Here is a 57,671-nt window from a genome sequence, read left to right on the forward strand (position 1 = left end):
CGCTGGCGGACCCTTCGTCACACCACCGCCAGCCCACGGCAGATCGGCGACATCGTCCGCGCCGCTCTCCACCTCACCCACTTCGAATACCGATACCTACCGAATCCATGCTGAGATCACGTCAATGCTTCACTCCCCTCAGGCTGATGTGGAACTGAGGCGTCGGCCGAGCTGAACGCCCCTGTCGCAGCGGCCTCGACGGAGGTCGAGGTGGACTGACGGGGCGCCATTCCCTCGTCGATCAATAGAAGGTGGCCTCATCGTGCGTCTCGGGTTATCAGCCCTCCGTCGGTCGAAGCGGCCGACGAGAGAGCAGCGGGGCAGTGGCTATTACCGGTCGGCGGCGTACCTGCCGTTGCGGCCGTGGCAGGTGCGGGACCGGCGGTTCCGGCTCGCCCGGGTCGGACAGCGCGGCTTCGACCAGGCCGAGGTCCGGGCCTTCCTCGCCCAGCTCGCCGACGATCTGGCCGCCGCGTACGAGGCGGTGGCCCACAGTCGGCAGGAAACGGCCCGGATCAAGGACGCGTTGCGGCGGTGGCAGTCGGAGCAGGCCGGCACGGTGGGTGAACGGGGTCGACCCTGATGCGGTACATCATCCAACTGCCTGTCACCGCCGTCGACCTGCAGACCGCGATCCGGTTGGCCCGGGTGGTCGCCCGGACGACGAGCTTCCTGCCGCAGGTCGACTCCCGGGCCACCACCGTCGCCGAGCACGGTGATTCCGGCGTACGGCATCGGGCCTTCTGCGACCTGAGGCTGCCGGACGGTCGGGGCTGTCTGCTGCGGGCCGGCCACGACGGTACGTGTTCCCGCCGCCTCCGACGCTGACCCGACACCCCCTGTTGCCTGTGAAACCGGAGGAGTGAGCCGTGCGCCTGGTGATGACGCTGGTGGTGGTCGGGGTGTTCGGTTTCGCCGCCGGCCTGTTTCTGTTCAAGGTCAAGTCGCGGTGGTGCCCGCAGTGCGGCGCCCGGCTCAGATGCCCCGACTGCCGCAGTCGAATCCCACGCCCTTATCTGCGCAACAGTCGTCCGAGTGGCTGGCGGTGAACCCGCCGTCGGCGTACCCGAATCTCCTGCCCGCCGTCGTCGTCACCGGCACAGCGCGGCGGCGGGCAGGACCCCCAAACGGAACGAAGGTGTCCACTTGTGCCCAGTTCATTCGCCGGTCCCGGTGACGTTGTGCGTCTCCCGGTCGAGGACTACCTCTACGGCGACGCCCCGGTCACGGTACGGATCGTCGGTATCGACGACAATCTTGACCGGATTCCCGGCCTCGAATGGATACGGATCCTCGCCGCCGACACCGCGCGGCCGGGCGCGAAACCGTACCCGATCATCGTCCGCGCCACCGCGCTGCGCCGCCCGGGGGCCTGACGGTGCGGGTGACCGGGCCGCCCGGTCACCCGGTCGGGACCGGTCCCGGTGGGCGTCACACGTCGCCCGGTTCGTCGTGCGGTTGCTCAACTGCCGCCTCGGCGGCCAGCCGGGGTGTGACATCGGAGGCTGCTGTGCGGACGTCCGCCAGCAGCTTGGCGATCGCCGCCTCGGTGACCCAGGCGTCGCCGTTACGGTTGACGGCACCCAGCCAGTCACCGATGTCCCAGATCGCCCGGCAGGCAGCCAGTACGGGGAACCCGGCCACCTCGCTCTCGCTCAGCGGACGGACCTGCTGGTAGCCGGCGAGGACCGCTGCCCAGCGTGCGCGTTCCTCCTCCGGCGCGTCGGGGCCGCGATAGAGGACGACCAGGTCGTACGCGCGTAACCCGAACCCGCAGTGGTCGAAGTCGAACGTGACGAGCCGTCCGTCGCCGTCGATGTGGGTGTTGCCCCGGTGCAGGTCGGCGTGGATGATCCCGTACCCGCCGTCGATCGCCCGGAGTCGCTGGAGCTCGCCGGTCAGTCGTTCGCCGAGTCTGCCGAGTTCGGCGAGGTCCGCTCTGGCCCGGTCCGAGCGGGCATAGGGTGCCAGGCTGGCCAGCGGCCGTTCGACGAGGATGTGTTCGTCGAGGTGGTAGCGGTCGTGGCTGGTGTGGAAGGCGTCCATCGTCAGGTGCATCCTGGCTATGCCGGAGCCGTACTCGCGCCACTGCTCGGCGGTCAGCGTGTTCTGGTACAGGGGTGTGCCGGGCGCGTGGGTGAACAGGGCGAAGTTTCGTTCGCCCTCGGGCGCCGTCAGCCGGCCGAGCCGGTCGCCGGAGATCCGTTGGTACGGGCGGATGACGCTCAGTTCGGCTGCAGCCAGGTGATCGAGCAGGTCGAGTTCGAAGCGAAGGTCGGATTCCGAACGGATCCAGTACTTCTCCCGGTTGTAGACCCGCAGCACGCGGCGACCGCCCTCGGCGTCGGTGACCAGGTAGGTGTCGTTGAAGCCGCGGTTCAGCAGGCTCACCGTGACCGGCGCGGCGATGGCATACTCCCGTGCCACGAGCTGGCCGAGGTCCCCGGCGTGAAGGAGCGAGTGGGTCACGCGCATGTCGAGTGAGCCTATGCGGGGACCAGGCGGCCCACCAGGAAATCTGTAGCATCCGCCGGAAACATTCCAGGTCGGGAGGTCCGGTTCGTGACGGTGGTGACCGGTTGAGCAACGAAGAGGCGCGGCTGACGGAGCTGCGCGACGAGCTGAGGCGGGACGACCTGGACCTCGACGCCTTCAGCATCTCCTTCGAGAGCGCCGTGTACGAGCTTGCGCCGTACGAGGGTCGCGACCTTCCACCGCGTTTTGTCGAGTTGGTCAACGAGCTTGAGAGAATTCGTTTCCGGGAGCGCCCGGAGAACCAGCGCGCCGCGGTCGTACGGCTCGTGGACAGAGCTGCCCGGATGCTGAGCATCGAGAACGCCGCGCCGACCGCTGGTGACACGGCTCTCGCGGCCTATCGGGAGAGTCCTTCCTACCAACGTCGGCTGACCGTCTTCGCGCTGGGCCTGGCGGTGCTCACTCTGACGCTCCTGGACCTTGGCGCCTGCGCCGTCGGCTTCGGCGTCGTCATGTTCTGCGGGATCACCAACCGGCTTTCACTTGTCGCCGCCCCCGCCAGCGCGGCGGTGCTGGCGGGGGCGGTGCTTCTTGTGCTGCGGGACCTCGCCATGATCAGTCGCCGTGAGTCGCTTGGTTGGTCGTCACCACGCCTCCTGTGGCGAACGCTGTCGGTGATTGCCACCGACTATGCGAGGGGCGTGGTAGAACAGTTCAAAGTGGACGAAGGTGCTGGCGCCTCGTAGCGGGCGGCGATCGCGGCGGCGCGGTGGTGCAGGGACGTACGCAGCGACTGCGGCGCCAGGGCCTCGGTGTCCGTGGCGAACTGCCACAGTGCCCACTCGGCGTGTCTCGAGTCCTGGAAGGTCAGCTCCAGCCGCAGCCAGCCGTCACCGTCGACCCCTTCGGAGTGGACCGCGAGGGCCGTGCCCACCAGGGCCTCTCGCCGCCTCGGGTGCACCCGGGCCAGCACGAGGACCTGGTCGCCCCCGGTCCGGAACCGGGTGCTGCGCTCCTGCCAGGCCCGGTCCAGGTCGACCCGGTCCGGTCGCTGCGCGGGTTCGTCGAGTTCCTCGGCGGCCAGGACCCGGGACAGTCGGTAGGTACGGTCCGAGCCGGACCTCGTGGCCAGCAGGTAGCCCTGGTCGCGGACCGTGACCAGGCCGATCGGGTCCACCGTGCGCCATTCCGGGGCCTGGTGGGCAGCCGCGTAGTGGATGCGCAGCTTGTGTCCGGCGAGCACCGCACGCCGGATCTCGGCCATCACGGCGTCGGGCACCTCCTCGGCAACCAGCCGGCGTGACAGGAGGTCGGAATCCGGGTCGACGAGCAGTCGCTGGGCCGCACCGGCCGCGGTGGCCCGATAGCTTTCGGGCAGCGCGTCGACCACCTTGCGCATCGCCGAGGCGAGTGCCGTCCCGAGACCGAATGCCTGCGCCCCGCTCCGCGATCCGGCGACCAGCAGGGCGAGCGCCTCGTCATGGTTGAGTCCGGTGAGTTCGGTATGGAAACCGGGCAGCAGTGCGAAACCACCGTGCCGACCCCGTTCGGCGTAGACCGGAACGCCGGCTGCGGAGAGTGCCTCGATGTCGCGCAGCACGGTACGGGTGGACACCTCCAACTCGCGGGCGAGCGTGTCCGCGGTCAACCGACCGCGCTGGCGCAGCAGCAGTACCAGCGAGACCAACCTGTCGGCGCGCACCCCGGAACCGTACCGAAATACACGACACAACGTGTCACGTATTCGTTGGCATCCTCGACGACACGGCGCCAGCGCACGGGTCTTCGGGCCGAGCCGACGGGCGTCCGTCCTTTCCGGACAATCGAATGGAGCTGTCGTGGCAGTGGAACGAACCGCGGTCAACCCGGTGACGTGGTCGGTGGAGATGGGATTCAACCAGGGTGAGGTTGTTTCCGGGCACACCCGCACCCTGTACGTCTCGGGACAGACCGCGATGAGCACCGACGGCAAGCCCCAGCATGACGGTGACATGGCCGGACAGTTGGCCCTGAGCCTCGACAACCTGGAGGCCGTGCTCGGCGAGGCCGGGATGTCCCTGGCGAACGTCGTCCGGCTCAACGTCTACACCACCGACGTCGATCTGCTGTTCCCGCACTACGGCGTGCTGGCGTCGCGGTTGGGTGCCGCCGGGGTGGCACCGACCACCACAATGCTCGGCGTGACCCGGCTGGCGATCCCCGGCCAGATGGTCGAACTCGAGGCGACCGCCGTGGCGTGAGGTGACCTTGGCGCCGCTGCCGCTCGTGCCGGTCGGACCGGCACGAGCGGCAGGCATGTGCTGATTCCGGATGGCCGAGAGCACCACGCCACGCTCGCCCCGACCGCCCCCGGCAGCTACGAACGGAGCGGCCGAGGCGGCTACGAACCGACCGGTTCGAGGGCGCCCCAGCCGTCCGGGACCGGCAGGCCGGCCGCCCGGCGGGCCAGGATCGCGGCGCCGACCTGGGCGGCGGTCGCCCCGAACGCCGACGGCAGTAGCTCGGGCGCGTCCCGCCAGGCGAGCGCGCCGGCCAGGGCCGTGCGGACCGGGTCGAAGAGCTGGTCGCCGGCCTGGGCGAGCCCACCGCCGAGGACGATCCGGGCCGGGTCGAGGGTCAGGGTCAGGGTGGCCAGGGCGAGCCCCAGCGCCTCGGTCGCGTCGTCCCAGACCGACCGGGCCAGCGGGTCGGTGTGGTACGCCGCGGCGATTGCCCGACTGTCCAGGCCCGAAACGCCGCCGAGGCGTACGTAGCGTTTGGCCAGGCCGCCGGCGGAGGCGTACACCTCGAGGCAGCCGCGCTGGCCGCAGCTGCACGGCTCGCCGCCCGGGTGGACCGGCATGTGCCCGACCTCGCCGGCCGACCAGGTGGTCCCCGGTACCGGCATGCCGTGTACCACGACGGTGGCGGCGATCCCGGTGCCGAGCGGCAGCAGCAGGAAGTTGTCCAGCCCACGGCCGGCGCCGGCGACCGCCTCGGCGACCCCGGCGGTCCGGACGTCGTGCCCGACCGCGACCGGCAGCCCGAGGTCGTCGCCGACCAGCGCGCGCAGCGGCACGTCTCGGAACCGGATGTTGGAGGCGTAGCGCACCACCCCGGCGGCCTCGTCGACGATGCCCGGGGTGACCACCCCGATCCCGGCCGGCGTGGCGCCGAGGGCGAGCGCGTCGTCGCGCAGCCGCCGGCCCAGGGTACGGACCGCCTCGACCGGGTCGATACCCTCGGCGACCCCCGACGGAACCACCAGGCTGTGCCGGAGCCGACCGGTCCCGTCGACCACCGAGCCCTTCATCGTGGTGCCGCCGACGTCGATCGCGAGGACCGCCGGGCCCTCGGACGGACCCGCCGGGTCCACAGCGAGCGGACTCACCGGGTCACCACGGTCAGCTCGGCGGCGAAGTCGCGGTCCAGCGGGAAGACCGGCCGGAGCACCCGCTCGTACGGCAGCCGGACCAGGTCCTGGTCGACGCCGCCCGGGGTGAGCGCGAGCCGCCAGTCCCCGGCCGCCTCGAACAGCTCCGGCTCCAGGTAGCCGATCTTGACCACCACCACGTCGACCTGGTCGACCGCGACGCCCAGCCGGGCGTACGACGACAGTAGCCGGTACTGCATCCGGCGGGAGGTGACGAAGACACTGAGCCCGCCGACCCGGATGCTGACACAGCGTCCGCCGTCGGGGTCCTCGGCGACCGCCTCCAGGGTGCCCTGCAGCGTCAGGGGTCCCGGGTCCCGGGGGTCGATCCGACCTCCGACGCTCACCTCGACCGGGGAGCCGATCGGCTGGTCGGCGACCTCGGCCACCGCCTCCGGGTCGACCAGGGAGGCGTACACCGCCCGGACCGCACCGTTCGAGATCTCCGGCCGGGCCAGCATCCGGCCGAGCGCGAAGGTGACGTCGTCGGCGCCGCCGGCGCCCGGGTTGTCCCCGGAGTCGCTGATGAAGAACGGCCGTCGCGCCGGGTCGGCGACCGCGTCGAGCGCGGTCTCCAGGCACTCGTCCATCGAGCCGGTGGGGGCGACGAAGGCGAACCCGTCGCGGGCCGCCCAGAACGCCTCGCCGAGTTCCCGGGCCGCCTCGGCGGTCGCGGTCGGGTCGGTGCCGGTGGCGACCACCGCGGCCCGGCAACGCGGCTGGTCGGCCCAGGCGAACCCGACCCAGATCGCCGCGTCGATGACCCCGTCGCGGGCCTCGACCTGCGGGATCCGGGCGTAGAGGCCGAGCGCCGGCTCGTCCCGGGTGCTGGTCATCTCGCCGGGCAGCAGGATCGGCACGTGCACCAGCGCCTTGTGCGGCCGCTCCTGCCGACGCAGCGCCTCGACCAGGTTGCGGGCCGCCCGCTCCCGGGTCTCCCAGACGTCGACGTGCGGTGCGGTGCGGTAGCAGGTGAGCAGGTCGCAACCGTCGAAGAGCACGTGCGAGACGTTGCCGTGCAGGTCCATCGCGGCGGAGACGAACGGCTCCGGGCCGATCTGCGCCCGGATCGCGGTGATCAGGTCACCCTCGGCGTCGTCGCGCCCGACGACGCTCATCGCGCCGTGGATGTCGAGCAGCATCCCGTCCACCGGACCCGCCTCGGCCAGCTTCTCCACGATCTCGGTCGCCCAGGCGTCGTACGTCGCCGGTTCGACCGCGCCGCCGGGCAGGGCCCGGGCGTGTACGAGCGGGATCCACTCGACGTCGGCCGCCCAGTCGGCGACCGGGGAGAGCCAGGCGTACCGGGCGAGCAGGGCGTCGCCCCGGGTGACCTCGAAGTCTCCGGCGGTGCTCAGGTGGGGCGAGAAGGTGCTGGACTCGATGTGGATGCCGCCGATGGCGACACGGAGGGGACGGGGCACGGGTGTTGCTCCTCAGGAGGGTCGTACGTCGGCCGTGGTGCGTAGCAGGTGTCCGAGGCCGACCAGGGCCGCGTCGGGGCCCGCGATGCTGGCTTCGATCATCAGGGACTGGGTCATGGACGGCAGGCAGCGTTCGTAGAGCATGCCGCGCGCGGCGGCCACGTAGACGTCCAGACTGGACAGTGCGCCGCCGATCACGACGGCGTCCGGGTTGAGGAAGTTGACCAGCCCGGACAGGGCGACCCCGAGCAGGCCGCCGGCGGTGCGGACCATGGTCACCACGGTCGGGTCGGCGTTGCCGACGGCGGTCATGATGTCCCGGGTGGTGGTCGCCGGGGAGCCCTGCTCGGCGAGCTGACGGGCCAGGGCGGCGCCGCTGGCGACGGTCTCCAGGCAGCCGCGGCTGCCGCAGGAGCAGTGCCGTTCGCCGCTGTCGGCGACCCGTACGTGGGTGACGTCGCCGCTGAGTCCACGGCCGCCGCGGTGGATCTGACCGCCGCTGACCAGGCAGGCGCCGATGCCGGTGCCGGCCTTGACGTAGATCATGTCGCCGGTCTCCCGGCCCCGGGTGACGTGCTCGCCGATCGCCGCCGCCTTGGCGTCGTTCTCGACGACCACCGGCACCTTGAAACGTTCCCGCAGGTGGTTTCGGGGGTCGACACCGCTCCAGCCGGGCATCCGGGCCGGGCCGATCAGCCGGCCGCCGGGGTACTCGACCGGGCCGGGCAGGGCCACCCCGACGCCGAGCAGGGCCTGTCCGGGTGCGGTCTCCCCGGAGAGTCGGGTGACGGTGGCCGCGACGACGTCGAAGACCTCGGCGGGACCGGCGGCGATGTCGATCGCCACCTCCTCGGCGGCCCGCAGCGTGCCGTCGGGGGCGCAGAGGCCGACCCGGGCGTGCTGCCCGCCGAGTTCGGCGACGGCGTGGATCCCGGCGGTCTCGCGCAGGCGCAGGATCCGGGGACGTCGTCCACCGGTGGACCGGCCGACCCCCTCCTCCAGGACGGCGCCCTCCTCAAGCAGTCGGCGGACCACGGTGGTGACCGTCGACGGGGCGACCTGCAACGCCTCGACGAGGTCGGCGCGGGAGGTGGCCGCACCGCTGGCGAGCAGGCTGAGGGTCTGGTCGCGCAGGGTGGCGGAGATCGATGACTCCGACATGCCTCTCCTCCTTCGGGCCGGTCGTCCGGCGTCGCCTCAGCTTGTCGGGTGCAACTGCCGGAGCCGGACACCGGGGTCACCGCGAAGAGTATCGGACGTTGCTTCGCCGGGTTTGATCGTAGCCTGACATAAGTCGCCGAATAAAGAGAGATTTTTTCGTTGACTCGAAACTTACCCCCGGCTACATTCTCGACATCGAACGCTCGAGGAGCATCACCAGGCGGCCGGGACGCGAGTCGACGCCGCTGGCGCCCGGAGACGCGGGGCACGTGCAGATCAATCGAGGAGATCCATGAGGAGCAGATTTTCCGGGCGCGCACTCCGCAGCGCGGTGGCCGTGGTCGGTGCGGTCACCATCGGGGTCGGCCTGGCCGCCTGCGGCGGCGGCAGTGGTTCGTCGAAAGAAGGCGGAAGTCAGGGCAAGGACACCGCGACGGTCGCCTTCCGTACCCCCAACTGGATCCTGCCGATCTCGGCGCCGGGTTTCACCCAGGGGGAGAACGCCATCTTCGGCCAGGCGCTGTACCGGTCGCTCTACCAGTACAAGCTTGACGGCTCGGCGCAGTACAACATCGACCCGAACCGGTCGATGGCCGAGGTCCCGGTGGTCAGCGACGGTGGCAAGACGCTGACCATCACGCTCAAGGACAACATCTGGTCCGACGGCAAGCCGGTGACCACCAAGGACATCCAGTTCTGGTACGACCTGGTCACCGCGAACAAGGACAAGTGGGCGTCGTACCGGGCCGGCGGCTTCCCGGACAACATCGCCAACTGGACGATCAAGGACGACAAGACCTTCTCGGTCACGACGAAGCAGGTCTACAACACCGCCTGGTTCGTGGACAACCAGCTCAACCGGATCACCCCGCTGCCCCAGCACGCCTGGGACAAGGACTCGGCGGGCGCGACCGTGGGCAACCTGGCCAGCACCCCGGAGGGTGCGCGGAAGGTCTTCGACTTCCTCACCGCCGCCTCCAAGGATCCGAAGACGTACGCCACGAACGAGCTGTGGAAGGTCAACAGCGGCCCGTGGAAGCTGGAGAAGTACGTGCCGAACGGCGAGGTCACCCTCGCCGCCCAGCCGAACTACTCCGGCACCGACAAGCCGAAGCTCAGCAAGATCGTGCTGCGGCCGTTCACCAGCGACGACTCCGAGTTCAACGTGCTCCGCTCCGGTGAGCTCGACTACGGGTACGTCCCCGCGGCCAACCTCTCCCAGGAGGACTACCTCAAGTCCAAGGGCTACACCGTCTCACCCTGGTACGGCTGGTCCATCACGTACCTGCAGCTGAACTTCAACAACCCCAAGACCGGGGTGCTGTTCAAGCAGCCGTACCTGCGGCAGGCGATGCAGCTGCTGATCGACCAGAAGACGATCAGCAAGGTGATCTGGTCCGACAGCGCCGCCCCGACCTGCGGCCCGGTGCCGGCCAAGCCCGGCTCCAACGCCGCCGGCGAGGGCTGCGTCTACGGGTTCGATCCGGCCCAGGCCAAGACCCTGCTGGAGAGCCACGGCTGGAAGGTCACCCCGGACGGCGAGACCACCTGCGCCACCCCGGGCAGCGGCCCGAACCAGTGCGGTGACGGCATCGCCGCCGGCACCCCGCTGAAGTTCACCGTCACCAGCCAGACCGGTTTCGCCGCCACCACCAAGATGTTCGCCGAGATCAAGTCGCAGTTCGCCAAGCTCGGCCTCCAGCTGGACATCAAGGAGGTCCCGGACTCGGTCGCGGTCACCCCGGCCTGCAAGCCGACCGAGGCCAGCTGCTCCTGGGACATGTCCTTCTTCGGCTCCCAGGGCAGCTGGTACTACCCGGCGTTCGCCAGCGGCGAGCGGCTCTTCGCCACCGACGCCCCGGTCAACCTGGGCAGCTACAGCAACCCGGAGGCGGACACGCTCATCGAGGCCACCCAGTTCTCCGGCGACGAGAGCGCGCTGAAGGCGTACAACGACTTCCTCGCCAAGGACCTGCCGGTGCTCTGGATGCCGAACCCGGTCTTCCAGATCTCCGCGTACCGGTCCGGCCTGCAGGGCGTCGAGCCGCAGGACCCGATGAACTACATGTACTTCCAGGACTGGTCCTGGAAGTGACCATCCACTGATTCGTTCCGGTCCCGGCGGCGCACCCGTGCCGCCGGGACCCCGATCGGGGAGGAGCGGCCCAGGTGGTCCGGTACCTCATCACACGCTTGGGCCAGGCGCTCATCGTCGTCGTGCTCGTCACGGTGATCGCCTTCCTCATCCTGCACCTGCTGCCCGGCGGCGCGGCCCGGGCCACGCTCGGCAAGGAGGCGACGCTGGAGCAGCTGGCGGCCTTCAACCACGAGATGGGCTACGACAAGCCCTGGATCCAGCAGTACGGCATGTACCTGCAGCGCCTGCTGCACGGCGACCTCGGCTACTCGTACCAGCTCAACCAATCGGTCACCGAGGCGATCACCCAGCGGCTGCCGAAGACGATGGTGCTGTCGCTGCTGTCGACCCTGCTCGCGGTCGTGGTCGCCATCCCGCTCGGCGTCATCCAGGCGGTACGCCGCAACCGCTGGCCGGACTACACCATCACCTCGCTGTCGCTGCTGGCGTACGCGACGCCCATCTTCTTCATGGGCCTGATGATGATCATCCTCTTCTCGCAGGTCTGGCCGATCCTGCCGCCCGAGGCGCCACAGGGCTTCACCGTCGCCGAGGTGCTCGCCGACCCGGCCGGGCTGGTCCTGCCCACGGTCACCCTCGCCATCGTCACCATCGCCGTCTACTCGCGGTACGTCCGCTCCTCCATGGTCGACAACCTCAACGAGAACTACGTCCGTACCGCGCGCAGCAAGGGGCTGTCCGAGTGGCGGGTGGTCTTGCGGCACACCCTGCGCAACGGGCTCTTCCCGGTCATCACCCTGCTCGGGATGTACCTGCCCGCGCTGTTCAGCGGTGCCCTGGTCGTCGAGTCGCTGTTCAACTTCCCCGGCATGGGGCAGCTGTTCTGGCAGGCGGCCCTGAAGCGTGACTTCCCGATCCTGCTCGGGGTCACCCTGATCATCTCGATCGCGACGGTGGTCGGCGCCCTGCTCGCCGACCTGCTCTACGCCGCCGTCGATCCCCGGGTCCGACTCCGCGGGAGCACCTCATGAGCACACTGTCCGAGGCGGTCCCGCCGGTCACCGCACCGCAGCAGCCGGCCGGGACGGCCGAGCCGCCGGTCCGCGGCATGTGGCGGCAGGGCCTGGTCGTCTTCTGCGAGAACCGGCTCGCCCTGGTCGGTCTGGGCCTGTTCATCCTGCTGGCCGGGGTCTGCTTCCTCGGCCCGCTCTTCTACCACACCGACCAGGTGCACACCGACCTCGCCTCGGTGCACCTCGCCCCCGGCGAGCAGGGCCACCCGCTCGGCACCGACGGGGTCGGCTACGACCAGCTCGGTCGGCTGATGCTCGGCGGCCAGACCTCGATCGTGGTCGGGCTCGCCGCCGGCCTGCTCGCCACCGCGCTCGGCACCCTCTGGGGCGCGGTCGCCGGCTTCGTCGGCGGCTGGGCAGACTCGGCGATGATGCGGGTGGTCGACGCGATGATGTCGATCCCGTCGCTGTTCCTCTTCATGCTGCTGGCCGCGATCGTCACCCCGACCGTGCCGATGCTGATCCTGATCATCGGGGCCTTCGCCTGGCTCGGCCCGGCCCGGCTGGTCCGCGGCGAGGCGCTGACCCTGCGCTCCCGCGAGTACGTCCAGGCGATGCGGGGCATGGGCGGCACCGGCGGCCGGGCGGTACGCCGGCACATCGTGCCGAACGCGATCGGCACGGTGATCGTCAACGCGACCTTCCAGGTCGCGGACGCGATCCTGTACGTCGCGTACCTGTCCTTCCTCGGGCTCGGCGTACCGCCACCGGCGGCGAACTGGGGCGGGATGCTCTCCGACGGTCTCGCGGACACCTACAGCGGCCACTGGTGGCTGCTGTACCCGCCGGGAATCGCCATCATCCTCATCGTGCTCGCCTTCAACTTCATCGGCGACGGGTTGAGGGACGCCTTCGAGGTCCGCCTCCGGCGACGCTAGGCAGGAGCAGGGAAATGAGCGCACCGAACGATTCGACACCGCCCGAGGTGGCCCGCGACCGGGCCGGCGGGCAGCCCCTGCTGGAGCTGCGTGACCTCCGGACCGACATCGCGCTGCGGCGTGGCACCGTGCACGCCCTGGACGGGGTCAGCCTCGAGGTGATGCCGGGCGAGACCCTCGGCGTCGTCGGCGAGTCGGGCAGCGGCAAGACGATGACCGCACTGTCCATCATGGGGCTGCTGCCGCACGGCGGCGCGGTGACCGGCGGACAGATCCTCTTCGAGGGTCGTGACCTGCGGTCCCTGCCGCGCGACGAGGTACGCCGGATCCGGGGCGTCCGGATGGGCATGGTCTTCCAGGACCCGCTCACCTCACTCAACCCGACCATGCGGATCGGCACCCAGGTCGCCGAACCGCTCCGGGTCCACCAGCGGGTCGGCAAGGCGGAGGCGCGGAACCGGGCGATCGAGATCCTGCGCCGGGTCGGGATGCCACGCCCGGAGCGGATCGTCGACAACTACCCGCACGAACTCTCCGGCGGGATGCGGCAGCGGGTCGCCATCGCGATGGCCCTCGTCTGCTCGCCACGGCTGCTCATCGCCGACGAGCCGACCACCGCGCTGGACGTGACGACCCAGCGGCAGATCCTCGAGCTCATCGACGACCTGCGCGAGGAGTTCGGCATGGCGGTCGTCCTGGTCACCCACGACCTCGGGGTGATCGCCGGCCGGGCCGACCGGGTCGCGGTGATGTACGCCGGCCGGGTGGTGGAGACCGCAGCGACCGGTGACCTGTTCCGGTCACCCCGGCACCGCTACACCGAGGCGCTGATGGCCGCCCTGCCCGAGTCGGCGATCCGGGACGAGGGCGAGCACGCCCGGCTCTACAGCATTCCCGGGCTGCCGCCGGACCTGTCCCAACCGCTGGCCGGCTGCCGGTTTGCGCCGCGCTGCCGGTACGTCACCGACGAGTGCCGCAGCGCCGAGGTCACCCTGACCGGAACCGGTCACCAGCACGCCTGCCTGCATCCGGTCACGGTGGCCTCCCCGGGCACCGGGCTCGGGGCGGCGGACGCAACCGCCGAGCCGGGAGAGCCGGCCGCGCCCGCTGAACCGACCGTGCTCGTTGAGCCGACGGTGCCCGCTGAGTCCGCCGTACCGGTCGGGTCGGCGACCACGGCACCGGCGGCAGCCGTACCGGTCGAGCCGGCGACCGCGACGCCGGCCGGTGGACCGGCGCCGATCCTGTCCGTCCGCGACCTGGTGAAGAACTATCCGGCCGGCGGCAGCGGGCTGCTGCGCCGGGACGCCGGCCAGGTGAGCGCGGTCGCCGGGGTCTCGTTCGAGGTACGTCCGGGAGAGACCTTCGGACTGGTCGGCGAGTCCGGGTGCGGCAAGTCCACGGTGGGTCGGCTGGTCGTCGGGCTGGAACGGCCGAGCGCCGGGCAGATCGTCCTGGACGGCACCGACCTCAGCACCCTCGCCGGCCGGGAACGTCGCCGGATGCACCGGCAGGTCCAGCTGATGTTCCAGGACAGCTACGCGGCGATGAACCCGCGGATGCGGGTCGACGCGATCCTCGCCGAGCCGCTGGAGATCCAGCAGGTCGGCGACGGTGCCGCCCGTCGGGCCCGGATCTCGTCCCTGCTCGACCAGGTGGGGCTCTCCCGACGGGTGCTGGAACGGTATCCGCACGAGTTCTCCGGCGGCCAACTGCAGCGGATCGGGCTGGCCCGGTCGCTGGCGCTGCAACCCCGGCTGATCGTCGGCGACGAGCCGGTCAGCGCGCTGGACGTGTCGATCCAGGCCCAGGTGCTGAACCTGATGCGGGACCTGCAGTCCGAACTCGGCCTGGCGTACGTTTTCATCAGCCACGACCTCTCCGTCGTCGACTACATGGCGGACCGGATCGGGGTGATGTACCTCGGCAAGCTCGTCGAGGTCGGCCCGGCCCGGGAGGTGGTCCGGGCCGCCCGGCACCCGTACACCCAGGCGTTGATCGACGCGGTGCCGTCGGTGACGCCCGACCCGAAGGCGCCCCGGGAGGGGCTCACCATCCGGGGTGAACTGCCCAGCGCGGTCAACCCGCCGACCGGGTGCCGGTTCCGGACCCGGTGCCCGCTCGCCGCCGAGATCTGCGCGACGGAACCACCGCTGGCCGGCGACGTACACCAGGTCGCCTGCCACTTCCCGCTGCGGCCGGAGTCGGCGGCGGCGACCGCCGGGGCCGGGGCGGCCCGATGAGCGGGCCCTTCCCGACGGTGGAGATCTGTGTCGGCGACGTACCGGGTGCGCTGGCCGCCGAGGCGGCCGGCGCCGACCGGGTCGAACTCTGCGCGGACCTCGGCCAGGGCGGTACGACGCCGAGCCTGGGCGCGGTGGCGGTGGCCCTGCGGACCCTGCGCCGGGTCGGGGTACGGGTGATGGTGCGTCCGCGCGGCGGAGACTTCCGGGTGAGCGACGTCGAGGAGCAGGTGATGGTCGCCGACATCGCGGCGATCCGCGACCTGCCGAACCCGCACGGGCTCGAGGTCGGGGTGGTGGTCGGGGCGCTGAACCCCGACGGTGACCTCGACCTGCCGGTGCTGCGTCGGCTGGTCGAGGCGGCCGGACCGCTGCCGGTGACCGTGCACAAGGCGTTCGACGAGGTCACCGACCAGCACGCCGCGTTGGAGGAGATCATCGCGATCGGCGCCGACGCGGTCCTCACCTCCGGGGCGGCGCCGACCGCGCTGGCCGGCGCGGAACGGCTCGCGGCGCTGCGGAAGCGGGCCGGTGACCGGCTGCGGATCATCGTCGGCGGCGGCGTGCGGTCGCACAACGTCCGCCGGGTGCTCGACGTGACCGGCGCCCGGGAGGTCCACCTGCGGGCACCGGTGCAGCGGGACGGCCGGGAGGCCACCGACGGCGACGAGGTCCGCCGGGTTGTCGCGGTCGCCCGGGCGCGGTGACGCCACACGGACACACCGTCGCATCGACGACGCCGAATTGATTGCGTATTCAACAAGTCTGCGCCATGATCGGTATGGTTTGTTGTCGATGTGAAGGGGGTTCTGCCGTGCGTCGGACACCAGCGAGGATCGGGGCGGGTCTGATCGCGTCCACCGTGCTGACCGTCGGGCTCGGGGTCGCCGCCGCGCCCGCCTCGGCCGCCGCCACCGAGGAATCCGGGCTGACCTTCTATGACCCGACCTTCACCACCCCGGTGCTGCACCTCGACGCCCCGACCGGCGAGTGCCTGGCCCTGCCGCCGACCGCCGGCGCCCTCGTGGGGTGGAGCGGGTTCACCGACGTCGAGACGTACCGGACCACGGACTGCACCGGGTACGCGGTCAGCAACGGCACCCTACGCACCTTCACCCCCGGGAGCTACCAGAGCTTCCGCGCCTTCTGACCGGCTGCACACCTTCGCGGGCCCGGTCCTACACTTCCCGGCGGCGGACCGTAGCGCAGCGGTCGTCGCGTCCGGTCTCCAAAACCGGAAGGACGCCGGTTCGAATCCGGCCGGTCCGCCACCCGAAACCGGGTACCCGCGACGATCCCCGGCGCCCTACACTGCCTCGCGGCGGGTCGTAGCGCAGCGGTAGTCGCGCCTCCTTATCAGGGAGGAGGACGCCGGTTCGAATCCGGTCGGCCCGCCCCCAGGTACGACGAGAGGGCGCGGATGGGGCGGCAGGGCGACTGGCGACGGCGGGCCCGGGAACTGGCGCACTTCGCCCCAGCATCGATGGTCACCGCCGTCACCGAGCGTCGCCGGCAGGGTGACTGGCGGGGTGCCTGCGCCGCCGCACGGTTCGACCCGCACCTCAACCTCCGCGACGTCGCCAACCGGTACGGCGACCAGGAGGCCGGCCGGATCGCCGCCGACCTCGCCGGTTTCGCCCCCGACCTGCTGCGCCGGTTCCTGCCCCGGGTCGCCGCCGGGGTGCTGGAGCCGCAGGCGAGAGTCGTGCTGTCCCGCCGCACGGAGCCACTGCGCACCTCGCCCTCGGAGGTGCCGCCGAGCGGGTCGGCACGGCCGGGCCTCCCGGGGGTGGCGCGACCGCCGGCCCCGGTGCTGATCGCGTTCCTGCCGAACAGTGTCTCGGCCCCGCAACGGGTCATCCTCCGGGTTGGTGAGGTCGACCGGCTGACCGACCGCTGGTACGACCTGCCCGACTGGTGCTGGCACGCGGACGCGGTCGAGCAGCGGCGCTGGGCGTACGGAGCCTCGCCGACCCGACTTGCCTGGCACAGGCCGGACGGCACCCCGTGCCGGTCGGACGGACCGTCCACCGCGGAGTGGCCGGTCGACCGGGCCACCGAGATGGAGACCATCCACCACCTGCTCGGCGACAACCGGGTGGTCGAGGCGTACGGGGCGGCCGGCCTCGCCGTCGACGTCGACCTCGGCGACGACGCCCGCGACCGGCACAGGTGGCAGTGGTGGACCGAGGTCGAGATGGTCCGGCTCGGGACCACACTGCCGGTGCTCGCCGCCGAGGCCCGACGGCTCGCCCGACGCTACGGCCGTACGACGCTGACCGGTGGCCGATCCGTCACCACCGCGGTCGACGTGATCGACGGCGGCCCCGCCACCGTCCGCCGGACCGAGGGTGGCGAGCGACTGGGGGGACCGGACCCGGTCGCCATGGTCGCGCCGATCGAGGCCGGGCTGCTGAACCGCAGACTGCTCCGTCCCGACGAGCTGCATCCGCTGGTGCACGAAGCGTTGTTCCCGGACCGTCGCCAGGACTGGCGGATTCCGCCGCCGGCGCCGGTACCGGTGATCCGGATCCGGTGCGGTGGGCCGACCCCGCACACCCTGCGGGTGACCGACGGGAGCCTGTCCGCCGAGTACCACACCGAGCAGGAACTCCGCCGCGAGCTGGTGCTCGGCGGACTCGGCGGACCGATCAGCGGCTGCGCGGCGGCGGTACGCGCCTGGCGTACCGGGCAGGGGCCGGTGCCGAAACGGATCCGGCTGATCCGGCGGGACTTCTTCGCCCTCGCCCGGCACGGCGACACCGACTCGCTGCTCGCCGTCCTCGCCGATGGGTTCGACCCTGCACTGCGCGACGGCGACGGCGGCACCCTGCTGCACTGGCTGCACCAGCTCGACCACGCCGAGATCCTTCCGCTGCTGCTCGCCGCCGGGCTCTCCCTCGACGAACGGGATCGCAACAGGGACACGCCGCTGCACCGCGCCGCCCGGGCCGGCGCGACCGAGGTGATGGCGGCACTGGTCGAGGCCGGTGCCGACGCCGGGCTGCCGGACGCGAACGGCCGGACTCCGGCGGATGTCCTCGAACAGACCCGGGCCAGATCGGGTCGGTGACCGCCTGCGGCGGCTCGTGTCGGTGGTCGTGTGTATGCTCCCGCACGGCGAGGCCGTAGCGCAGAGGTCGACGCGCCTTGACAGCAAGCTGGAGGACGCCGGTTCGAATCCGGCCGGTCTCGCCACCATTCTCGTCGCCGGCGAACGTTCACGGGGTCGGCGAGGGCCCACCGGGTCGGAGGGCCGGGGAACGTCCATCGGGGGAGGTGCGGTGTCCGTCGAGCGTGCCGAGCTGGCGGCCTGTGTGGACGTACTCGCCCGGCTCGACGCCCCCGACCTCGACGAGACCGTCCGCGCGGAGCTGGAGCGCGCGGTGGTGACGGCGTACCGGGGGGTCAAGAAGCGGGCGAAGGCCCGCCGGTCGGCGCGGACCCGGGAGAGTGACCGGGCCCTGCTCGCCGGCGCCACCCGCTTCCACACCGAGATCCCGGCCACTGGCCCGGCCCCGGAGTCGCCGCCGCCCGCGTCGGGCCCGGGTGCGCCGGATCCCGAGCCGGCCCGGTCGGGCACGGACGCGTCGGAGGCCCTCGGCGACGCCGCGCCGGGCGGCGGTTCGCTGATCCGGGCCCGGTACTGCTACGTCTGCAAGACGCCCTACCGGGACGTCGACGTCGACTACCACATGATGTGTCCACCCTGTGCCGAGGAGAACCGGCTGCGCCGGTCCGCCCGCTGCGACCTGGCCGGCCGCACCGCCGTGGTCACCGGCGGCCGGGTGAAGATCGGCTTCCACACCGCGCTGAAACTGTTGCGCGACGGCGCCGACGTGATCGTCACGACCCGGTTTCCCCGGGACGCGGCCCGGCGGTACGCCGCCGTGCCGGACTTCGACGACTGGGCCGACCGGCTCTACCTGCACAATCTCGACCTGCTCGACCTGCCCGCGACCCTCGACTTCGTCGGACTCGTCGGGCGACGCTTCACCGGACTGGACATCCTGGTCAACAACGCCGCCCAGACGCTCTACCGGCCGGCCGCGTACCACCGGGACGCCCGGGAGGCCGAGGCGGCCGCGCTGGTCGGGCCGGCGGCCCGGATCGCCATCGGCGGCGGTCCGACCGCCAGCGCCGAACCGGGTCTGCCGGGCACCCTGGACGCGTTCTTCCCGCCCGGCCAGCTCGACGAGACCGGCCAGCAGCTCGACCTGCGCGAGGTCAACTCGTGGGTGCTGCGGGACGCCGAGGTCAGCCCGCACGAGTGGTTGCAGGTCCACGTCGTGAACGCGTTCGCGCCGTTCCTGCTCACCTCCCGGCTGCGCCCGCTGCTGGCGGCGAGCCCCCACCCGCGACGGTACGTGGTCCAGGTCTCCGCGATGGAGGGCAGCTACTCCCGGGCCGGCAAGACCGTCCGCCACCCGCACACCAACATGGCGAAGGCGGCGCTCAACATGCTGGTCCGCACCGTCGCCGCCGACTACGCGGCCGACGGGATCCACATGAACAGCGTGGACACCGGCTGGGTCACCGACGAGCGTCCGCACCCGAGCAAGACCCAGCAACGCGACCTCGGCTTCCGGCCCCCACTCGACGTGGTCGACGGCGCGGCCCGGGTCTACGACCCGATCGTGCGCGGTGAGCGCGGCGAGCCGATGCACGGACTCTTCCTCAAGGACTACCGGAGTGTGCCCTGGTGACCGATCCGAACCCGGTACCTGACCCGGCCACCGCCGATCCGTCGCCGGAACGCCGCCCGACCGTCACCGACCCGACCCCGGTACGCTGCCCGGTCATCGCCGACCCGGACGCCGGGCTCGCCGACCCGACCGAGTTCGAGCCGCTGCTGGGCCGCCTCGCGACACCGGAGACCGTGTCGGACAACGAGGTCTTCCCGCGCGGCACCATCCAGGCCGACGGCCGGCTCGACCTCTGCAAGCAGGGGATCGGCCCGGTGCAGACGGCCCGGATCGTCTCCGCCGCGGTCGACTCGCCGCTGGTCCGGCACCTGCTGCTCGGCACCAACGGGCTCGGTGCCGAGGGCGCCCGGGCGGTCGCGGCGGCGCTGCGTCCCGGCCACCGGCTGCAGACGCTCTATCTCGGCTGCAACCGGATCGACCCGACCGGGGTCGAGGCACTCGCCGACCGCATCGAGGGCGACCAGACCGTCCGGGCACTCTGGCTCAAACGCAACCCGATCGGTGACGAGGGCGTGACCAGGCTCGCCGCCGCGCTCGTGCGCAACACCACCATCCGGACCCTCGACCTGGTCAACGTCGGGATGACCGGGCACGGGCTGACCGTGCTCGCCGAGGCGCTGGTCCGGCGGCAGCCGCCGTTGCAGCGGCTCTTCCTCGGCGGCAACGGCTTCGGCCCGGAGGTGGCGTCGACCCTCGCCAACCTGGTCCGCCGGGCCGGCATCCGTGAGCTGTACCTGGCCGCCAACCACCTGGGCGACGACGGTGTCACGGCGCTGGCCCGGGCCGTCGACGGAATCGAGCTGACCCTCGGGTTGGGCGGCAACGGCATCACCCCGGTCGGCGTCGCGGCACTGGCCCGGCACCTCGGGGCGTGGCGGTCACTGGACCTCGCCCGGCCGCCGTCCGAACGGGCCCTCGGCGCGCACGCCAACGTGGTGGCGGACGAGGGTGCGGCGGAGTTGGCCACCGCGCTGCCGACCGCCGCCCGGCTGCGCCGGCTGGACCTGCGGCGTACCGGGATCGGTGGGCGGGGCGCCCGGCAACTCGTCGACGCCGTCGACGGCCACCCCACCCTGGAGTACCTCGGCATCAACGGCGGGGTGCCCCGGCGGATGCGCCGTCGGGCCACCGCACTGCTCGCCGACCGGCCGGTCAGCGCACCGCACCCCGACATCCAGGCGATCGCGAGCGTCTACCGGTGACCGCGCGACCACCGGTCCTCCCCGAGCTCCCGGTCTGGCGACGGGTCCGCCGGTACGCCGTACCGGCCGAGATGATCGAGGCGTGCGCGGCGGCCCGGTCGGCCGGCGACTGGCGGGCCGGCTGTGCGGCGGGGCGGATCGACGTCGGATTCGACCTGACGGAGGTGGCCCGGGAGCACGGTCGGGAGGCCGCCGACCGGATCGAGGCCGATCTGACCACGCTCGCCCCCGACCTGCTGCGCTGGCACCTGCCCCGCGTCCTCGGCGGCCGGACCAGTCTCGCCACCGACCAGCAGTGGCTGCTCTCCGTCCGGGAGGGCCGGCTCGGTGCCGAACCGGCCCTGGTGCTGCGGACGCCGAAGATGGTCGACGGCTCCCAGCGGCTGCAGCTCACCGTCCGTCCGGCGGGCCGGGGGCTCCTGGAGTGTCTGGACCTGCCGCCGGCCTTCTGGAGCGCGGAGCACGTCACCGGCCTCGCCGCCGCGTACGGCGGATCGCCGGCCCGGATGCCCGGCTTCGAACCGGACGCCACGGTTCGCCCGTTCGACCGGTACGCCACAGAGGTGGACCCGGCCGACCCGGCGAGCCGGGCGGAGCTTTTCGACCGGTACGTCGCCGACGGTGACCTCGTCTCCGCCTGGGCCGTCGCCGGAATCGACCTCGATCCGGTCCGACCGGAGGGCCCGGACTATTGGCTGAAGGAGTTCGAGGGCACCACCGAGCTCCTGTTCCCGGTCGGACTGCCGGCCGAACTGCAGCGCCTGCGCGCCCGGTACGGCATCGACCGTGCGGTACTCGGGCCGATGTTCCAGTACCGGGCGGCTGTCGAGTTGCGCGACGACGGTCGGCTCGCCGCCAGGTTGCCGGGATACCGCGACGAGCACAGCTCGTGGCCGCGGGTCGCCGCCGTGGTGTACGACCGACCGGTCGACCTCGAACTGATCCGGCACGGCCTGCTCGACCCCGCCGAGTTGCACCCGCTGGTGCGGCAGGCGCTCTTTCCCGCCCTGCCCGCCGTGGCGGCGGTGCCCGACCGCGTCGACCTGCGCCGTGAGGTGTCGGTGCGGTGCCGGGGCGAGTGGCACACCGTACGACACGGCGACGGCCGGCTCGACCCGGTCGCGCACACACCCGACGAGGTCGCCCGGGAGCAGGCCCTGCGGGCCCTCGGCGGCCCGGTCACCGGTTGCTTCGCGGTCCTCGAAGCGTGGCGTTCCGGCACCGGCCGGCTGCCGCGCCAGCTCCGGGAACTCCGCCGCGAGGTGCTGCAGCGTCTGCAACACGGCGGGTCCGCCGCGTTGACCACGCTCCTCGACGCCGGGCTCGACCCGGCGATCCGGGACGGCCGGGGCGGGACCCTGCTGCACCACGTGCGCGCCCTGTCGGACGTCGGCGCGGTCCGACAGTTGGTCGACGCCGGGGTGCCGGTCAACGTGCCCGACCACCGGGGTCGGACGGAGTTGCACGTGACCGTCGGCGACGGCGGCACCCCGGAGCTGGTCCGGGCGCTGCTCGAGGCGGGCGCGGACCCGCAGGCGACCGACAGCGACGAGATGAGCGTCGTCGACCTGGCGGAGTACAAGGCACAGATGTACGAGGACGATGAGGACGAGGAGACGGTGCTGGCGGAGTATCGGCACATCCTCCGGATTCGTGACGTGGTCACGGAATGGAAGGACCGGTGACCGCGACCGACCGGGCGTCCACCGCCGGTCCGCCCGCCGCGGGTCCGCTCGCCGCCGCCGACGCGCTGGTCGCCGCCAGTCGGGACTGGCGGAGCGAGCCGGTCCGTGACCCGAAGGTGGAGGCGCTCGCCCTCGCCGTCTCGGCGAACCTCCCGGTGCTGCTCTGGGGCGAGCCGGGAATCGGCAAGTCTGCGACGCTGCAGCAGCTCGCCGACGGGATGGGCACGCTGATGGAGACGGTCATCGCGAGCGTGCACGAGCCCAGCGACTTCGCCGGACTGCCGATAGTCGGTGACTCGCCGGCCACCGACGGGGTGCCGATGGCCCCGCCGGACTGGGCGGTACGTCTCGCCCGTACCGGAACCGGGCTGGTCTTCTTCGACGAACTCTCCTCGGCGCCGCCGGCCGTCCAGGCGGCGCTGCTGCGGGTCGTGCTCGAACGGCGGGTCGGCAGCCTGCAGCTGCCGCCCGCGGTACGGATCGTCGCCGCCGCGAACCCGCCGACCAGCGCCGCCGACGGCTGGCACCTGAGCCCGCCGCTGGCGAACCGTTTTGTGCACCTGTACTGGACACACGACGCGCGGACGGTCGCCCGGGGACTCGCCGGCACCTGGCCGGCGGTCTCGGTGCCGGCCGTCGACTCTCGGCGTACCTCCAGCGCGGTGGCGAGGGCGCGCGGCGCCGTCGCCGGCTTCCTCACCGCGCGCCCCGGCCTCGCGCACCACCTACCGGGCGACGCGGAGGCGCGCGGCGGCGCCTGGCCGTCGCCGCGCACCTGGGAGATGGTGCTGCGGCTGCTCGCCTTCCACTTCAGCACGGGCACCGGCGGCGACGCCCTCGCGCTCGCGGCGGTCGGTGCGGTCGGCGACGGCGCCGGTCTGGAGTTCGTCACCTACCTGGAGAACCTCGACCTGCCCGATCCGGAGCGGGTGCTCGCCAACCCGGAGGCGTTCGCGCTGCCCGAACGGGGGGACCGGCAGCTCGCCTTCCTCACCGCGGTGATCTCCGCCGTCCGGTCCCACGTCGACCGGCGGCGCTGGGAGGCCGGCTGGGTGATCCTGGAGAAGGCGGTCGAGGCGGGCGTGCCGGACGTTGCCGCCCGGGCCGCGATGGACCTCGCCGCGCTGCGGGATCCGGCCTGGCCGGTGCCGGCGGCCATCGACGCGTTTGTCGAGGTGCTGCAGCTCTCCGGGCGCCTGCCGGGATGACCGGCGTGACGACGGCGACCGTCAGATGAGCGGGCGGGCGTCCGACGGCGCCGGGGCGCTCGACCGGACCAAGCTGCTCGCCGCCCGGTTTCGGGCCGCCCAGGACCGGCCGTACCTGGCGACCGCGCTGTTCAGCGTCACCGTCGTCGAGTCCCGGCAGGTGCCGACGATGGGTGTGGACCGGCGGTGGCGGTGCTACGTGTCGCCGGAGTTCGTCGACCGGCTGCCCGTACCGCAACTCGCGGCGGTCTGGATCCACGAGGTGGCACACCTGCTCCGCGACCACCACGGCCGGGCCGACCGGCTCGCCCACCCCGACCGGGCGGACCACCACCGGGTCAACGTCGCGCAGGACTGCGAGATAAACGACGACCTGGTCGCGGACCTGCTGCCGCTGCCGCCGGACCGGGTCGAGCCGAAGACCTACCAGCTGCCGGACGGGCTGCTCTTCGAGCAGTACCTGCCCCGGCTGCCGGCGAGTGTGCACGGCCATCCGGCGTTCGGTGTCGGTGACGGCACCGGGACGGCCCCGGACTGCGGCTCCGGGGCGCACGGTGTCCACCGGCCGTGGGAGAGCGGCGCGGCCGGTGGCGGGGTCGGCGACGTCGAGGCCGGCGCGATCCGCCGGGACACCGCCCGGGAGGTACGGGCCCACGCGCGGGGACGGGGAACGGTGCCGGGCGGCTGGCAGCGGTGGGCCGCCGAGATCCTCGAACCGACGGTCGACTGGCGGCAGGCGCTCACCGGTGCGGTACGCGAGGCGGCCGCCTGGGCGAGCGGTGCGGTGGACTACACGTACCACCGGCCGTCCCGGCGGTCGTCGGCGCTGCGTGGGGTGGTGCTGCCGAGCCTGCGCCAGCCGGTGCCCCGGGTCGCGATCGTGGTGGACACCTCCGGGTCGATGGGGTCCACCCAGTTGACGGCGGCGCTCTCCGAGGTCTCCGGGGTGCTCCGGGCGGTCGGGATCGGCGGCAACCGGGTCACCGTACTCGCCTGCGACGCGGACGTGCAGGTGGTCCGCCAGGTCCACACCGTCGGCGAGGTACGCCTCGCGGGCGGCGGTGGCACCGACATGCGGGTCGGGGTGACCGAGGCGTTGAAGGGCCGGCCGCACGTCGTGGTCGTACTGACCGACGGGTACACCCCCTGGCCGGAGGCCCCGCTGGAGTCGACCCGGCTGATTGCCGGGCTGATCGGGGTCAATCCGCCGGAGCCGCCGCCCTGGATCACCACCGTCCACATCACCGATCCGGAGTCCTGAACCCGGGTCGGAGTCCTGTTCGAGGCCGGCGCGGAGTCGTCGCGACCGGCCCGGCCGGCCGGTGGTGTGCCGAGTCCGAATCCGGTGTGACCGGAGGCGAACCGATCGACCGGATTTTCCGTACCCAGGGGAGCGGGGCGCGTCCGCACCGCAGCGACGAAAGGGTGATCGTGTCGACCGGTCGAGGGATTCCGCCCCTGTTCCGCCGTACCTGGGGGATGCTGCGATCCCTGGTCATCTACCACGGTCAGCCGGCCAAGCACCGTCGTGCCCGCCAGCTCTACCAGGAGTTCCTCGGGCCGGGGCAGATCGGGTTCGACATCGGCGCGCACGTCGGCGGACGGGTACGCACCTGGCGGCGGCTCGGCGCCCGGGTGGTGGCGGTCGAGCCGCAGCCGGACTGTCTCCGGGTCCTGCGGCTGCTCTTCGGTCGCGACCGGGACGTGGTGGTCGTTCCCGAGGCGATCGGGGCCCGGGTCGGGCGGGCGTCCCTCGCGCTTTCGACCGCCCATCCGACCGTCTCGACGATGTCGCGGGACTGGATCGAGTCGGTCACCGCGGAACAGGGTTTCTCCCGGGTCCGGTGGGACCGCTCGGTCGAGGTGGCGGTGACCACCCTCGACGAGCTGATCGCGAAACACGGCATGCCGGCGTTCTGCAAGATCGACGTCGAGGGTTTCGAACTCGACGTGCTATGCGGGCTCAGTCGTCCGCTGCCCGCGCTCTCCGTCGAGTACCTGCCGCAGGCGCACGACGCCGCGCTCGCCGTACTCGACCTGGTGGAACAGCTCGGCGCGACGGCTGGCGGATACCGCTACAACTACTCGCCGGTCGAGACGATGCGGTACGCCAGCGACGAGTGGCTCGACGCGGCCGACCTGATCCGGCTCCTCGAACGGTTCCGCCCGGCGGGCCGCTCCGGTGACGTCTACGCCCGGCTTAGCGTTGACGACGGGACACGGCCGGCCGACGGCGGATCCGACCACGGGTAGGCCGGCCGGTGTCGGGCGCCCCGGCGAGGGTGGCAGTTTCCGCCCAGCGGACGTGGGGACAGCCGCTCAGGCGATGTTCGCGAGCGGCGAGGGGTTGAGCCTGGCGAAGCCTTCCTGCCGCTGGTAAGGGAAGTACGGGTAGGGCGCGGTGCGGCTGCTGGCAGTGTCGAGCCGGGCCGCCTGTTCGGGTGTGAGTGACCAGCCGACAGCCTCGATGTTCTGCCGTAGTTGTGCCTCGTCGCGGGCGCCGATGATGACGGTGGCTACCGTGGGCCGGTGCAGTAGCCAGTTGACCGCGATCTGCGGAACCGCTCGGCCGGTCTCGCGGGACAGTTCTTCGAGAACGTCGACGACGCGGAACAGGTGCTCGTCGTCGACCGGCGGGCCGTAGGCGGCGGTCGCGTGCAACCGGCTCGTGGACGGTGGCGGCGTACCACGCCGGATCTTGCCGGTGAGTCGTCCCCAGCCGAGCGGGCTCCACACCACGGCGCCGACGCCCTGGTCGAGGCCCAGGGGCAGCAGTTCCCACTCGTAGTCCCGGCCGATGAGCGAGTAGTAGACCTGGTGTGCCACGTACCGGGCACGGTGGTCCCGGTCGGCGGCGGCGAGGGACTTCATCAGCTGCCAGCCGGCGAAGTTCGAGACGCCGAGGTAGCGAATTTTCCCGTTCCGTACCAGGTCATCCAGTGTCGCCACCACCTCCTCGACGGGAGTTGCGGCGTCGAAGGCATGTAGCTGGAACAGATCGATGTAGTCGGTGCCGAGTCGGCGCAGCGCCACGTCGACCGATCGGATGAGCCGGGCGCGCGAGGTTCCCGCGTCGTTCGGTCCGTCGCCGGTCGGCAGGCCGCTCTTGGTCGAGATCAGGACAGCGTCACGTCGGCCTTTGATCGCCTGTCCCAGCACCTCCTCGGACGCGCCGTCGGAGTACACGTCGGCGGTGTCGAACATGTTCAATCCGGCGTCCAGACAGATGTCCACAAGGCGCCTTGCCTCGCGGGCGTCCGTGTTGCCCCAGGCGCCGAAGAGCGGTCCGGAGCCGCCGAAGGTGCCGGCGCCGAAGCTGAGGGCGGGGACGGTGAGTCCGGATGCCCCGAGTCGTCGGTATTCCACGATGACAACCTCCCATTAAAGGTACTCTAGTTCCGTTAGAGCGTCGACTACGATAGCACTCGTCCGCACTTAAGGGAACTGGAGACCCGTTATGACCGTCGGCACGATCCGACCCGGCGGCCGGACCGCCCGGGTCCGCGCCGCCGTGCTCCGAGCTGCCGGTGACGCGCTCGTCGAGCACGGCTTCGATCATCTCGACCTCGCCGACGTGGCGCGCCGCGCCGAGGTGGGCAAGACGACGGTCTACCGCCGCTGGGGTACGGTCGCCGGGCTCGTCGCCGACCTGCTGACGGACATGGCCGAACAGTCGCTGCCGCGAGCCGACACCGGATCGTTGATCGAGGATCTGCGCGCCAATGCGCGGCTCGTGCAACGCACCCTGGTCGATCCGCGCCAGGGTGCCCTGTTTCGGGCGGTCATCGTCGCCGCGACCTGCGACCCCCGTGCCGCCGAGGCCCTGCACCGCTTCTACGCCATCCGCATCGCCGAATGGGCCCCCTGCGTACAGCAGGCCGTGCGGCGGGGGGAACTGCCTTCGAGCACGGACCCGTCCGAGGTCATCCGTGCCGTGTCCGCACCGCTCTACTACCGCCTACTCGTCAGCGGTGACCCCATCGACGAGGCCGTGGCGGACCGGGCCGCCGAAGCGGCAGCGGCAGCCGCCCGTGCCGGCGTTTACACGTCCACCAACAGTCCTAACTGACGACACGGCCCGGCCCAGGATCCGTATCCAGGTGTGCGTGACCGACCTGCTGCGCAGCCTGGCGCTTGCCGCCGCCTGACAGGTTGATCGCGGGCGCGATGAGCCGCACGCCGAGCGGGACGGTGTAACGCCGCCGTACCTGACCGCTACGCGCTCATGCGGCGGTCAACGTGCGGCCGGCTCCGTACCCATCCACCCTGCATGAGCGGGGACCTCTCAAGAACCGCCACGGGCGCGGGGCGAAGTCCAGCGTGGCCCGGCCCGCCGCCCCGGCCCGCGGCGACCGTGGCCAGGCCTGCCGCGGGGGCGCCAGGTCAGACGCGCTGGAGCACGACCAGCTCCGCGTCGTGGTCGGCGCTCCACCGCACCGGCAGACCGACCGCGCCCAGGTGGCTGCCGGAGTAGTGGACGTCGCCGTGCCGGTAGCCGGCGGCCGGGTCGAGGCCGGCGAGCGGCAGCCGGACCGGGCGGGACGGCAGCAGCCCGGCGCCGTCGAGCCGGCCGGTGTGCCAGGCGAGCACCACCACCGTGGCGCCGTCGGGTGCGGTGTACTGCACGGCGCAGCGCGGCTGGTCCGGTCCACCGACCAGGTGCACGGTGCCGTGCATGATGATCTCGCGGATCTCCTTGTACCGGGCGATCCACCGGCTCGCCTCGGCACGCTGCTCCGCCGTCCAGTGCCGGATGTCGGCGCCGATGCCGAGCACCCCGGCCATCGCCAGGACGAACCGGAACGCCAGTGACCGGGGGCGTGGGTCGAACAGGCCGGGGGAGTCGGTCACCCAGGAGCTGAGCAGGTGCGGCGCGTTGGCGTGCAGGAAGCCGTACTGGATGGCGAGCCGGTCCAGCGGGCCGGTGTTGTCGCTCGGCCAGAAGACGTCGGCGCGGGCGGCCATCGCCAGGTCGGTCCGGGCGCCGCCGCCGGCACACGCCTCGATCAGCACGTGCGGGTGGTCCCGGCGCAGCTGTTCGTAGATCCGGTGCAGGTTGGCGACGTGCGCGCCGTCCAGGTCGATCCGGGCGGCGTTGCCGGCGGCCTCCGTACCGGGCCGGCCCGGCTCGGTACGCGGCCGGTTGAAGTCCCACTTCAGGTAGCCGATGTCGTGCCGGCGCAGCAGACCATCCACCGTGGAGTGGACGAACTCGGCCACCTCCGGCCGGCCCAGGTCCAGCAGGTACTGGTTGCGGATCGGGGTCAGCGGCCGGCCGTGCACCGCGTACACCCAGTCGGGGTGCTCGGCATAGAGCCTCGACCGCGGGTTGACACACTCCGGCTCGACCCAGAGCCCGAAGTTCATCCCCAGACCCCGGACCTCCTTGACGAAGGCGTCGAAGCCGGCCGGGAACTTGGCCGGGTCCGGGGTCCAGTCACCGAGGCCGGCGGTGTCGTCGTCGCGGCCGACGAACCAGCCGTCGTCGACCACGAAGGTCTCGACGCCGAGGTCGGCGGCGACCCGGGCCAGCGCCAGCTGGTTCTCCGCGTCGACCGCGAAGTACGTCGCCTCCCACGAGTTGTAGAGCACCGGCCGGGGCGTCAGCCGCTCGCCGGCGAGCCGGCGCTGGTGGGTGTGCCAGACCCGGGCCAGCCCGTCCAGGCCGTCCGGGCTGTAGGCGCCGCTGACCGTCGGCAGGGTGAGCCGACCACCGGACGGCAGGTCGAGCGGCCCGTCGACCAGGCGCCGGCCGGCGCGTACCCGGGTCAGGCCGCCGGTGTCGCGTTCGGCGGTGATCTCCCAGGAGCCGGTCCAGGCCAGGGCCACCCCCCAGGTCGGGCCGGTCGGGTCGGCCTGGTCGCGGACCGCGAGCCAGGGCAGGTGCAGGTGCCCGGGTACGCCCTGGGCGCTGCCGACGGTGAACGCCCCGTGCCCGAGGTCGACGTGGTCGAGTTGGAACTCCTGCGCCCACTGTCCCCACTGGTAGCTGAGCCGGGCGCCGTGCGGGGTCGGTACGCAGAACCCGGCGCTGCCGGCCCGGACCAGGCGCAGCGGCTCCGGCCCGGTGTTGGTCAGCTCCACCCACCGGGACACCACGTCCGTGCCGGCCGGCACCTGGTAGTGCACGACGGCCCGCAGCCCGGTGACCGGGTCGGCGAAGGTGACCGCCAACCGTGTGTCGTCACTGTCGACGCCGACGTATTCGAAACCGATCCGGCGGTCCCCGGAGCCGGTCTCCACGATCAGGTCCGCGCCGGTGAAGGGGCGGGCGGCGTCGGTCGCGTATTCGATCGGGGCGGCGTCGCCGGCGGTGAGGAACGGGACCGGGCCGGTGTACTCGACCGGCGACGGCCCGTCGCTGACCCCGTGCGGCCCCCAGGCCACCAGTTCGAGCCAGCGCCCGTGTGCCGGCACGGCCACCGTGTACTCGGTGTGCGCGCCGCGCAGCGTCCACCGTCGGCTGGGGTCGGCGTGACTCACTTGACGGCTCCGATCGCCAGTCCGGACACAAAGTGCTTCTGGAAGCGGAGGAACACCAGCACGGTCGGCACCGCCGCGATCACCGTGCCGGCCGCGATGACGTTCCACGAGGAGACGAACTGTCCCTGCAGGGCGAGCAGGGCGGGGGTGACCGGCATCTTGTCGTCGGTGCGCAGCACGGTGATCGCCCAGAGCAGGTCGTTGAAGATCCAGGTGAAGGAGAGCGCGCCGAGGGCGGCGAGCGCCGGCCGGGTCAGCGGCAGGATGACCCGGGCGAAGATCTGCCCCGGCCCGGCCCCGTCGATGACGGCCGCCTCCTGGATCTCGTTCGGCAGGTCGCGCATGAAGCCGTGCAGCACGAACGTGTAGAAGCCGAGTCCGAAGCCGACCTGGACGGCGATCAGCGCCCAGAGGGTGTCGTAGAGGCCGGTCAGCTCGCTGAACTTGCTGACCGGGATGAGCAGGATCTGCGGCGGCAGCAGGTTGCCGGCGAGCATCAGCAGCAGGATCGTGCGACGGAACGGGATCCGGTAGCGGCCCAGGGCGAAGGCGGCGACCGCGGCCAGCACCAGGCTGAGCAGCACCGACGGTACGGTGACCAGCATGCTGTTGATCAGTGCCTGGAGTTCCCCGCCGTCGGTCCACGCCTGCCGGTAGGTGTCCAGGGTGAACGAGTGCGGCAGGCTGCCGACCCCGTTCGCCGCGATGTCGTCGAAGCTGCGGGTCGACATGACGACGACCCAGGCGATCGGGCCCAGCCAGAGCAGCGCCACCAGGGTCATCCCGACGTGGAACGCGCCGGTCCGTAGGCGGGTCATTCGTCGTCCTCCCGGAACGCGCGGACGAGGTAGCCGAGGATGACCGCGAGCGCCAGTACGAAGATCACCACGGCGATCGCCGAGCCGTAGCCGAGCCGTAGGCTCTGGAACGCGGTCGAGTACATGTAGGTGCTGAGCAGCTCGGACGAGTGGTACGGGCCGCCCCGGGTCAACGACCAGACGATGTCGAACGAGCGCAGCGAGTCGATCACGATGACCGACAGCACCACGGCGTTGACCCCGCGCAGCTGGGGTACGGTGACCCGCCACAGCCGCTGCCAGTTGTTGGCGCCGTCCATCCGGGCCGCCTCGTGCAGGGCGGGGTCGATCGCCTTGAGGCCGGCCAGGTAGAGCACCATGACGTAGCCGATCTGCCGCCACAGGGCGGGCAGGATGACCGCGTAGAGCGCGGTCTGCGGGTCGGCGAGCCAGGGGCGGATCAGCTGTTCCAGCCCGACCGCGCGCAGCAGCTGGTCGGCGAGCCCGTCCGGCTGGTAGAAGACCCGCCAGACCAGTGCGGTCACGACCAGGGAGAAGACCACCGGGGTGAAGAGCGCGGCGCGGTAGAAGGCGATACCGCGCCGTTCCTTCTGCAGGAGCAGGGCCATGCCGAAGCCGCCGACGACCGAGAGGCCGCCGAAGAGCACCAGCCAGATCACGGTGTTGAGCAGCGCTCCCCGGAAGATGCTGTCCCCGGCCAGTTCGGTGTAGTTGTCGAGGCCGATGAACCGCGGCGGCTCCAGGCCGTCCCACCGGGTCAGCGAGAACCAGAAGCCCTGCAGGGCGGGCCAGAAGACCCAGATGCTCTCGACCGCGAACGGGACGAGGACAAACGCCACCAGCAGCGGCGACAGGCGTTTCGCCGATCGCCGCCGCGGGCGGGTCCCCGCCGGTTGCCGCTGTTGCGTGCGCTCGGCTGGTGCGACTGTGGTCATCAGCCCTTGAAGACCTTCTCGGCGCCGGCCTGCCACTCCCGCAGGATCGCGTCGACGTCGTCCGGCCTGTCCATGAACTTGGTCAGCGCGGTGTCGGCGGTCGGCTGGAGGGCGTCGCTGGAGTCCCGGTTGAAGAACTGGGTGAGTTCCTTGGCGTTCTCCAGCATCGCCTTGCCCTTGGCGACCAGCGGGGAGTCGGAGGCCTTGGCTGCGGGGTTGGCCGGCAGGATGATGCCGGAGCTGCTCTGGATGTACAGCTCCTGGGCCTCGGCGGAGGCCAGGTAGCGCATCAGGTCCTTGGTGCCGGTCGCGTTTCCGCTCCGGGCGCTGGCGAAGAAGCCGTCGGTGGGGGCCTCCTCGGCGACCGGCACCGCCGGGTCGATGATCGGGAACTGGAAGAAGTCGAGGTCGCCGAGGGCGTCCTTCGGGGCGGCGTCGGCGAAGAAGGTGCCGATCAGGAACATGCCGGTCTTGCCGCCGAGCAGCGCGGTGGTGGCCTCCTGGAACGGGTACGCCTTGCCCTTCGGGTCGAAGTACGGCAGCACCTCACGCCAGCGGGTGAAGACCGCCTTGACCTTCGCGTCGTCGAAGCGCTGCTTGCCGGCGAGCAGCTCCCGGTGGAACGGTGCCCCGTTGATCCGGATGTTGAGGTAGTCGAACCACGCCGAGGCGACCCACGGGGTGTCGCCGAGGCCGATGCCGATCGGCGGGATCCCCTTGCTCTCCAGGGTCTTGCAGAGCGCGACGAAGTCGGCCCAGGTCTTCGGCTCCTGCACGCCCCACTTGGCGAAGTTGGACTTGCGGTAGAAGAAGCCCCACCAGTAGTTGTTCATCGGCACGAAGACCTTGCGGCCGGACGCGTCGGTGGAGAGGCTGCGCAGCGACTCGGGGTAGTCCGCCATCCCCTGCCAGACGTCGGAGACGTCGAGCAGCAGGCCCTTGCTGGCGTAGTCGTTGGCCACCGAGCCGGCGTACCAGGTGAAGAGGTCGGGCGGGTTGGCCGACGTCAGATAGGTCGGCAGCTGGGTCCGGAAGGTCTCGGCGGCGACCGTGTTCAGCGTGGCGGCGCCCTTGCCCTGCTTGTTGAAGTTCTCGACGATCTTCTCCATCGCGACCTTCGCCTGCGGGGAGGAGAGGTTCGACTGGAGGCTGACCGTGCCCGAGTTCTTGCCGCCCCCCGAGGTGCTGGCGGAGCTGGCGCAACCGACCAGGCTGCCCGCGCCGAGCGCGCCGAGGCCGGCGAGACCGATATGCCCGAGGAACCGGCGACGACTGGAGTCGAAGTCGCTCACGGAGTGTGTCCCTTCATGATCGACCCGGCGTAGCTGCGGGTCGCGGTGTGTCGGTGTGGTTAACGGTGTGATCCAGAAGGTTGCATCCAGGGGCTCGGGCTGTCAAGATTTCTTCCTAATTAATGTTTTGATCTTCCGGGTCTTCGGATCCGGGCCGCAGATCTTCTGAGTCCGGTGGGTGGTGAGCCAGCGCATGCGACGACTGGACGGCAGGGTTGCCCTGGTCACGGGGGCGTTCGGGGGCATCGGCGCGGCCACCGCCCGGCGGCTGGCCGCCGAGGGCGCGACGGTCGGCCTGGTCGACGTACGGGACCCGTCCCCGGTCGCCGCCCAGATCGAGGCGGCCGGCGGACAGGCGTACCCGATGGTCGCCGACGTCGCCGACGAGGCCGGCTGGAACACCGCGGTGACCGCGCTGCGCGACCGGTTCGGGCCGGTCGGCGTCCTGGTCAGCAACGCCTACTTCAGCGAGGTGACGCCGGCGCACCAGACCAGCCGGCAGTCCTGGGACCGGCAGTTGGCGGTCAGCCTCACCGGCAGCTTCCTCGGCCTGCGGGCCTGCCTGGACGACCTGCGCGCCACCGGCGGCGCGGTGGTCCTGGTCTCGTCGGTGCACGCGCTGGTCGGCCTGCCCGGACACCCGGCCTACGCGGCGGCCAAGGGCGGCCTGGTCGCGCTCGGCCGCCAACTCGCCGTCGAGTACGGCCCCGACGTGCGGGTGAACACCGTCCTGCCCGGCCCGATCCTCACCGCCGCCTGGGACCGGGTGTCCGATGCGGACCGTCAGCGGAGCGTGGCGGAGACTGTGGCCGGCAGGTTCGGCACCCCGGACGAGGTGGCGGCGGCCATCGCCTTCCTCGTCTCGCCGGACGCCGGGTACGTCACCGGAGCCACCCTGGTCGTGGACGGTGGCTGGACCGCGGTGAAGGCCTCGGCCTGAAGACCGGTATCGGACGAGCGAGAAGGCGCGGAGAGCATTGGCACAGTACGCACGCCGTGGTGTTCACGGCCAGACCGTCGAGGTCATCGCCCGGCGCATCCTCGCCGGTGAGATCGCCGAGGGGGACACCCTGAACCTCACCGCCCTGCAGGGTGAACTCGACGTCAGCCTCACCGCGCTGCGGGAGGCGCTCAAGGTGCTCAGCGCCAAGGGCATCGTCGACGCCCGACAGAAACGCGGCACCTTCGTCCGCCCTCGCGCCGACTGGAACCTGCTCGACGGCGACATCATCCGCTGGCAGTTCGCCGAGGGCGCGGGTCAGCACCTCCTCGACCAGCTGCACGAGGTACGTACCATCGTCGAACCCGCCGCCGCGCGACTCGCCGCGGTCCGGGCGACCACGGACGACCTCGCCGCCCTCGACGCCGCGCTGGCCGAGATGGCCGCGGCCACCGAGCCGGTCGCCGCCGTCGGTGCCGACCTGAGCTTCCACCGCGCACTGCTCGCCGCCACCCACAACGAACTGCTGGAGCGGATGGAGGTGGTGATGGAGACCGGGCTGGCCGAACGGGACCGGCTGGTGCACGGCGTGGACCGGGACGACGACCCGGTGCCCAGCCACCGGGCGGTGGTCGAGGCGATCCGCCGTACCGACGCCGGCGCCGCCGAACAGGCCATGCGCGACCTGCTCGACAAGGCCGTCCGGGACGTCCAGAAGGTACGGCGGCACACCACCAACCGAAGCGACGCCTAACCGAGGCGACAGCGAGCGTGGAGCCGAGCAGATGGCACAGCCGAGGCGACAGCGAGTGAGCATCGTAGGGCCGTCTGCGGCCCGAGGAGCGGAGCGAGCGTGGAGCCGAGCAGATGGCACAGCCGAGCCGTTGAGATGAGAGGCAACCGGTGAAGATCGACCGAATCGAGACCTTCCTGATCGCGCCCCGGTGGCTCTTCTGCCGGGTCGAGACCGACGAAGGGCTGGTCGGCTGGGGCGAGCCGGTCGTGGAGGGCCGGGCCGAGCCGGTACGCAGTGCCGTCGAGGTGCTCTCCGAGTACCTGCTCGGCGAGGATCCGCTGCGGATCGAGCAGCACTGGCAGGTGCTCACCAAGGGCGGGTTCTACCGGGGTGGGCCGGTGCTCTCCAGCGCCGTCGCCGGGCTCGACCAGGCACTGTGGGACATCGCCGGGCAGGCGTACGGCGCCCCGGTGCACGCGCTGCTCGGCGGTCCGGTCCGGGACCGGGTCCGGATCTACTCCTGGATCGGCGGTGACGAACCGGCGGAGTTGGCCGACGCCGCGGCCGCGCAGGCGGCGGCCGGGATGACCGCGATCAAGATGAACGCCTCCGGCCGGCTCGGTGCCATCCCCAGCTCGTCCGAAGTGGCCGCGGTGGTGGAGCGGCTCGCCGCCGTCCGGGCGGTGCTCGGTGACGACCGGGACATCGCGCTCGACTTCCACGGCCGGGCGAGCGTCGCGGCGGCCCGGCGCATCCTGCCGGAACTGGCCCCGCTGCGGCCGCTCTTCGTCGAGGAGCCGGTGGTGCCGGAGCAGAACCACCGGCTCGTCGACATCGTCACCGCCTCGGCGGTGCCGATCGCCACCGGCGAACGGCTCTTCGGCCGGCACGAGTTCCTGGCTCCGCTGCAGGCCGGCGTGGCGGTGCTCCAGCCCGACCTCTCACACGCCGGCGGCATCTCCGAGGTACGCCGGATCGGCGCCCTCGCCGAGACCTACGGAGCGGTGCTGGCACCGCACTGTCCACTCGGGCCGATCTCGCTGGCGGCCAGCCTCCAGGTCGCCTTCGCCACCCCGAACTTCCTGATCCAGGAGCAGAGCATCGGCATCCACTACAACCAGGGCTCGGAGCTGCTCGACTACGTGGTCGACCCGGAGCCGTTCCGGTTCGTCGACGGCCACCTGCGTCGACCGGAGGCGCCCGGGCTCGGCATCACCGTCGACGAGAAGGCGGTCCGCGAGGCGGCCCGGGTGGGGCACGCCTGGCGGAACCCGGTCTGGCGGCACGACGACGGCTCGTTCGCCGAATGGTGAGCCCGGCCGGGGACGGAGCGCCGGCCCGGGCTGACGGCCGTGACCCGGGCCTGGTGGGCGTACCGCTGCGGGTCAGCGTCGACAATGCCCGGGGCGGGCGGTGGACGAGTCTGGCCGGCGGTGGGCGCGAGTGGCTCTGGCGTGGCGCCGCCACCGGGCGGGACCGGGTGGTACCCGGTGACGCGTTCGTCGACGCGGGCGGGCTGGAGGAGTGCCTGCCGACCGTACGTGGCGTCCCGGACCACGGCGACGTCTGGTCGCGGCCCTGGCGGCAGGTCACCCCGGAGATTGCCACGGTCGAGTGCGCCGACTTCACCCTGACCCGACGGATCCGCGGCCTGGGCGGCACGGTGGTCGCGGACTACCGGCTGACCGCGGAGCCCGGTTACCGGTTCGTCTGGGCCGGGCACGCCCTGCTGGAGGTGTCGCCGACCGCCCGACTGGTCGCCCCGGACGGCACCCCGACCCGGCTCTATCCGGAGGCCGCCGACCTGCTGCCGGCCGGTGACTGGCCGGCCGGTGCCCGGTGGATGACGGCACCGTGGCCGGCGCCGGCCGGGCTGCCGTTGGACCGGCTCGGCCCGGACGACGGCACCGCACTCGGCGCCATCCTGGTCGGCTGTCCGGACGTCCGGGTGGTCGACGGTCCGGACGTGCTGCGCTGGCGCCTCGACTGTGCCGACCAGCCGCGTTCCGTCGCGCTCTGGCGCAACCTGCGCGGCTGGCCGCAGCCGACGCCGTACCGTAGCGTCGGCGTCGAGCCGATGCTCGGCGCGGTCTTCGATCTCGCCGAGGTCGGTTCCGCCCCGGACTCCGGGCCGGCCGCTGCCCCAGCAGCCGGGAATGTGGCAGGGGACGGAGATCCGGCACCGGGCGGTGGCACGGTGGCGGGTGGGGACGCGGTGCCGGGTGGGGACGTGGCCTTGGTCCCGGCCAATGGTGAGGTCAGGTGGCGGCTCACCGTTTCCGCGTACCGTTCCGGCCGGACGCCCTGACGTCACGACACTTCGTATCGACCGCGTACCGACCCGTCAGGAGGAGAGCATGCGGCTCACCGAGCCCACCCCGTGGAGCAGCGACCGGTTCGAGTTGGGGGAGGGGGCCCGCTGGCTGGACGGCCGACTCGTCCTGGTCGACCTGCTCGCCGGTCGTCTGTTGGAGACCACCGGTGACGCGCCCGGGCTGCTGCGTGAACTGCGCCGGCTGGCGGCGCCGCTGGGCGGGGTGGCACCGGTCGCCGGGGCGCCCGGTGCCTGGCTCGCCGCCACCGGCACCGGCCTGGCTCTGCTCTCTGGCCCGGACGGTGACCGCCAGCTGGCCGACCTCGAGGGCGGCAACCCCCGGCCGGCCCGGATGAACGACGCGGTCGCCGACCCGCACGGTCGGTTCTGGGCCGGCAGCATGGCGTACGACACCACGCCCGGCGCGGGAAGCCTGTACCGGCTCGGTGCCGGGGCGCCACCGGAGCCGGTGGTGACCGGCCTGACCATCGCCAACGGGCCCGCCTTCGACGCCGACGGCACCACCATGTACCTGGCCGACACCGGCCGGGGCGAGGTGGACCGGTTCGTGGTGGACCCGGCGACCGGTGATCTCTCCGGCCGGGAGCCGTTCCTGCGGCTGGCGTCCGGCGAGGGGGCACCGGACGGGATGACGGTCGACGCCGAGGGACATCTGTGGGTGGCGCTCTGGGGCGGCCACGCGGTACGCCGCTACCGGCCCGACGGCCAACTCGACCGCGAACTGCGGCTACCGGTGGCCCAGCCGACCAGTGTCTGCCTCGGCGGTCCCGACCTGCGTCGGCTCTTCGTCACCAGCGCCGCGTACGGGCTGAACCCGCCCGGGCCGCTGGACGGCGCGTTGCTCGCGGTCGACGTCGACGTCGCCGGTCTGCCCGGCCGGTCGGTCCGGCCCGAGCTGGTCGAGACCATCCACGGTTGACGGTGGGACCGGGCACCGGGTCAGGGCGCCGAGCGGCGCCGGGCAGGCCGCTGTCCCGACCGGCGAGGCCGCCGGAGGCGGGGCGGCAGCGGTTGTCGATCATCGCGTCGTCCTGTGTGGAACAATGACGGCGGCCGTGCCCGGCGCCGTGCCGGGCCGTCGGACAGTTTGGAGCAGCAGTGCCGGTAACCGCAGACCTCGCCAAGCTCGTCGACAAGGAGTACCAGGACAAGAGCCTGGAGGAACTGGTCGACGCCCCGGTCGCCGCGCTCGCCGGGGTCAGTGAGCGCGCCGCCACCCACCTCAAGGAGGCGCTGGGGATCAAGACGATCGGCGACCTCGGGCGTAGCCAGTACTTCCAGACCGCCAGCGCGCTGGTCCAGCTGGCCGGCAAGGACCGCTGACCCGGCCACCGGTACGACAACAGGAACGCGGCGGTGCCCCGCGGGGTGCCGCCGCGTCTGTCTGTGCCGGGCCGGGGTGCCGGCCTGGCCGGGCCGGGGCTGCTAACCGGCGGTGAGGTCCCATTCCCGACGCAGGTCGCCGAAGACCCGGTGGAAGTCGGGGAAGGTCTTCCGGACGCACTCCGGGTCGTCGAGCACCAGACCGTCGGCGCGCAGGCCGGCGACGCTGAACGCCATCGCGATCCGGTGGTCGGCGTGACAGTCGATCAGCGCGGGGCGCGGCGTACCGGGGTGGATCTCGATCCAGTCGTCGCCGGTGGCCACCTCGATCCCCATCGCCCGCAGGTTGGTCGCGCAGGCCTCGAGGCGGTCGCACTCCTTCACCCGGGTGTTGGCGACGTCCTCGATCCGGACCGGCCCGTCGGCGTACGGTGCGATCGCGGCCAGGGTGGGCATGGTGTCGGAGATGTCCCGCATGTTGACGGTGAGGCCGCCGAGCCGTCCGGTGCCGGTGACCGTGGTCCGGTTCTCCTCGACGACCACCTCGGCGCCCATCGCCCGCAGCGCCTCGACGAACCGTACGTCGCCCTGCATCGCGTTCTTGCCCAGCCCCGGTACGGTGACCGTCTGTCCGGTGAGCGCGGCGGCGGCGAAGAAGTAGCTGGCGGTCGAGGCGTCCGGTTCGATGTCGTAGCCGCGGGCGGCGTATCGCTGCGGCGGCACGGTGAAGGTGTTGCCGACGGTCCGGACGGTGACCCCGAAGTCGGCCATCATCGTCACGGTCATCTCCACGTACGGCCGGGAGACCAGGTCGGTGACCTCGATGGTGAGCCCGTCGGCCATCAACGGGGCGGCCATCAGCAGCGCGGTGAGGAACTGGGACGACACGGACGCGTCGAGTCGCAGGTGCCCGCCACGCAGCCCGGTCGCGTCGACCACGAGCGGCAGGTGCCCCTCGGCCTGCGCGAAGTGGAGGTCGGCGCCGAGGTCGCGCAGTGCGGTGGCGAGCGGGCCGACCGGGCGGCGACGCATCTGTGCCGAGGCGTCGAACCGGTAGTGGCCGTGCCCGACCGCGGCGAGCGCGGGCAGGAACCGGGCGGCGGTGCCGGCGTCGCGGCAGTAGACGTCCGCGTCGCCCGCCGGTGGGCCGGCGGGGTGGCCGTCGACGAGCCAGTCGGCGCCGGCCTCGGTGACCTGGTAGCCGAGCGTGCGCAGGCCGTCCCGGAACGCCTGGGTGTCGTCGGAGTCCAGGGCGGCCCGCAGCCGTGACGTGCCGTCGGCGGCGGCGGCGAGGAACAGGGCCCGCGCGGTCACCGACTTGGAGCCGGGCACCTGGACTGTCGTCACGATCTCCACCTTCGTCGTCGCGCACTTCCGTGGGAGCAGGCCCGAATTCTACCGACCTTCGATGTTGATCTCCCTGGTGCTCCCTGGAGCGGGCCGGTACCACCGCACCGGCCCGCCCCGACGGCTCAGCTGCTGGCGCAACTCGGTGTGGCGATCTGTCCGTTTCCGCTGGCCTGGAAACCGAACTCGGTCGACTGGCCGGCGGCCACGCGGCCGTTGTAGTCGACGTTCGTCCAGGCGACGGTGCCGCTGTCGGCGCTCCGGTTGGCGCTCCACGCGCCGGTCACGGTCGTACCGGACGGCAGGGTGAGGGTGACCCGCCAGCCGTTGATCGGGTTCGATCCGGCGGTAACCCGTACCGTGGCGACAAAACCGCCATTCCACGAGTTCAGGGAGATGCTGGCGGAGCAGCCACCGGCCGAGGGCGGGGGTGTGGTTGTCGACGGGGGTGGGGTGACGCCGCCGCTGTTCAGTGCGTTCAGCACCGCGTCGTACGCCGGCTCCTTGTTGCCGTTGCCGTCGAAGAGCAGGGGTTCTGGCCGGTGCGCCAGGAGTCGCTGTCCCGGATGCCCCAGACGGAGACCGTCACCACGGCCCGTAGTGGTCTGCGGTTCCTCACTGTGCTGCCCGACCCCGATGGTTGGAGGTCGACGTGTGCGGGGTGGGTGGTGGGGCCGGCGCCCCCGCACCCCACGGCGGTGCGGGGGCGCCGGCGAAGTCACCTGTCGGTGTGGGTCGCCGCTCCGGTGGGCGGGGGACGTGACCGGAGCGGACGACCGTCAACAGGTGAGGTCGGTGGTTTCGGACGGGATGTCCGTGCCGGGAGACCGGAGGCTCCCCGACCGTCGGCGCCCGGTACCGACGGCCGGGGAGCCCGGCCGACCACCGTGGTCCCGCGGTCTAGGTCGGGAACGAGAACGGTGGCGGTGGCGGTGGCTACGGACCGGTGCCGGCCACCACCGGTGGTCGCAGGGCCGACGGGGTCATGTCCGGGTCCACCGCTGGTTCGCCCCGGCGTGGCAGCTCCAGACCAGTACGGTGGTGCCGTTGGCGGTGCCGCCGTTGTTGACGTCCAGGCAGAGCGTGGGGAACCGGACGCTGCTGATGGTGCCGTTGCTGTTGAACGTCCACTGCTGGTTGGTCCCGCCGTTGCAGTCCCAGATCTGCACCGGAGTGCCGTTTGTGGCGTTCGGTGAGATGTCCAGGCACTTGCCGAGCACCTGCAGCGTCTGACCGGCCTGGGTGAAGACCTGGTTGGCCCCGGTGTGGCAGTCCCAGATCAACGTCGCCGTGCCGTTGGCCGTGTTGGAGTTGTTCACGTCCAGGCAGCGGCCACTCGCGTCGCCACGCAGTCGGAAGGTGGTCGGGGTCGGGGGGGTGCCGGTGCCACCACCGCTGACCCGGTAGACGACCGTGCCGTGCGCCGGCACGCTGGCCGAGATGGTGCCGGTGGTCGTCGTGGTGGCGTTCGTCCAGGCGTCCAGGAGGGTGAACGGGCCGCCGGTCTTGCCGATCGCCGCTGCCGTGGTCGAGACGGTCGTGGTGGAGCCGCCCTGGTTGAACAGGGCCACCGCGACGTCGCCGTTGGCGAGCCGCTTGGCCAGTACCCGCCGGGTGCCGTCGTTGCTCACCTGCACGGCCTGCAGGCCCAGCGGATCCTGGTTGATCGCGACCAGGTGCTGGTTGCGCAGGATGTTGAGGGTCGCCGTACTGGCGTTGCGCACGTCGTTGCCGGCCATCAGCGGAGCCGCCATGATCGCCCAGAGCGCGAAGTGGCTGCGCATCTCGGTGTCGGTCATGCCGCCGTTGCCGACCTCCAGCATGTCCGGGTCGTTGAACGAGCCCGGTGCGGCGTACCCGGCCAGGGGCACGTTGACGTTGACGATGTTCTGGATGCCCATCGGGTACCCGTTGGTCTGGCCGGTGTTCCAGGCGTTGGTGATGTCCTCGGTGGTACGCCACAGGTTGGCCACGTCGCCCCAGTTGCGCTGGGGGCCGGTCTTCTCGTGGATGCTGTTCGGGTTGATGCTGTAGACGATCGGGCGGCCGGTGGCGGCGAGTGCGTCCCGCATGATGGCGAACCTCGCCACCTGCTCGTTGATCGTCCCGGTGGGCGAGCACCAGTCGTACTTGAGGTAGTCCACACCCCAGGCGGCGAACTGGCGGGCGTCCTGGGCCTCGTGTCCGAGGCTGCCGGTCGAACCGGGGAACGCGTCGAAGTACTGGGCGCAGGTCTGGTCCAGTGGTCCCTGGTAGAGGCCGAACAGCAGACCGCGGGCGTGCAGGTAGTCACCCAGCGCCTTCATGCCGCTCGGGAACCGGGTCGGATGGGCCTGCAGGTTGCCCTGGGCGTCCCGGTCCGGGTTGAACCAGCAGTCGTCGACGACCACGTACCGGTAGCCCAGGTCCCGCATCCCGTTGGCGACCATGGCGTCGGCGGTCTCCCGGATCAGGCTCTCGTTGATGTTGCAGCCGAACGTGTTCCAGGTGTTCCAGCCCATCGGCGGGGTACGGGCCACCCCGTTGTTCAACGCCTGCGCGGGCTGCGGCGACCGGGCGGGTTCGGTGACGGTCACCGCGACCGCCAGCAGCGTCACGGCCGCGGCGGCCAGCCATCGGGTTCTGGTGCGCATGGGTCCTCCCGTCAGGGGGTTCAGATGAATCGCCAGAGGTGGTCGGCGGTGCCGTTGTCGTCCCAGAGCACGATCTGGGCTCCGGCCGCGGTCGAGGCGCCGGTGACGCCGAGGACCCGGCCGCCGTTGGCGCACTGGATCCGGAAGTAGCCGTTGCCGCCGTGGCGCAGCCGCCAGCGGTGGTCGGCGGTGCCGTTGTCGGCCCACTGGAGCACCCGGGCGCCGTTGCCGGTGCCGCCGTTCTCCACCCCGAGCACCCGGCCGCTGTTCGTGTTCCGCAGTCGCAGGTATCCGCCGGTGTCGACGACCGCCGTCCAGAGGTGGTCGGCGGTACCGGTGTCGCCCCACTGGATGACCAGCCCACCGTCGGCCGTCGACATGTTCTGTACGCCGAGGACGAGCCCACTGTGGAGGTTCTGGATCCGGCGGGCGCCGTTGGGTACGAACCGCCACTGGTTGTCGGCGCTGCCGTTGTCCGCGTCCTGTACCGCCTGGGCGCCGGCCGAGGTCGAGCCGCCCGAGATGGCGAGCAGCAGATTGGTGTGCACGTTGCGGAGCTTGTGGGTGCCGTCGCCGACGTCGACCACGGTCCACCGGTGGTCGGCGGTGCCGGTGTCGCCCCACTGCAGGACGCGGGCGCCGACAGCGGTGGACATGTTCTCCACCCCGAGCACCTTTCCGCTGTTGACGTTCCGGAGCCGGATCGCGGTGCCGTCCGCGATCACCTCCCAGCCGTGGTCCGGGGTGCCGGTGTCGTTCCACTGCACCGCCAGCCCACCGTCGGCGGTGGACATGTTCTGTACGCCGAGGACGAGTCCGCTCGCCGCGTTGACCAGCCGGTACCCCGCCCCACCGCCCTGGTTGCCGCCCCCGCCGGTGTTCCAGTAGACGGTGTAGTTGTGCCCGTGCGCGTCGTAGAACGGGCCGAGGTTGACCGTGGACCCGTTCGCGGTGGCGGTGAAGGCGAGCGTGGTGCCGCTGGTCCGGGTGATCGACGACGGGCTCAGCGCGGGCAGCGCGGCCAGGGTGGTGTCCCCGTAGTTGCCGGAGAGCACCACCGGCCCGTACGTGGCGGCGGCGACGGCGGGGTTGTCGTTGGCGGCCCGCATCACCACCCGCATCGGCAACCGGACCGTCACGGTGTCACCGGAGGCCCAGGTGCGGGTGAGCACGGCGTACGTGCCCGGCGTGGTGGGGATGTTCTGCGCGGTGCCGTTCACGCTGACCGTGGCCCCGGTTGTCCAGGCCGGGATGCGGATCCGCATCGTCCACGATCCGCCGGCGCTGCCGGTCACGGTGAGCGTCGTGGTGTCGCTGACCGGGTACGAGGTGGTCTGGGTGACGGTGATGCCGCGTTGTGCCCAGGTGAGCACCGAGGGCATGAACAGGTTCACGGTCAGGGTGTCGCCGTTGTGGAAGTACACCGAGTCCATCAGCTTGGTGTTCACCTCGATACCGGTGCCCTGACAGCACCAGAACGAGTTGTAGTCGGTACTCCAGGTACCGCCGCCCCAGGCGGGACCGACCCCGCGCCGACCACCGGGGTGCAGCGGCGTGAAGTAGGTGACGTGCCCACGGCTGTCGGCCGGGTTCTGCTGGCCGATGAGGTGGTTGAGCAGCGCCAGCTCGTAGTAGTCGAAGTAGGCCACCCGGTTCGGGTCGAGCAACCAGAGTTCCCGGGTCAGCTTGAGCATGTTGTAGGTGTTGCACGCCTCGCAGGTGTCCCGGGCCAGGTGGCTGGCGATGGCGTGCGGGGCGCGGAAGTGTTCCGCCTGGCTGTTGCCGCCGATCGCGTACGTGTGCGCGTTGACCGTGATGTTCCAGGCGTTGCTGGCGATGTCGCGGTACCGGGTGGTGCCGGTGGCCTTGTACTCCCGGGCGGCTCCGATCCACTTGGGCACCTGTGTGTTGGCGTGCAGACCGTTGAGCTGGTCCTGGTTGGCGGCCAGCGGGTTGAGCACGGCGGCGTGGTCGAACCGCTGTGCGACGGTCAGCCAGCGGGCGTTGCCGGTCTGCTGGTAGAGGTCGGTCAGGACCGCGCTCATGCCACCGAACTCGGTGCCCAGCATGGCCTGCATCTGCGCGGAGGTGAGCCTGCCGGTGCGCCAGTCGACCCAGCCGGCGAGCGCGAGCAGGACGTCCCGGGCCTGCTCGTTGCCGAGGTAGCGCCAGACGTCGAGCAGGCCGGCCAGGGTCTTGTGGATGCAGTAGTAGGGCACGTTGCCGTTGCTGAGCGTGCGGGCCTCGAGGCTGCTGAAGTCGGACTCGGGGAATCCGGAGAGGTAGCCGGTGTTGAAGCCGGCGGCGCTGTTGTTGGCCTGGCACCGGGCGAGTTCGGCGACCATCCGGTTGGCCTTGTCCCGGCAGGTCGTGTCGCCGAGCACCGCCCACATCTGGGCCCAGGCGGTGAGGAAGTGTCCCTGCATGTGGGTGCGGAACGGGAAGTTCGGGGCGTCCCAGCCGCCGGTGGCCGCGGCGCCGTTGGTGGAGAGCCGGTGGTTGGCCCGGAAATTGTAGAGCAGTCGTTCGACGTCGACGAAGCGCAGGTAGTTCAGGGTCCGGTTCTGGTTGTCCAGCCATCGGCTGTTGGTCAGGCGTACCTGACCGAGGTCGAACGGGTACGCGGCGACTCCGATGTCGGGTCGGGCGGGGGCCAGCGCGGCGTGCGCCGGTGCGCCGGTCACGGTCGGCCCGATGGCCGACGCGACGGTGGCGGCGCCGGCGACCTGCAAGAGACGGCGACGGTTCAGGGCGGGGTTCGGCATCGGGTGGTCTCCGTTGACGTCCGCGGTGGGGCAAGGCGACCGCGTCATGGGCAAACTTCGATGTGAGCGCTAACATACGCTGTCGTTAACACGCCCGCAACCCAGACTTTCCGGCGACCCCGTCGGTGGTGCCGCTGTATTCGGTGGCGCGCGGTTCCGATGTCGTCTGACGCCGCCGACGTCCGCGCCTCACCGCCGGACCGGCCACTTCCGTGGCGACAACGATCCATGACGGCGTAGGGATCCCTGCGCCGACCGGCCTATTCGGGTGTTCCCGGTGGAGTCGGTGGCTCTCCGTCCGGACAACGGAAAAACCGACGGCGGCGCTTGACTCGACTCCCGCGGTCAACCACAGTCAACCACCACACCACGGACGACCCCGGCGCCGACGGCTACCGGGGTCGACACAGGGTGCCCGACCGATCGTGCCGTTCCCCTCCGGGTCGGCGCGTGTCGGGCGAGGGCGCCCCGGTCGGCACCTGCGACAGCGAAGTGGAAATGCGAGCTACCCGTACCACCGAGACGAGCCTGGTCCTCGCCGCGCAGGCCGGCGACCCCCGGGCGCTCGACGAACTGATCACGGCGTACCTGCCGATGGTGTACACCATCGTGGGCAGGGCGCTGAGCGGCGATCCGGAGGTCGACGACGTCGTACAGGAGACGATGCTCCGCGCCCTGCGGGAACTGCGGACGCTGCGGACGCCGGAGAGCTTCCGCCCCTGGCTGGTGGCGATCGCGTTGCGCCAGGTCAGCACACACCTGCACCGGCACCGGGCGAACGCCGCCCGCGCGGTCGCCCTGGACGAGGTGACCGAGGTCCCGGACGCCGGCGCCGACCTGGAGGGCCTGGCCGCCTTGCGCGCGGACCTGTCCGAGCAACGCCGGCAGGTGGTACGGGCCAGCCGCTGGCTCGACCCGGACGACCGGGCGCTGCTGTCGCTCTGGTGGCTGGAGACCGCAGGGCGGCTCACCAGGGCCGAGGTCGCGGCGGCGCTCGGGGTGAGCCTGGCCCACGCGGGGGTGCGGATCCAACGGATGCGTAACCAGCTCGAGCTGAGCCGGTCACTGGTGGCCGCGCTGGACGCCCGGCCCGGCTGCGACGAGTTGGCCACCGTGCTGACCGGCTGGAACCAGGTACCGAGTCCGCTGTGGCGCAAACGCGTCACGCGGCACACCCGGACCTGTCCCAGCTGCCTGCGGGCCGGCCGGGACCGGATCGCGCCGGAGCGGCTGCTCGTCGGTCTCGCCCTGCTCCCGGTCCCGCTGGCTCTGGCGGCCACCCTGACCGGTAAGGGCACTGCCATGGTCGCGGGTGCCGGCGCCGCCTCCGCAGCGGTGTTCTCGGGCACGACCGGTGGCTCCGGAGCCGTCGGGGCGGGTCTGAAGGCGGGGTTGCTCGGCCAACTCGGCCAGGTGATCGGGGCACACCCGGTCGCCGCGGCGGTAACCGCCGGCACGCTCGTCGCCGGTGCCACCGTCACCACGGCGACCTGGCCGGAGCCACCGGCGCCCGTGGTCGTCATCGCGGCGCCGACGTCGGCACCGGCGACCAGCGGGGCGCCCAGGCCCACCCTGCCGGAGGTCGTGCCGTCAACGCCGGAGCCCGGCACGACCGCGCCGAGGCCGAGCCGTCCGAGTCCGACCGTCACCGGGCCGTCGGGCGGCGGCGGGTCGTCGCTTCGGCCAGGGTCGGTGGCCCTGGAGCCGGTGAACCAGGCGGGCCTGCTCGTCACGACGACCGACGACGTCGGTGTGCTCGCCCAGGTCGGTGCGGACAGTCCGGCGTCGGCCCGACAGCGGGCCACCTTCGAGGTGGTTGCGGGCCTCGCGGAGCCGAACTGTGTCTCCTTCCGGGCGGAGGACGGCCGGTACCTGCGCCACTCGTCCTGGCGGCTGAGGTTGAGCGTGGACGAGGGGACCCCGCTGTTCCGGGGGGACGCGACGTTCTGCGTTCGTGCCGGTGCGGCGCCCGGTTCGGTCCTGCTGGAGTCGGCCAACTATCCGGGATGGTTCCTGCGCCACCGCAACCACGAGTTGTGGGTCGACCCGTCGGCGCCGTCCGCCCAGTTCCTCGCCGACGCGTCCTTCCGTCCCCGGCCTCCGCTGGTCCGGTAGCCGTACGGTCCGGCGCGTCCCGCCCGGCGGCAAGGGGTCCGGTGTGCGCCCGCCCGGCGGCAGCGGGTCCGGTGTGCCCGCCCGGGTCGCCGTGGGTCCGGTGTGTGCCTGACCGGCCGCCGTGGGTGCGGTCCGGACGAGGTGAGTCGGGTCGACCGCAGCCCTTCCGGTCGGCGGCGATGGACCGGGATCGCGAGCGCCGGACAGTCACGGGGGACCGGGGGCGGGGCGGACCGGCCCGCGACCGATCGGCCCCGGCCGGCGTAACAGAAAAGCGGTGTGACGTTTTTTTCGATCCGCGCCGAGGTCGAGATTGGAAAAGGCGTTATTGGTCCGGAGGCCCGAGCGTCGTGCCAAAAGGAATGCAGGTGGAGGCGGTCCGATCCGCGTATCGACAGTCGCCCCTTGAAGGTGCGGTAACAGTCTGGCAATATCCGGTACATCCATCCACGTGTTTGTCTCGCTACCTCATTCGGCGAGGTCGGGAGACTCGGGCGAAGTTGTTAGCGCTAACACTTGCCGCCGGGTCATCATGCCCGGGATCGACCGGGAGACCCGCAGGGCGGCCCCGCGACGACCTCCGGTACGCCGCACCGCGCCCGGCTGGCCCCCGACAAGAAGGAGAGACGTCATGAACGACACCGGCCGAGCGCCCCTGCCGGCGGCGCCGCCCGAACCGGCCCGCCATCCGGCGGCCCGCCCCCGACTGCGTCGTTGGCGGGCCGCGCTCGTCGTCACCCTGGCCACCCTCCTCGTCGGCACCGCCGCCATCGGATTCGGCCCGAATCCGGCGTCGGCCGCGACGGTCGACACGTCGGCCTGGTACGTCCTGCTGAACCGCAACAGCGGCAAGGCGTTGGACGTCTACAACCTGGCCACCAACGACGGCGCGCGGATCACCCAGTGGGCCCGCAACGACGGTGCCCAGCAGCAGTGGCAGTTCGTCGACTCGGGCGACGGGTACTACCGGCTGCGGTCCCGGCACTCGGGCAAGGTGCTGGACGTCTCCAACCGGTCGACGGCCAACGGCGCGGGGATCATACAGTGGACCGACACCAACGGGACGAACCAGCAGTTCCGGTTGGCGGACTCCTCCGGCGGACACGTACGACTGATCAGCCGGCACAGCGGCAAGGCGGTCGAGGTGCAGAACGCCTCGACCGCGGACGGGGCGAACGTGGTGCAGTACGACGACTGGGGCGGCAACAACCAGCAGTGGCAACTGGTCCGGGTCGACGGCGGCACCCCGCCGCCCACCACCCCGCCGGCCAGCGGCACGTTCGGCAACCCGGTGATCTGGCAGGACTTCGCCGACGTCGACATCATCCGGGTCGGCGAGGCCTTCTACCTCTCCGCGTCGACCATGCACTACTCGCCGGGGGCGCCGATCCTGCGCTCGTACGACCTGGTGAACTGGGAGTTCGCCGGACACTCGGTGCCCCGGCTGGACTTCGGGTCGAAGTACGACCTCTCCGGCGGCCACGCCTACGTGGACGGCATCTGGGCTTCCACGCTGAACTACCGGCAGAGCAACCGGACCTTCTACTGGGCCGGCTGCATCGACTTCGCCCAGACCCACATCTACACGGCTTCCGCGGTCGACGGCACCTGGAGCCGGCACGCCACCATCCCGAACTGCTACTACGACGCCGGCCTGCTGATCGACGACAACGACACCATGTACGTCGCGTACGGCAACGGCACGATCAGCGTCGCCCAGCTCTCCGCCGACGGCCGGACCCAGGTCCGCAACCAACAGGTGTTCCAGACCCCGTCGAACATCGGCACCCTGGAGGGAGCCCGCTTCTACAAGCGCAACGGCAGCTACTACATCTGGCTGACCCGCCCCGCGAACGGCCAGTACGTGCTCAAGGCGAACAACCCGTTCGGCCCGTACGAGATCCGTCAGGTCCTGCTCGACCTGCCGGGACCGATCGCCGGGGGCGGGGTGCCGCACCAGGGCGGGCTGGTCCAGACCCCGAACGGCCAGTGGTACTACATGGCGTTCACCGACGCGTACCCCGGCGGCCGGATGCCGACCCTGGCGCCGATCACCTGGACCGGCGACGGCTGGCCGGTGCTGCAGACCGTCAACGGGGTCTGGGGCGCCAGCTACCCGAACCCGTTGCCGCCGCGCCCGGTCAAACCGCTCACCGGCGTCGACACCTTCGCCGGGACCACCCTCGGCCCGCAGTGGGAGTGGAACCACAACCCGGACAACAGCCGGTGGTCGGTGAACAACGGGCTGAGCCTGCAGACCGCGACGGTCACCAACGACCTCTACCGGGCCCGGAACACCCTCACCCACCGCATCCAGGGGCCGACCTCGACCGCGACCGTGGAGCTCGACTACTCGACCATGCGGGACGGGGACCGTACCGGACTGGCGATGCTGCGCCAGTCCTCCGCCTGGATCGGCGTCCGGCGCGACAACGGCGCCACCCGGGTGGTGATGACCAACAACCTGACCATGGACGGCAACTGGAACACCACCGGCACCGGCAGCGAGATCGCCAGCGCGCCGGTCTCCGGCGGTCGGATCTGGCTGCGGGCCAACGCCGACATCAGACCCGGCTCCGGTCGGCAGGCCCGCTTCTCGTACAGCACCGACGGCGTCACCTTCGTCCCGCTGGGCAACACCCTGACGCTCAACAACGCCTGGCAGTTCTTCATGGGCTACCGGTTCGCGGTCTTCAACTACGCGACCCAGTCGCTCGGCGGCGCGGTGACCGTACGTCGGTTCGAGCTCGCCACGCCGTGACCGCACCGCGCCGGCCCGGCCCGACCCCCGGGCCGGCGCGGCGGCGCCTCAGCCCCGGTCCTCCACCAGACGGCGGATGGCCGAGGCGGAGGCGCCGCGCGCCCAGTCCTCGAAGGTGTACGGGCGGGCGACGATCCGGCAGCGGCCGGCCGCCCCGAAGACGTGGTCGGCGAACGCGGCCCGCAGCGGCTCCTCGAAGAGGTCGAAGTCGCTGACCGCTTCGCCGCCGATGATGACCAGTTCGGGGCCGGTGAGGTTCACCAGCGTCGCGATCGCGGTGCCGATCACGGTCGCCGCCTGCGCGAACACCCGTACCGCGAGTGGGTCGCCCCGGTGCGCCAGGGCGACGACCTCGGCGAGCGACAGGTTGCCGCCGTGCCCCCGGGCGACCTCGGCGACGATGGCGGGGGTACCGGCGACCGCCTCGACGCAGCCCCGGCGGCCGCAGGGGCAGACCCGGTCGGGTGAGGTCAGCGGCAGGTGCCCGATCTCGCCGGCCACCCCGTGGGCGCCCTCGACCACCTCGCCGTTGAGGTGCAGGCCGCTGCCGATGCCGCGGCCGATCGTGACGATCGCGAACGAGGCGGTGCCGACCCCCACCCCGAACCAGTGCTCGCCGATGGTGAGCGCCCGGACGTCGTTCTCGACCAGCACCTCCCGGCCGAGACGGTCGGTCAGGATCGTGCCGAGTGGCACGTCGGCCCAGCCCATGATCGCCGACTCGCGGACCACTCCGCGTCCGGTGTCGACATCGCCGGAGACGGCGACGCCGACCGCGCAGAGCCGTTCGGCCCGTACGCCGAGCAGGTCCACCAGTCCCGCCACGGTCGCCTCGATCGCGTCGACCACCACGTCGAGGCCGGTGGAGTCGAGCGGGCGCCGGTCGGTGACGAGGATCCGGGTGGTCAGGTCGGTCGCGACGCCGACGATCTCGTCCGCGTTCACCTTGACCCCGAGGGCGACCAGGGCGTCGGGTACGACGGTGAGCGGGTTCACCGGCCGTCCCGGCTGCCCGTCGCGCTGCGATCCGAGATGGTCGGAGACCAGGCCCACCTCGATCAGCGGCCCGACCGCCTTGGTGACCGCGGCCTGCGACAGGCCGGCGAGCCGGGCGATGTCGGTACGGCTGATCGGGCCCCGGGTGAGGATGCTCCTGAAGACCTCGGCTCCCGCGGCGGAGGCTCCTCGGAGCAGCGAGACCGCGGCGGCTGCGCCGTTCATTCCGGGTTCCCCCCTGTGGTTGCGACGCCGGCCGGAACGTGTGACACGCATGATTCCGAACACGACGATAGTCAGCGGCCGGGGCGGCCCGGCGCACCGCGCCACGCCGCCCCGGCACCGGTTCCTACTTGGCGAGGATCTCCCTGGTCTTCGCCGCCATCTCCGGGAACACGTCCTTGTTCCGCTCCCCGGTGAAGTACGCCTCGAACAGCGGCTGGATCGTGTCGACGACCTCCTGACCGTTCGCGGTCGGCGGCGCCGGGTACAGCTCGCCGTTGTTGAGCGCGTTGACGAAGCCGGAGATGTCCAGCCCCTGCTGGGCCTGGGTGTCGACGGTGACCTTCAGGGACGCGGCGATCGAGGGCAGGAAGGTGGCGTCCACCCCGGCGGCCGACTGGCAGGCCTCCGAGCCCATGTAGGTGACCCACTTCCACGTCGCGTCGAGGTTCTTGGTGCCGACGTAGATGTTGTTCGCGTTGGAGTTGCTGATCATCGAGCGTCCCTTGGGGCCCTGGACGGTCGGCGCGACCCCCACCTTCACCCCGGGGATCTTGGTGATCGAGGTCGCGTCCCAGGTGCCGCCCTGGACCATCGCGACGGCGCCGGAGCCGAGCTGTTGTCCACCCGCGGCGGTCAGTTGGCCGAAGACAGGCATCAGACCCCGGTCACCCAGGCCGCGGACGTACTCGAGGGTCTTGATGAAGTCGGGGTTGTCGTACTCGAGCTTGGTCGGCCAGGCCGGCTTGTCACCGAGCCGCCAGCCGAGCGTCGAGACGAACGGGTTCCACGAGGTCTGGCCGTTGAAGTCGCTGGCGGCGAGGCTGCCGATGCCGTACGTCGCCACGTTCTTCTTGTCGAAGCCGGGCTGGTCGCCCCGGACTCCCTTCTTGTCGACGGTGAGCCGGGCGACGACCTTGTCGAAGCTGCCGCCGTCGTCGGGGTTCCAGGTCATCGTCGCGATGTCGTTGGCGGTGAGGCCCGCCTCGGTGACCTTGTCCTGGTTGAAGTAGATCGCGGCGGCCGCCCAGTCGAGCGGGATGCCGTACTGCTTGCCGTCGGTGTACTTCCACGAGTCGACGCCGATGTCGAAGACCGACAGGTCGTAGCCGCTCTTGGCGATCAGGTCGTCGAGCGCCCGGATCTGCCCCTGGCCGGCGTACGCGCCGAGCAGCGGGACGCTGTTCTGGAACGCGTCCGGTGCCGAGCCGGAGACGAACCCGGCGGTCAGCTTGGTGAAGTAGTCCTCGACCGCGTACTGGGAGATCTTGACGGTGATGCCGGGGTTCGCCTGCTGGAAGCCGGGCAGGCACTTCTGGTACGAGGCGGCCTGGCGCTCGTCCCAGGTCCACCAGTTGACCGTGTTACCGCCGCCGGCGGAGTCGTCGTTGCCACAGGCGGTGAGCGACGCCGCGGCCAGGCCGGCCAGGGCCAGCGCTGTCGCGATTCGCGATATCTTCATCAATATCCTCATTTCGGGGGTGGTCGGGTGCCGTCGCCGGCGCCCGGGTGGGTGTGCGGTGTGTGGTGGGTCCGTGCGGGATACGGTGGGGGACTCAGCCGCCGGGCCGGGGCGGTCGGTGTCCGGCGGGCGGCAGTCCGACCTCGCCGTACGCCGGCAGGTCGAGGTCGACCGTGCGGTCGGCGTACTCGACGGCCACCCGGCGCGCGACGCCACGCAGGTCCCGCAGGACCGCGTGCGCGACGGCGCCGTCGGCCCAGTGGAGGTCGACCTCGACGCCGCCCCGGGCCCGCAGGCCGGTCACCCGGCCGTCCGGCCACTCGGCCGGCAGCGCCGGCAGCAGCCGGATCCGGCCGCCGTGGCTCTGCACCAGCAGTTCGGCGATCGCCGCGGTCAGCCCGTAGTTGCCGTCGATCTGGAACGGCGGATGCGTGCTGAACAGGTTCGGCAGCAGCCCGCCCCACTCGGAGCCGTCGACCGGGGCGAGCCGGCGGTGGTCACGGTCGAAGGCGGTGATCGCCTCGAGCAGCAGGGCCCGGGCCTCGGCGGCGTCCCCGAGCCGGGCCCGCAGCGCGATCTTCCACGCCCACGACCAGCCCATCGCCCCCGGCCCACGACCCTCGAGGAAGCGGCGGGCCGCCTCGGCGAGCCCGGGCGCACGATCGCGGCCGACCAGCTCGACCAGGTCGAGCGGATAGAGGGCGACCAGCGGTGACAGGTGCCGGTGGTGCGGGTCCTGGTCCACGACGTCGGTCGACCACTCGCGGAGCCGGCCGTCCGGCCCGGCGGTCAGTTCCGGGAGCCGGTCGAGCGCGTCGGCGAGTTGTGCGTCGAGCGGGTCGTCCGCGTCGAGCAGGGTGATGGCCCGGCGGGCGCGGTCGAACAGGGCCCGGATCAGCGCCACGTCCATCGTGGTCGAGACGCCGAGCGCCTCGGGGCGGCCGTCCGGGCCGAGGTACAGGTTCTCCGGCGAGGTCGACGGGACGGTCCGCAGCCGGCCGGTGGCCGGGTCGTCGACCAGCCAGTCCAGGCAGAACAGCGCGGCCGGTCGCAGCAGCGGCCACACCACCCGCTCCAGCAGGTCCCGGTCACCGGTGAACTCGTAGTGGTCCCACAGGTTGTGGGTGAGCCAGACGCCGCCCATCATCCAGATCGCCCAGCTCGGCGCGCCGTGGCCCATGCCGACCGGCAGGCTCCAGCCCCAGAGGTCGCTGTTGTGGTGGGCGACCCAGCCCCGGGCGCCGTAGAGGCGGGCGGCGACGTCGGTGCCGGTGCGGGCCATCCGGCGGACCAGGGCGGCCAGCGGTTCGATCGAGTCGTCGAGTCCGACCAGCGGCGCCGGCCAGTAGTTCATCTGGGTGTTGATGTTGATGGTGTAGTTGGACGACCAGGGCGGCCGCAGCTGGTCGTTCCAGATCCCCTGCAGGTTCGCCGCCGGACCGCCGGCGCGTGACGACGCGCCGAGCAGGTAGCGGCCGTACTCGGCGACCACCGTCGCCCGCAGGCCCTCGTCGGCGCCGTGCAGGACGTCGTCGGCGACGTCCCAGGTGCCGCTGCGCCGGCCGCCGATCGCGAAGCGCGCCCCCGAGACATGGTCCCGCACGTCGGCGACATGCTCGGCGAACCGCTCGTCCGCCGTCCGTCGGAGGGCGGACGCGGCGGTACCGCGGGCGCGTTCCCGGATCTCCTCCCGGGAGGAGATCCGCCAGTCGGTGCCGTCCGGGTCGGCCCACCACAGTCCGGCCCGGCTCGACGTCGACAGGGCGATCAGCAGCCGGCTCGCCCCGCGGATCCGCAGGGTGTCGCCGACGGAGTCCCGGATTCCGTCCCCGTCCACCGCGAGCGCCGCCACCGCGACGTGGTCGAAGCCGTCGGCCCCGTGGTCGAGGTAGCGGTGCGGCGGCTCCACCGCCGGTTCGTGTGCCGGCGCACCGTCGACCGGCGCGACCACGTCGAGGACGATGCCGGTCGCGCTGGTGTGCCGGCCCACCTCCCGCAGCGGCGTGGTCAGCCGTACGTCGACGTCGAGCACCGGGCCGGCGGCGACGTACTCGACGAAGAGGCAGCCGGCCGGCGCGGAGACGTAGGTCCGGCGGTTCACGGACGCGCCGCCGACGACCAGTGACTCGGTCAGGTACGCCTCGTCGAGGTCGAGCACCCGGGCCGGTACGCCGTCCGCGACCGCCCCGCCGTGCGTGGCCAGTTCCAGGTCGACGAAGGGCAGGAACTCCTGCGAGTACGGGCCCTCGAAGGTCATCAGCAGTGCCTCGGCCCGCCGCAGGTCCCCGGCGTCCATCGCCGACCGGATCTCGGCGAGGCGGTCGGGGCCGGCGCCGCCGGCGACCAGCGCGGCGAGCGCCTCGGCCGGCCCGTCCGGGTGTCCCGACCAGACGGTCGCGTCGTTGACCTGGATCCGGGCCCGGGCGCCGCCGAAGGCCATCGCCCCGATCCGTCCGTTGCCCAGCGGGGTCGCCTCGACCCACTCCCGCGCGGGTCCTCGCCAGGCGAGGCGCAGCGTCCCGGCCATCACTTGATCCCGGAGAAGCCGATGGAGTTGACGATCCGCCGTCCGAAGACCATGAAGAGCGCGAGCATCGGCAGGGCCGCGACCAGGGTGGCCGCCATCAGCCCCGCCCAGTCGGGTTGCGCCTGCGGCGACGACTGTTTGAACACGGCGAGCGCGAGGGTGAGCGGCTGTACGGACTCGTCGCTGGCGACCAGCAGCGGCCAGAAGTAGTCGTTCCACATCCCGATGAAGCCGAGGATGGCGAGGGTGGCGATCGGCCCGCTGCTCATCGGGAGGGTGACCCGGAACAGCACCCGGAGCCGGCCGGCGCCGTCGAGCAGCGCCGCCTCCTCGGTCTCGGTCGACAGCCCGAGCATGAACTGCCGGAGGAAGAAGATGTTGAAGGCCGAGAAGAGCGCCCCGGGCAGGATCATGCCGGCGAAGGTGTTGAGCAGGCCGAGTTCCTTCACGAGCACGAAGTTCGGCAGCAGGGTGAGGATGCCGGGCACCATCAGCGCGGTGAGGAAGAGGCCGAACATGAACTCGCGGCCGCGCCAGTGCAGCCGGGAGAAGGCGTACGCGGCCAGCGTGGAGAAGAAGACGATGAGCGCCGTGGAGACGCCGGCGTAGACCAGCGAGTTGACCAGGTAGCGACCGAGTTGGACGGAGGCGCCGGAACCGCCCTCGGCGATCGACTCCTCGGTCGTCGCGAGCCCGAGTACCCGCCTGAACGGTCCCCAGGTGAAGTCGACCGGAAGGATCGAGGCCGGGTCGGCCATCATCGCGTAGTTGTCGGAGAGCGCGGTCCGCAGGATCCAGTAGAACGGGAAGACCGTCACGAAGAGGACGCCGACCAGGTAGGTCCAGGCGGCGATCCGGCCGAGGCTGAGCCGGCGTCGGCGGGTGGTGGTGGGGGTGGTCATGCGTTGGTGTCCGATTCGCTCGCGCGCAGCAGGCGCATCTGGAGGAAGGTGATGACGAGCAGGATCGCGAAGAGGGAGAGCGACATCGCCGAGGCGTAGCCGAAGTCGAACTGGCCGAACGCCTTGCTGTAGATGTACATCTGCAGGACGTTCGACGCGTTGGCGGGCCCGCCCTTCGTCGCCACCTGGACGATGTCGAAGACCTGGAACGCGCCGATGACGTTGAGGACGAGCACCAGGGCGAGGATCGGCCGGAGCAGCGGAAGGGTGAGCCGGCGGAACATCTGCAGCTCGCCCGCGCCGTCGATGCGCCCGGCCTCGTAGACGGTGGGTGGGATGGTCTGCAGGCCGGCGAAGATGATGATCGACGTGTAGCCCATCTGTTTCCACACGTTGATCAGCGCGATCGAGGGGATCGCCCACTCGCGGGAGGTCAGGAACTGCACGCCGTCGCCGCCGAGCGCCTCGATGGCGATGTTGACGATGCCGAGCTGGGTGTCGAGCATCCACGACCAGACGGTGGCGGCGACCACCCCGGAGATGAGGAACGGCAGGATGATCAGGCCACGGATGACCGTCGACGAGGTGAGCCGGTGCAGCACCGCCGCGGTGACGACCGAGACGGCGAGGCTGATGGTCACCGAGAGCACGACGAAGTAGACGGTGACGCCGAGCGAGCGCCAGAAGACCTCGTCGCCGACGAGTTCCACGTAGTTGTCGAGGCCGACCCAGGTGGGCGGGGTGAGGACCTTGAAGTCGGTGAAGCTCAGGTAGAGGCCGCGCAGCGTCGGGTAGACCGCGAAGACGGCGAACCCGACGAGCGCGGGGGTGATGAGCAGCCAGGCGAGCCGGGCGTCCCCGCGGTGGGCGGGGGAGTTCGCGTTGATCGGCCGTCGGGCCGTGCTGCCCCGCCGCGTCGGCCGCCGGGCCGGCCGCGGGTCGCGGGTGGGTGTTTCCAAGAGCGCCATTGGTCTTCCTGCTTCCGCGTGCTCGACCCGTCGCGGGCTTCCTCGACGGCCGGCGTCTGGGCCCCGGCCCGGTCCGGCAACTTGCCGCGTCAGCCTAAGCATGATTAATTTACGCCGTCAAGTAACTGTTTCTGGAGGCTGTGACCCATGCTTTCCGGCGCTGACGCCGTACTCGCCCTCCGTGCCGGCGGCACGGCCTTCATCGTCGAGGTGCGCCATCCCGCCCCCCGGGTGCTGCACTGGGGGGCGGATCTCGGTGCGGTGGGGGAGGAACTGCACGAGGATCTCCGGCTCACCGCGGAACCCGCCGTCCTCAACAACTCACCCGACGAACCCCGGGTGCTGACCGTCTGGCCGACCGAGTACGACGGCTGGTCGGGAGTTGCCGCGCAGACCGGGAACGCCGGCGGCCACGCGACCACCCCCCGGCCGGTGCTCGACACGTACCGGATCGACGTACCGGACGACGGGATCGGCGGCACCATCGAGTTCCACTTCGTCGACCGGGTCACCGCGCTGCGCTCGTCGGTCGGCTACGACCTCGAC

At 71.7% G+C, this 57,671-nt stretch carries 47 protein-coding genes, 3 tRNA genes and 1 pseudogene (1 of these 51 running past the window's edge); 32 read left to right on the top strand and 19 right to left on the bottom strand.

What is annotated here, in order from left to right; translation table 11 throughout:
• Positions 1–262 precede the first annotated feature (262 nt).
• The 4 genes from ABGB21_RS26800 to ABGB21_RS26815 all read left to right on the top strand — a co-directional run bounded on the left by ABGB21_RS26800 (position 263) and on the right by ABGB21_RS26815 (position 1,376).
• On the top strand, positions 263–583 hold the full coding sequence (locus ABGB21_RS26800; protein WP_347657088.1) for a DivIVA domain-containing protein: 321 nt from the start codon (positions 263–265) through the stop codon (positions 581–583).
• Complete coding sequence (locus ABGB21_RS26805) at positions 583–828, top strand: hypothetical protein (protein ID WP_347657089.1); 246 nt, start codon at positions 583–585, stop codon at positions 826–828. The genes ABGB21_RS26800 and ABGB21_RS26805 overlap by 1 nt, the downstream gene beginning before the upstream one ends.
• A 41-nt stretch (positions 829–869) precedes the next feature.
• On the top strand, positions 870–1,049 hold the full coding sequence (locus tag ABGB21_RS26810) for a hypothetical protein (RefSeq protein WP_347657090.1): 180 nt from the start codon (positions 870–872) through the stop codon (positions 1,047–1,049).
• Positions 1,050–1,181: 132 nt separating this feature from the next.
• Entirely contained in the window at positions 1,182–1,376 is a 195-nt protein-coding gene (locus tag ABGB21_RS26815) for a hypothetical protein (protein WP_347657091.1), read from the top strand.
• 55 nt (positions 1,377–1,431) lie between these two features.
• Here the strand turns inward: ABGB21_RS26815 and ABGB21_RS26820 are convergent, their stop codons facing one another.
• The gene (locus tag ABGB21_RS26820) at positions 1,432–2,475 is read right to left on the bottom strand and encodes a phosphotransferase (protein WP_347657092.1); all 1,044 of its coding nucleotides are present in this window, start codon (positions 2,473–2,475) and stop codon (positions 1,432–1,434) included.
• A 104-nt stretch (positions 2,476–2,579) separates the two neighbouring features.
• Here ABGB21_RS26820 and ABGB21_RS26825 point away from each other — a divergent pair, with 104 nt between their 5' ends.
• The gene (locus tag ABGB21_RS26825) at positions 2,580–3,221 is read left to right on the top strand and encodes a hypothetical protein (RefSeq protein WP_347657093.1); all 642 of its coding nucleotides are present in this window, start codon (positions 2,580–2,582) and stop codon (positions 3,219–3,221) included.
• Here ABGB21_RS26825 and ABGB21_RS26830 read toward each other — a convergent pair.
• Positions 3,164–4,177, bottom strand: a complete 1,014-nt coding sequence (locus ABGB21_RS26830) for a WYL domain-containing protein (RefSeq protein ID WP_347657094.1) — start codon at positions 4,175–4,177, stop codon at positions 3,164–3,166. The genes ABGB21_RS26825 and ABGB21_RS26830 overlap by 58 nt on opposite strands.
• Before the next feature lie 136 nt (positions 4,178–4,313).
• On the opposite strand from ABGB21_RS26830, the gene ABGB21_RS26835 reads away from it, so the two are divergent.
• On the top strand, positions 4,314–4,715 hold the full coding sequence (locus ABGB21_RS26835; protein ID WP_347657095.1) for a RidA family protein: 402 nt from the start codon (positions 4,314–4,316) through the stop codon (positions 4,713–4,715).
• Positions 4,716–4,855: 140 nt separating this feature from the next.
• On the opposite strand, the gene ABGB21_RS26840 is transcribed toward ABGB21_RS26835, so the two are convergent.
• From ABGB21_RS26840 to ABGB21_RS26850, 3 genes are read right to left on the bottom strand one after another with little or no spacing between them, the layout of a single operon-like run.
• Positions 4,856–5,845 (bottom strand): ROK family protein, encoded by a 990-nt coding sequence (locus ABGB21_RS26840; protein ID WP_347657096.1) that lies wholly within the window; start codon positions 5,843–5,845, stop codon positions 4,856–4,858.
• Positions 5,842–7,311 carry a M81 family metallopeptidase gene (locus ABGB21_RS26845; RefSeq protein WP_347657097.1) on the bottom strand — a complete coding sequence of 490 codons (1,470 nt, stop codon included), beginning with the start codon at positions 7,309–7,311 and terminating at the stop codon, positions 5,842–5,844. The genes ABGB21_RS26840 and ABGB21_RS26845 overlap by 4 nt, the downstream gene beginning before the upstream one ends.
• Before the next feature lie 12 nt (positions 7,312–7,323).
• Positions 7,324–8,472, bottom strand: coding sequence for an ROK family transcriptional regulator (locus tag ABGB21_RS26850; protein WP_347657098.1), 1,149 nt, complete (start codon positions 8,470–8,472; stop codon positions 7,324–7,326).
• A 292-nt stretch (positions 8,473–8,764) separates the two neighbouring features.
• On the opposite strand from ABGB21_RS26850, the gene ABGB21_RS26855 reads away from it, so the two are divergent.
• From ABGB21_RS26855 to ABGB21_RS26930, 16 genes are all read left to right on the top strand, one after another.
• Complete coding sequence (locus ABGB21_RS26855) at positions 8,765–10,567, top strand: peptide ABC transporter substrate-binding protein (protein ID WP_347680117.1); 1,803 nt, start codon at positions 8,765–8,767, stop codon at positions 10,565–10,567.
• Between the two features lie 74 nt (positions 10,568–10,641).
• Entirely contained in the window at positions 10,642–11,601 is a 960-nt protein-coding gene (locus ABGB21_RS26860; protein ID WP_347657100.1) for an ABC transporter permease, read from the top strand.
• A complete protein-coding gene (locus tag ABGB21_RS26865; RefSeq protein WP_347657101.1) occupies positions 11,598–12,521 on the top strand; it encodes an ABC transporter permease in 924 nt (307 codons plus the stop codon). Before ABGB21_RS26860 ends, ABGB21_RS26865 begins: the two co-directional genes overlap by 4 nt.
• A gap of 14 nt (positions 12,522–12,535) precedes the next feature.
• On the top strand, positions 12,536–14,764 hold the full coding sequence (locus ABGB21_RS26870) for an ABC transporter ATP-binding protein (protein ID WP_347680119.1): 2,229 nt from the start codon (positions 12,536–12,538) through the stop codon (positions 14,762–14,764).
• Positions 14,761–15,471 (top strand): copper homeostasis protein CutC, encoded by a 711-nt coding sequence (locus ABGB21_RS26875; RefSeq protein ID WP_347657103.1) that lies wholly within the window; start codon positions 14,761–14,763, stop codon positions 15,469–15,471. The genes ABGB21_RS26870 and ABGB21_RS26875 overlap by 4 nt, the downstream gene beginning before the upstream one ends.
• A gap of 107 nt (positions 15,472–15,578) precedes the next feature.
• Positions 15,579–15,914: a hypothetical protein gene (locus ABGB21_RS26880; RefSeq protein ID WP_347657104.1), complete on the top strand. Its 336-nt coding sequence runs from the start codon at positions 15,579–15,581 to the stop codon at positions 15,912–15,914.
• 44 nt (positions 15,915–15,958) lie between these two features.
• Positions 15,959–16,033: transfer RNA gene (locus ABGB21_RS26885), tRNA-Trp, on the top strand.
• Between the two features lie 52 nt (positions 16,034–16,085).
• Positions 16,086–16,160 (top strand) — tRNA-Asp (locus tag ABGB21_RS26890).
• Between the two features lie 24 nt (positions 16,161–16,184).
• Complete coding sequence (locus tag ABGB21_RS26895; protein ID WP_347657105.1) at positions 16,185–17,837, top strand: ankyrin repeat domain-containing protein; 1,653 nt, start codon at positions 16,185–16,187, stop codon at positions 17,835–17,837.
• A gap of 49 nt (positions 17,838–17,886) precedes the next feature.
• Positions 17,887–17,962, top strand: a tRNA-OTHER gene (locus tag ABGB21_RS26900).
• A gap of 86 nt (positions 17,963–18,048) precedes the next feature.
• Entirely contained in the window at positions 18,049–19,470 is a 1,422-nt protein-coding gene (locus ABGB21_RS26905) for an SDR family NAD(P)-dependent oxidoreductase (RefSeq protein ID WP_347657106.1), read from the top strand.
• Complete coding sequence (locus ABGB21_RS26910; protein ID WP_347657107.1) at positions 19,467–20,672, top strand: gala protein; 1,206 nt, start codon at positions 19,467–19,469, stop codon at positions 20,670–20,672. Before ABGB21_RS26905 ends, ABGB21_RS26910 begins: the two co-directional genes overlap by 4 nt.
• The gene (locus tag ABGB21_RS26915) at positions 20,669–22,357 is read left to right on the top strand and encodes a hypothetical protein (RefSeq protein ID WP_347680121.1); all 1,689 of its coding nucleotides are present in this window, start codon (positions 20,669–20,671) and stop codon (positions 22,355–22,357) included. Before ABGB21_RS26910 ends, ABGB21_RS26915 begins: the two co-directional genes overlap by 4 nt.
• Before the next feature lie 65 nt (positions 22,358–22,422).
• On the top strand, positions 22,423–23,565 hold the full coding sequence (locus ABGB21_RS26920; protein ID WP_347680165.1) for an AAA family ATPase: 1,143 nt from the start codon (positions 22,423–22,425) through the stop codon (positions 23,563–23,565).
• A gap of 25 nt (positions 23,566–23,590) precedes the next feature.
• Positions 23,591–24,826: a VWA-like domain-containing protein gene (locus ABGB21_RS26925; protein ID WP_347657109.1), complete on the top strand. Its 1,236-nt coding sequence runs from the start codon at positions 23,591–23,593 to the stop codon at positions 24,824–24,826.
• A 170-nt stretch (positions 24,827–24,996) separates the two neighbouring features.
• Positions 24,997–25,818, top strand: a complete 822-nt coding sequence (locus tag ABGB21_RS26930; RefSeq protein ID WP_347680123.1) for an FkbM family methyltransferase — start codon at positions 24,997–24,999, stop codon at positions 25,816–25,818.
• 66 nt (positions 25,819–25,884) lie between these two features.
• Here the strand turns inward: ABGB21_RS26930 and ABGB21_RS26935 are convergent, their stop codons facing one another.
• On the bottom strand, positions 25,885–26,931 hold the full coding sequence (locus ABGB21_RS26935) for an aldo/keto reductase (protein WP_347657111.1): 1,047 nt from the start codon (positions 26,929–26,931) through the stop codon (positions 25,885–25,887).
• A gap of 91 nt (positions 26,932–27,022) precedes the next feature.
• Between ABGB21_RS26935 and ABGB21_RS26940 the strand changes: the two genes are divergently transcribed.
• Positions 27,023–27,634, top strand: coding sequence for a TetR/AcrR family transcriptional regulator (locus ABGB21_RS26940; RefSeq protein WP_347657112.1), 612 nt, complete (start codon positions 27,023–27,025; stop codon positions 27,632–27,634).
• A 314-nt stretch (positions 27,635–27,948) separates the two neighbouring features.
• Here ABGB21_RS26940 and ABGB21_RS26945 read toward each other — a convergent pair whose 3' ends face one another.
• From ABGB21_RS26945 to ABGB21_RS26960, 4 genes are read right to left on the bottom strand one after another with little or no spacing between them, the layout of a single operon-like run.
• Positions 27,949–30,048, bottom strand: a complete 2,100-nt coding sequence (locus tag ABGB21_RS26945) for an alpha-galactosidase (RefSeq protein ID WP_347680125.1) — start codon at positions 30,046–30,048, stop codon at positions 27,949–27,951.
• On the bottom strand, positions 30,045–30,866 hold the full coding sequence (locus tag ABGB21_RS26950) for a carbohydrate ABC transporter permease (RefSeq protein WP_347657114.1): 822 nt from the start codon (positions 30,864–30,866) through the stop codon (positions 30,045–30,047). Before ABGB21_RS26950 ends, ABGB21_RS26945 begins: the two co-directional genes overlap by 4 nt.
• Entirely contained in the window at positions 30,863–31,801 is a 939-nt protein-coding gene (locus ABGB21_RS26955; RefSeq protein WP_347657115.1) for a sugar ABC transporter permease, read from the bottom strand. Before ABGB21_RS26955 ends, ABGB21_RS26950 begins: the two co-directional genes overlap by 4 nt.
• Positions 31,801–33,093, bottom strand: a complete 1,293-nt coding sequence (locus ABGB21_RS26960) for an ABC transporter substrate-binding protein (RefSeq protein ID WP_347680127.1) — start codon at positions 33,091–33,093, stop codon at positions 31,801–31,803. Before ABGB21_RS26960 ends, ABGB21_RS26955 begins: the two co-directional genes overlap by 1 nt.
• A gap of 193 nt (positions 33,094–33,286) precedes the next feature.
• On the opposite strand from ABGB21_RS26960, the gene ABGB21_RS26965 reads away from it, so the two are divergent.
• The 6 genes from ABGB21_RS26965 to ABGB21_RS26990 all read left to right on the top strand — a co-directional run bounded on the left by ABGB21_RS26965 (position 33,287) and on the right by ABGB21_RS26990 (position 38,427).
• Positions 33,287–34,033, top strand: a complete 747-nt coding sequence (locus ABGB21_RS26965; protein WP_347680129.1) for an SDR family NAD(P)-dependent oxidoreductase — start codon at positions 33,287–33,289, stop codon at positions 34,031–34,033.
• A 37-nt stretch (positions 34,034–34,070) separates the two neighbouring features.
• Entirely contained in the window at positions 34,071–34,787 is a 717-nt protein-coding gene (locus tag ABGB21_RS26970; RefSeq protein ID WP_347680131.1) for an FCD domain-containing protein, read from the top strand.
• A gap of 149 nt (positions 34,788–34,936) precedes the next feature.
• On the top strand, positions 34,937–36,082 hold the full coding sequence (dgoD, locus tag ABGB21_RS26975; RefSeq protein ID WP_347680133.1) for a galactonate dehydratase: 1,146 nt from the start codon (positions 34,937–34,939) through the stop codon (positions 36,080–36,082).
• Positions 36,076–37,077: a hypothetical protein gene (locus ABGB21_RS26980; protein ID WP_347680135.1), complete on the top strand. Its 1,002-nt coding sequence runs from the start codon at positions 36,076–36,078 to the stop codon at positions 37,075–37,077. The genes dgoD and ABGB21_RS26980 overlap by 7 nt, the downstream gene beginning before the upstream one ends.
• Positions 37,078–37,126: 49 nt before the next feature.
• Positions 37,127–38,023, top strand: coding sequence for an SMP-30/gluconolactonase/LRE family protein (locus tag ABGB21_RS26985; protein ID WP_347657121.1), 897 nt, complete (start codon positions 37,127–37,129; stop codon positions 38,021–38,023).
• A gap of 179 nt (positions 38,024–38,202) precedes the next feature.
• Positions 38,203–38,427, top strand: coding sequence for a hypothetical protein (locus ABGB21_RS26990; RefSeq protein ID WP_347657122.1), 225 nt, complete (start codon positions 38,203–38,205; stop codon positions 38,425–38,427).
• 102 nt (positions 38,428–38,529) lie between these two features.
• Here the strand turns inward: ABGB21_RS26990 and aroA are convergent, their stop codons facing one another.
• The 4 genes and pseudogenes from aroA to ABGB21_RS27010 form a co-directional block, all read right to left on the bottom strand.
• Positions 38,530–39,774: a 3-phosphoshikimate 1-carboxyvinyltransferase gene (gene aroA, locus ABGB21_RS26995; protein ID WP_347657123.1), complete on the bottom strand. Its 1,245-nt coding sequence runs from the start codon at positions 39,772–39,774 to the stop codon at positions 38,530–38,532.
• A gap of 125 nt (positions 39,775–39,899) precedes the next feature.
• Positions 39,900–40,357 (bottom strand): annotated as a pseudogene (locus ABGB21_RS27000) (cellulose binding domain-containing protein); the annotation flags it as partial.
• A 400-nt stretch (positions 40,358–40,757) separates the two neighbouring features.
• Positions 40,758–42,407 (bottom strand): ricin-type beta-trefoil lectin domain protein, encoded by a 1,650-nt coding sequence (locus ABGB21_RS27005; RefSeq protein ID WP_347680137.1) that lies wholly within the window; start codon positions 42,405–42,407, stop codon positions 40,758–40,760.
• A gap of 20 nt (positions 42,408–42,427) precedes the next feature.
• Entirely contained in the window at positions 42,428–45,172 is a 2,745-nt protein-coding gene (locus tag ABGB21_RS27010) for a beta-L-arabinofuranosidase domain-containing protein (RefSeq protein WP_347680139.1), read from the bottom strand.
• Between the two features lie 498 nt (positions 45,173–45,670).
• On the opposite strand from ABGB21_RS27010, the gene ABGB21_RS27015 reads away from it, so the two are divergent.
• Together ABGB21_RS27015 and ABGB21_RS27020 are read left to right on the top strand one after the other, a co-directional pair.
• Complete coding sequence (locus ABGB21_RS27015; RefSeq protein WP_347655603.1) at positions 45,671–47,287, top strand: sigma-70 family RNA polymerase sigma factor; 1,617 nt, start codon at positions 45,671–45,673, stop codon at positions 47,285–47,287.
• Positions 47,288–47,918: 631 nt separating this feature from the next.
• Complete coding sequence (locus tag ABGB21_RS27020) at positions 47,919–50,048, top strand: RICIN domain-containing protein (RefSeq protein ID WP_347655604.1); 2,130 nt, start codon at positions 47,919–47,921, stop codon at positions 50,046–50,048.
• Between the two features lie 48 nt (positions 50,049–50,096).
• On the opposite strand, the gene ABGB21_RS27025 is transcribed toward ABGB21_RS27020, so the two are convergent.
• The 5 genes from ABGB21_RS27025 to ABGB21_RS27045 form a co-directional block, all read right to left on the bottom strand.
• A complete protein-coding gene (locus tag ABGB21_RS27025) occupies positions 50,097–51,269 on the bottom strand; it encodes an ROK family transcriptional regulator (RefSeq protein WP_347655605.1) in 1,173 nt (390 codons plus the stop codon).
• A gap of 124 nt (positions 51,270–51,393) precedes the next feature.
• Positions 51,394–52,728, bottom strand: coding sequence for a sugar ABC transporter substrate-binding protein (locus tag ABGB21_RS27030; protein WP_347680141.1), 1,335 nt, complete (start codon positions 52,726–52,728; stop codon positions 51,394–51,396).
• A gap of 94 nt (positions 52,729–52,822) precedes the next feature.
• Positions 52,823–55,255, bottom strand: coding sequence for a glycoside hydrolase N-terminal domain-containing protein (locus ABGB21_RS27035; protein ID WP_347655607.1), 2,433 nt, complete (start codon positions 55,253–55,255; stop codon positions 52,823–52,825).
• Entirely contained in the window at positions 55,255–56,157 is a 903-nt protein-coding gene (locus ABGB21_RS27040; protein WP_347655608.1) for a carbohydrate ABC transporter permease, read from the bottom strand. The genes ABGB21_RS27035 and ABGB21_RS27040 overlap by 1 nt, the downstream gene beginning before the upstream one ends.
• A complete protein-coding gene (locus tag ABGB21_RS27045) occupies positions 56,154–57,125 on the bottom strand; it encodes a sugar ABC transporter permease (protein WP_347655609.1) in 972 nt (323 codons plus the stop codon). Before ABGB21_RS27045 ends, ABGB21_RS27040 begins: the two co-directional genes overlap by 4 nt.
• 147 nt (positions 57,126–57,272) lie before the next feature.
• On the opposite strand from ABGB21_RS27045, the gene ABGB21_RS27050 reads away from it, so the two are divergent.
• Positions 57,273–57,671 carry the start of an alpha-galactosidase gene (locus tag ABGB21_RS27050; RefSeq protein WP_347655610.1) on the top strand. 1,806 nt of this gene lie beyond the right edge of the window, so only the first 399 of its 2,205 coding nucleotides appear in the window; the start codon lies at positions 57,273–57,275; the stop codon falls past the right edge of the window.

It is taken from the genome of Plantactinospora sp. B24E8 (assembly GCF_039871735.1).
Lineage (GTDB): Bacteria > Actinomycetota > Actinomycetes > Mycobacteriales > Micromonosporaceae > Plantactinospora.

Coding starts and splice junctions, on each gene's coding strand:
- ABGB21_RS26805 (WP_347657089.1), top strand. CDS start 583: ATGCGGTACATCATCCAACTGCCTGTCACCGCCGTCGACCTGCAGACC.
- ABGB21_RS26820 (WP_347657092.1), bottom strand. CDS start 2,475: ATGCGCGTGACCCACTCGCTCCTTCACGCCGGGGACCTCGGCCAGCTC.
- ABGB21_RS26850 (WP_347657098.1), bottom strand. CDS start 8,472: ATGTCGGAGTCATCGATCTCCGCCACCCTGCGCGACCAGACCCTCAGC.
- ABGB21_RS26855 (WP_347680117.1), top strand. CDS start 8,765: ATGAGGAGCAGATTTTCCGGGCGCGCACTCCGCAGCGCGGTGGCCGTG.
- ABGB21_RS26865 (WP_347657101.1), top strand. CDS start 11,598: ATGAGCACACTGTCCGAGGCGGTCCCGCCGGTCACCGCACCGCAGCAG.
- ABGB21_RS26870 (WP_347680119.1), top strand. CDS start 12,536: ATGAGCGCACCGAACGATTCGACACCGCCCGAGGTGGCCCGCGACCGG.
- ABGB21_RS26875 (WP_347657103.1), top strand. CDS start 14,761: ATGAGCGGGCCCTTCCCGACGGTGGAGATCTGTGTCGGCGACGTACCG.
- ABGB21_RS26895 (WP_347657105.1), top strand. CDS start 16,185: ATGGGGCGGCAGGGCGACTGGCGACGGCGGGCCCGGGAACTGGCGCAC.
- ABGB21_RS26925 (WP_347657109.1), top strand. CDS start 23,591: ATGAGCGGGCGGGCGTCCGACGGCGCCGGGGCGCTCGACCGGACCAAG.
- ABGB21_RS26940 (WP_347657112.1), top strand. CDS start 27,023: ATGACCGTCGGCACGATCCGACCCGGCGGCCGGACCGCCCGGGTCCGC.
- ABGB21_RS26950 (WP_347657114.1), bottom strand. CDS start 30,866: ATGACCCGCCTACGGACCGGCGCGTTCCACGTCGGGATGACCCTGGTG.
- ABGB21_RS26955 (WP_347657115.1), bottom strand. CDS start 31,801: ATGACCACAGTCGCACCAGCCGAGCGCACGCAACAGCGGCAACCGGCG.
- ABGB21_RS26965 (WP_347680129.1), top strand. CDS start 33,287: ATGCGACGACTGGACGGCAGGGTTGCCCTGGTCACGGGGGCGTTCGGG.
- ABGB21_RS26980 (WP_347680135.1), top strand. CDS start 36,076: ATGGTGAGCCCGGCCGGGGACGGAGCGCCGGCCCGGGCTGACGGCCGT.
- ABGB21_RS26985 (WP_347657121.1), top strand. CDS start 37,127: ATGCGGCTCACCGAGCCCACCCCGTGGAGCAGCGACCGGTTCGAGTTG.
- ABGB21_RS27005 (WP_347680137.1), bottom strand. CDS start 42,407: ATGCGCACCAGAACCCGATGGCTGGCCGCCGCGGCCGTGACGCTGCTG.
- ABGB21_RS27010 (WP_347680139.1), bottom strand. CDS start 45,172: ATGCCGAACCCCGCCCTGAACCGTCGCCGTCTCTTGCAGGTCGCCGGC.
- ABGB21_RS27015 (WP_347655603.1), top strand. CDS start 45,671: ATGCGAGCTACCCGTACCACCGAGACGAGCCTGGTCCTCGCCGCGCAG.
- ABGB21_RS27020 (WP_347655604.1), top strand. CDS start 47,919: ATGAACGACACCGGCCGAGCGCCCCTGCCGGCGGCGCCGCCCGAACCG.
- ABGB21_RS27025 (WP_347655605.1), bottom strand. CDS start 51,269: ATGAACGGCGCAGCCGCCGCGGTCTCGCTGCTCCGAGGAGCCTCCGCC.
- ABGB21_RS27030 (WP_347680141.1), bottom strand. CDS start 52,728: ATGAAGATATCGCGAATCGCGACAGCGCTGGCCCTGGCCGGCCTGGCC.
- ABGB21_RS27035 (WP_347655607.1), bottom strand. CDS start 55,255: ATGGCCGGGACGCTGCGCCTCGCCTGGCGAGGACCCGCGCGGGAGTGG.
- ABGB21_RS27040 (WP_347655608.1), bottom strand. CDS start 56,157: ATGACCACCCCCACCACCACCCGCCGACGCCGGCTCAGCCTCGGCCGG.
- ABGB21_RS27045 (WP_347655609.1), bottom strand. CDS start 57,125: ATGGCGCTCTTGGAAACACCCACCCGCGACCCGCGGCCGGCCCGGCGG.